Genomic DNA, 56,927 nt, shown 5'->3' with positions numbered 1-56,927 from the left:
CCGTCGCATGTTCGCCGCCATAGGTCACGACGATCTCGATGTCCCGGCCGGCTAGGTCGACGCCGCGTGCCCGCTTCCATTCCTCCTGAAGCTGGTGAACAATAATGTCCGGTGTCTCCGGCGTCTCCTTGAGGATCACCAGCAGGTTCGTCATGCCCGGCACGATTTCGGCGACCTCCTCTCGAACTTCGAGGGCGCGGGAGAGCGCCCAGATGCGCCGCTGGTTCGGCAGGTCGAAGGCGCCGGGCGCTTCCATGAGGAAGGCACGCGTGCCGATGAAGGAAATTTTCGCCAGTGCGTCTGTGTCCGGCACGATTGAGGCGGGTGACGCGAACGTAGTTGATTGCGGGAGGTTCATCGGGTGGACTCCGTCGTCAGAATAGCATCGCCGTAGCCGACGAGGTCTCCGGTGCGGGCATGGATTTCGGCGACGACGAACCCTTCGGGCGCGGTGACGGGCAAGAGCAGGGGCCCAACCTCGACGAAGCCGACAATGGCGCCTGCTTCGACCGCCCGACCCTCGCTGGCAAGCGGCGAAGCGTCGGCGCCGCCAGGATGCGTGCTGCGGAAGAAACCGGCCATCGGCGCCTTGATAGCGCAGCCTTCGGGCAGGGTTGCGCGCACCTCCGGGGCGGTTTCAAGCGCGTGCGCTGAGCGCGCACCGGGACTAAGAACAATCTTCAGCGCCCCGCCATCCTCCGTGAGAATTTCCAGCTCGCGCGCGCCGGAGGCTTCCAGCCACCCGGTGAGCGTGGAGATGAGAGCGGGATCGGAGAGATCGCCGATCGTGTTTCTGCCTGCCGAGCGGTCACGCCTGGACACGGGGTTCCTCCCTCAGCCGTTTTTCGAGATGATGGATATCGACACAGCCCCGGACGAAATCGGGATCGGCGAAGATCCTCTCGTGCAGCGGGAGGTTGGTGGAGATGCCCTCAATGCGAGTTTCCGACAAGGCGACCTGCATGCGCCGGATCGCCGCCGCACGGGTTGGTGCATGGACGATCAGCTTGGCGATCAGGGAATCGTAGTAGGGAGAGACGCGGTATCCGGCTGACACATGCGTATCGACGCGAATTCCCGGCCCGCTCGGGAAGCGCACCGCTGTAATGCGTCCGGGTGCGGCGACGAACGTGGCGGGATCCTCCGCATTGATACGGCATTCGAAGGCATGGCCGTGCGCCTCGCCGCGGAAGCGGGACGGACTGAGCATCTCCCCCTGCGCTGTTAGCAACTGCTCGTGCACGAGGTCGACACCAGCCGTCATCTCCGTGACGGGGTGCTCGACTTGCAAGCGGGTGTTCATCTCTATGAAGTAGAATTCACCGTGCTCGTAAAGGAATTCGAACGTGCCGACGCCGCGATAGCCGATGTGCCGGCAGGCCTCAGCACAGCGCTCACCGATCCTCTGCGCCAGTTCCGGCGCAATGGCGGGCGCGGGCGCCTCCTCCACAACCTTCTGGTGCCGCCGTTGGATGGAGCAGTCACGATGACCGACCCAGACGGCATTGCCGTGATTGTCACAGAGCATCTGGAACTCGACATGGCGCGGATGCTCCAGGAATTTCTCCATATAGAGCTCCGGCTTGCCGAAAGCGCGGCGCGCCTCTTCGCGGGTGATGGTGATCGCATCGGCGACCTCGGCGCTCTCGCGCACGACGCGCATGCCGCGCCCGCCCCCGCCGCCGGCCGCCTTGACGATGACCGGATAGCCGATCTCTTCTGCGATGGCGCGCACGGCCTCGGCATCCCCCGGCAGCGGCTCACCCGGCCCAGGCACGCAAGGCACGCCGGCTGCCATCATCGCTCGCTTGGCAGCGATCTTGTCGCCCATGATGCGGATCGCCGAAGCGGGCGGGCCTATGAAGACCAGTCCCGCCTTCTCGACCGCCTCGGCAAAGTCGGCATTTTCCGACAAGAACCCATAACCCGGATGGACTGCCTCGGCGCCCGTGACGCGCGCCGCAAGCAGGATGGCGGCCTGGTTGAGATAGCTTCGCGCCGGCGCCGATGGTCCGATCGAGAGCGGGCCGCCCTTTTCGCCCGGGGCACCCGTGGTCCGGTCGGCCTCGGACGCGACGAGGATCGGGCGCAGCCCCAGTTCGAGGCAGGCGCGCCGGATGCGAGCGGCGATTTCGCCGCGATTGGCGATCAATACGGACGTGAAGGAGTGGCCGCCTTGCCGGGCGGCGTGAAGGGGCGCGCGCATCAGCCGATCTCCACGAGCGGATCGCCGAAGTTCACTTCCTGCCCGTCTTCGAAGAAAATGCGCTTGACGACCCCGCTGAAGGGCGCCGGAACTGTGGTGAAGACCTTCATGGCTTCGACGATGCAGAGCGCCTGCCCCGCCTCGATGGCATCCCCGGCTGCGACGAGCGGCGCGGCGCCGGGGCTGTTGGACTGGTGCACGACGCCGGACAGTGGTGCGTGAACATAGCTCCGGTCTGGCTGTTCTTCCGGTGCCGCCGGCGCGATCCGCGCACTTTCCCACTGCGTCGCTGGACTGGGTTGAGACGAGGTCGGTGGATTGCGGACAATGATAGTCGTGCCGGCTTCGCTAACCGTCAGCTCCGAGACACCTGAACGCCCGACGAAGTCAAGTAGCGTCTTGATTTTTTGCAGATCCATGCTGTTCCCTAAGGCATCCAGGAAACCCGAGCGCCGCCCGATTGAGCTAAGATCTCTCTGGTTCGAATGGGGAAATCTTACACAGCATCTCGATTGATGGGGGCAGACAAACTTTGAATATGGCTGCTTCCAGCGCGCGGAATCGAACCGTCGAGCAGGCGAAAGAAGAACGGGTGGCGATGGCACATCAAAGGTAGATGGCCAGACTACTCGTTTCAGAAGTAAGCGAAACCAGCTTACGCGCCTGCGACCACGAAAGGCAAAGTTGGGCTGCCGGCGCGCTTGCATTAATCGAAAACTTTGCCGGAACCAGATCGGTGCTGGAGGACGAGCGAAGTGGAAAGAGCCAGCCAAATTTCGAAGCGGTCGGCTGCTTCGCTCGACGATCGGAAAAATATATAGCTATATCAATTGCTTGAAAAGGCGCTGGCCGTCGGTTGTACCGATATCGGGCAAACTACGGTTGTGGCTTGTCAGCAAAATGTTTAATCGCGTAATCCGCAATGCGCTGGTTCGACCTTCTTGCGTCATCGATCCAGAACGGGAAGAGCTGCCACTGATGGATCATGCCGGGCCAGATCTCGGTCTCGACATCGACGCCGGCCTTTCGGGCCGTATCGGCCAACCGCAAGGTGTCGTCCAGAAGCGCCTCGCCCGAACCGACCTGCATAAGCAATGGCGGAAACCCGGTCATATCACCGTAAAGGGGCGACACCATGGGATCAGCGGGCGAGCGTGTTCCGAGATAGGCCTTGCGTATGAGATCCAGTTGAGCTGCGTCGATCAGCGGATCGGTGCTGGCGTTCGCCATCAATGAAGCGCCTGTGGCGGCCAGGTCGGTGAGCGGGCTCATGGCAACCACGGCCGCGGGTAGCGGTCCCCTCACTCGCATCTGCCGCAGCGTGGCTTCAATCGCCAGGTTCCCGCCGACGGATTCGCCGACGAGCACGATGTTGTCGTTCTCGTAGCCGGAGTCGAGCAGCCACCGATAAGCGGTCAACGTATCATCGATCTGGGTCGGATACGGGTTGTCGGGCGCGAGCCGGTAGTCGATGAGAAGCACATCGGCTGACGCTGCCTTGGCCAGCGCGCCGGCTATTGCTCGGTGCGTGCGCAACGAACCGCTGTAAAAGCCGCCGCCGTGAACATAGAGAATGGCTCTCCGGCCGAGCGGATGATGCAGTCTTGCCGGCCAGATGAGCTGCGCATCGACACCGCCGGCATCGACGGACCTGATTTGGACGCGCGTCGGCTCGGGAGTGGATTCCATCAGGTCTTCGAAGGCTTGCCGCCGGTCGCGCAGGCTGTCGGCTTTGTGGTAGTACTGCCCCCACGTTTCGACGAGCTTCTCAATCTGTTGCTTTGAGGCTTCAGTCTGGGGTGGAGGGTCCTCGGCCCGGGCGGATGCCGGCAAAAGCGCGATGGCGAGGCCCGTCGCCAACCACGCGACCCTGCCTTTTGTCATCGCGGCGGCAATCGCCGCCGATGTACGCCCACGCAACACATCGGCCCCATGTCGCAAAGCCCCGGCCACAAGCACCACGCAACCTCCTCGTCCAAGGTGTCTGTCGAGATGAGCAGAAACCTGCCATGATCGCAGGCAGTGTCAAGGCTTCGACCGCGATCACGACGGTGCCGTGCGATGTGGATACAAAAGGAAGCGCAGAGATTGTCGATGAAGGCTAGCTCTTCGTGCTCAGCTCCTCCACCCGCTTGAGATTGACCACTGCCTTGACCGGCAGGTGATCGGAAGCGACGCGGGCGAGCGGCGTGTCGTGGGCTTCGACTGCTGTCACGACGCCCTTGCGGTTTGCCATGATACGATCGAGAGCGAGCACGGGAAGTCGTGCAGGAAAGCTTGGAACTGCCATAGGCTGCGGACCAAACGCGGACTGGAACGTGTGCAACGATGAACGGTCGCCAAGTCGCCATTCATTGAGGTCGCCGAGCAGGATGGTCGGGACCTCGCTCTTCCTGGCCATCAGCTCGACCAGCATCTTGGCCTGCTGCGCGCGCGAATGGCGAAGCAGGCCGAAATGGGCGGCGATGATGCGCAAGGCCCCGCCGCTCTCCAGATCAAGCTCGGCAACAAGCGCGCCGCGCGGCTCCAGCCCAGGGAGGTTGATCTGGTGAACATCGCGGACCAACCCCTTCTTGAAGAGCACAACATTGCCGTGCCAGCCGTGAGCCTTTGCCATGCCGTTAACCGGCACCGGGATCAGTCCGGTCTCCCGTTCCAATCTGCCAAGATCGAGAATGCCCGTACGCTCGCCAAATCGGGTGTCGGCTTCCTGCAGCGCGATCACATCGGCATCGATTTCGTGGATGACGCGGCTGGTGCGTTCCGGGTCGAAGCGCCGGTCGTTGCCGACGCATTTGTGGACGTTGTAGGAAGCTATTAGAGTGCCATCCGAGCGCGGTTTTTCCTCCGAATGTGCTGCATCCAACCGCCTTTTTCGATTGCGGATCGACGCAAGTATTTTGGCCGGCAGGCTTTCTTTTCTGGCATGCATCGGAGTTTGCTGGCGCCCCGTTGATCGAAGAGTTCTAACCGGATTATAGGCCGGGCATTGGAAGTTGCCACGTCATAACCCCAGAAATCCGCTACAAGTAAGGCGATCCGAGCCACAGGACCTTCTCAATCAGCCGGACTGGGAAAGGACGCGCGCGTAGCCCCTGCAGCGTGACCGGCGAAGCCGATTTGATGGCTTCGTCGATACGCTCGTCGATTTCGTTGGCAAAGCCTTCGTTCAGCACTTCCAGGTCGATCTCGAAATTCAGCCGCAGCGATCTCGGATCGAGGTTGGACGACCCGACATAGGACCAGACCCCGTCGATCGACAGCAGTTTGGAGTGGCTGAAGGCGCCGCTGGAGCGCCAGATGCGGCAATAGCTGCTGAGGATCTGATCGAATTGCGCGGTCATCGCCCGGTCGACCAAAACGAGGTTGTTGACAGCCGGAATGATGATATCAACCTCGACACCACGTCGTGCCGCTGTCGCCAGTGCACTGATCAGCTCGCGGTCCGGCAGGAAGTAGGGGGACATGATGCGGATCGATTTGCGCGCAATGGAGAAGGCGCCCATCAGCATCTTGTGGTTCGTCTCGATGCTTCGGTCTGGCCCGGAGGCCACGACGCGGATGAAGACGGGATCGCCGGGCTGCCGTTCGGGCATCGCGGTTCGCCATGCCTCCCCTTGCAGGATCTCTCCGGTGGTGAAGCGCCAGTCCTCGGCCGCGACGTTGAGGAGATCGGCGACAACAGGCCCGGTGACGCTGAAATGGGTGTCGCGGGCGAAGTTCTCTCCGGCCATTTCGCGTGTGAAACCTGCCCGGATGTTCATGCCGCCCGTCAGCGCGATGCGGCCATCGGCAATGAGGATCTTGCGGTGGGTGCGCAGGTTCGCATAGGGCAAACGCAACCCGATGATGACGTTTCCATTGAAGACCGAGACGGTAACGCCGCCATCGGCAAGGTAACCGAGTATGCTCGGCACGGAATAGCGGGCGCCGACGGCATCGATCAGCACGCGTACCTCGACACCCCGCTTTACCGCGGCAATGAGGGAATCGGCTATCCTCAGTCCGATTGGATCACGGTCAAAGATGTAAGTCTCAAGGAGAACGCTCCGCTTGGCGCTGTCGATCGCCGCCTTCATTGCGCCATAGCAGTCGTCGCCCGTCTCCAGCATGTCGATCGCGTTGCCGGTTGCGAGCGGATTGCGGGCGACGCGGTCACCGAGCGTCTGGAGGGCGGCGAAGCGACGGCCGAAACCGCTGATGACGATATCGGTGTCGGCGTCGAAGCTTTCCAGCTCATCGAGGTCCGCTTCGGGGATCAGGGCATCGCGCCGAAGGCTGAGCGAAGCGCGGCGGATACGATTGATGCCGGCGAGCGCATAGAGTACGGCGCCGATGATCGGCGAGAGGATGATCACGCCGACCCAGCCGATCGCGGCGCGCACCTCCTCCTTGGTCATGGCTGCGTGGATCGCTGCCGCGGCGCCCATGGCGAGCGAAACAACGAATAGAATATGCGGCCAATAGGTCGATATGAGATAAAACATTGCATTGAACTATAACGCTAAAGCTGCGGCGTTCAATTGTGCACCCATGGTCGTGAAGTGGCCCGCCTTTCTTGCGTCAAATCGTTCGCCCGGAAGCAAAAATGCGCGCGCCGTTCAATGGCTGAATGCTGCAATGCAGAATTTCTTTTTGCAGCGTGTCAAAAATTGCTTGAATCAGCGTGATTCCTCTGGAACTCTGGCGCCAGTATCGCGTTAGACCACGGGCATTATCTGAGGAGATCGGCGATGACAGAAACTCGCGAAGAGTGGATCAAGAAACGTGCCTATGCGCTTTGGGAAGAGGAAGGGCGGCCAGCGGGACGAGATTTCGCACATTGGGAGCAAGCCCGGGCCGAGCGCCAGGCGCTTGAAGGGTCCGCCGCATCTCTGGATGGCAAGGAAGTGAAGACGCGCAAGCGCGCCACCTCCTCTCCAAAAGCGAATGGCGCCGCGAAGGCTGCGGCTCCGAAGAAAACAGCCAGCCGCAAATCGGCGTGACCATCTGGTTTCGACTGTGACGGAGGATCACGGTGGCGCTCTCCGTCACATGATTGCATTGCTTCTGCTCTATCGATTTCCAAGGGAGCGCGAAGGGCGCTTCGGGGGACGAACCACAGATGAACCCGCATAGCTTTGACGTAGCGGAAAAAATGCTGCGGCGGCAATTGGCAATGGAACCAAACTCCCACCCGGATGTTGATAGCGGCAGTGGGAGCATCGGCATGAGCAGAAGCTACTTCGCACATCCTTGTTCGTATCGGGAGTGCTATCCCTTCATTGCGCCGTTGAGGGTAGAATGACCGTTCTCGTCATCGCCGCTATCACCTATCTGGCCCTCGCGCTGATCCTTGTCTATGCGATCGACAACCTGGTCGCATTGTTCTTCCCTGACACACGGTCTGCGCTGCATTTTCGCACCTTCGAAAAGATGATGGCGGCTTCGCGCAAGTACTATCGCAAATAGGCCGACGGGGTCGCAGTGCCTCTTTTCAAAGTCGCCAGGCGGCCGCCCGTGCATTGACGCGTCGCTGGAACTTTTCACGAAGTTGTTGGTTGCCTTTTTTTGTCGGAAAGGAAGCAGTCATGCCAAGAGGCGATAAGTCCGCTTATACGGACAAGCAAAAGCGCAAGGCCGAACACATCGAGGAAGGCTACGAGGAACGCGGCGTTTCCACCAAGGAGGCCGAACGGCGGGCGTGGGCGACGGTCAACAAGGAAAGCGGCGGCGGCAACAAATCCGGTTCCGGCCGGGGCAAGAAGGATACCCACGAGGCATCCGAAAAGGGTGGGCGCAAAGGCGGTGCCGCCTCCGCATCGCGCTCCGCAGCCGAGCGCTCCGCTTCCGCAAAGAAGGCCGCTGCGACCCGCAAGCGCAACGAGCAGCATACGCATCACTGATGACTGATGCTGGCCACCGGGAGGAACTTATGGCGTATGAACTCTATTATTGGGATGGTATTCAAGGCCGTGGCGAGTTCGTGCGCCTGGCGTTGGAAGACGCCCTGGCGGACTATGTCGACGTGTCCAGACAGTCCGGACGCGGGATGGGCACGGGCGCCATGCTGGAGCTTATGAGGAGCAAGAATGAACCCCACATTCCATTCGCGCCACCGTTTCTCAAAGATGGCGAGCTTATTGTCTCGCATGTGGCCAACATTCTTTTCTATCTCGGTCCGAAACTCGCTCTTGCGCCGGACGATGAAAAGCTGCGTTACGTCGCCAACGGCTTGCAGCTGACGATCACGGATCTGGTGGCGGAGGTGCACGACACGCATCACCCCATCGCGACATCGCTCTACTACGAGGATCAGAAGGAAGCGGCAAAAGCCCGCTCCCAAGCTTTTATCGTTGAACGCATTCCGAAATTTCTCGGTTACTTCGAACAAGTGCTGCAACAAAATCAAAGGGGATTAAGCCACATCGTCGGCGATACGCTGAGCTACGTCGATCTGTCGCTATTTCAGGTGATTGAGGGTCTGCGGTATGCCTTTCCGAAAGCCATGAATGCCTATGCGGCTAACTATCCGGGGCTGACAGGGCTGCACGATGCTGTCGCCAAGCGGCCGAACATCGCCGCGTATTTACGGTCGGAACGCCGGCTCGCCTTCAACGAGGAAGGGATCTTTCGGCACTATCCGGAACTCGATCTGGCGCCATAGCGGATATGGCATTGCCCCGTGTCGATGGTGGCTGATAAGCTCCTTGCAACCAACTTGCCCTCACCCGTCCCATCAATTTCCTGGAGGCTATCGCTGCCATGGCAAATCTTGCTCAATTGCTTGCATCCATCAAAATTCCGGACCTTGCCGGCAAGGCGGTGCTGATCACCGGCGCTTCGACTGGTATCGGGGCAGCGCTTGCGCCAGCCTTTGCCGCCCAGGAGATGAAGGTCGGCATTCACTACAATGCGAGCCGGGAGCCCGCTGAAGCGCTTGCCGACGAAATACGGGCAGCTGGTGGTACCGTGCACCTCGTTCATGGCGACGTATCGAAGGAGGGCGAGACGGAACGCGTCGTCGAGGAGACGGCCAGAACCTTCGGGCATCTCGACGGGCTGATCAACAATGCCGGCGGCATGCTTGGCCGCAAGCCGACCGCCGAATATACCGACGAACACTACACGAAGGTCATGGATCTGAACGCGCGCTCGGTGCTTGCCGCCACGCGCGCAGCCCATCCCTGGCTGAAGAAACAGGGCGGCTTCATCATCAACACGACCTCGATTGCGGCGCGCAACGGCGGTGGCAACGGAGCCGTGCTCTATGCTGCGTCAAAGGGGTTCGTCTCGACCATTACCCGCGGCCATGCCAAGGAGTTCGTTCCCGATCGCATCCGTGTCAATGCGGTGGCGCCCGGTGTTATCGCCACGCCGTTTCATGATCGCTATACGAACGACGAGCAGATGGAGATCCAACGCAAATCCATTCCGATGGGGTTCGTCGGGACGCCCGAGGATTGTGTCGGCGCCTATCTCTTCCTCGCTTCTCCGACGCTCTCAGGCTACGTGACCGGACAGGTCATCGAGGTTAATGGTGGCCAGTTGATGCCGTAAGACAGGCGCCAAGCGGAAACGGCGCGGCATCCCCCGCCGTTTCCTTTTGCAACATTTCAGACCCGCTCGAGGGCAATTGCAATTCCCTGGCCGACGCCGATGCACATGGTCGAGAGAGAATAGCGTCCACCGGTTTGGCGCAGCTCGAGCGCAGCGGTGCCGGTGATGCGCGCGCCGGACATGCCAAGCGGATGGCCAAGCGCGATCGCCCCGCCATTTCGGTTGACGCGGCCGTCGTCATCGGCAATGCCGAGTTCGCGCAGAACTGCCAGCCCCTGCGACGCAAAGGCCTCGTTGAGTTCGATCACATCGAACTGGTCCTGTGTCATTCCGAGCCGGGCCATCAGCTTTCGCGAGGCTGGAACAGGGCCGATGCCCATGATACGCGGCGGCACGGCGCCGGTTGCTCCGCCAAGGATGCGGGCGATTGGCGTCAGCCCATGTTTCCTGGCAGCAGCCTCGCTCGCGATGACAAGGGCAGCAGCGCCATCGTTGACGCCGGATGCGTTGCCGGCCGTCACCGATCCGCCTTCCTTCCTGAAGGGAGTGGAAAGCTTGGCAAGCGCTTCCATCGTCGTTGCGCGCGGATGTTCGTCCTTCTCAACGATCATGGGTTCGCCCTTGCGCTGGGCGATGGAGACGGAGGTGATCTCCTTTGCCAGCCGGCCATTGGCCTGCGCGGCGGCGGCCTTGGCCTGACTGCGAACGGCAAAGGCGTCCTGGTCCTCGCGCGAAACCTTGTAGTCCTCGGCGACGTTTTCGCCCGTCTCCGGCATCGAGTCGACGCCGTACTGCTTCTTCATCAGGGGATTGATGAAGCGCCAGCCGATCGTGGTGTCGTAGATCTCGGCATTGCGCGAAAAGGCCGTCTCGGCCTTCGGCATGACGAAGGGTGCGCGCGACATGCTTTCCACGCCGCCGGCAATCATCAGGTCCGCTTCGCCGGCACGGATCGCACGGGCTGCCGCAATCACGGCATCCATACCCGAACCGCATAGGCGGTTGATTGTTGTGCCGGACACGCAGACGGGCAGGCCAGCGAGCAGCGACGACATGCGGGCAACGTTGCGGTTGTCCTCGCCGGCCTGGTTGGCGCAGCCGAAGATGACGTCGTCGACGGTTTCCCAATCGACCTTGCCGTTGCGCTCCAGCAGCGCCTTCAGTGGTACGGCGCCGAGGTCATCGGCGCGAACGGTCGAGAGCGAGCCGCCAAAGCGGCCGATCGGCGTGCGGATATAGTCACAGATGTAAGCGTCAGCCATTCTACGCGGCCTCCTTGTCGCCCTGATGGGCTTTCTTGGTGCGCGCATTGATGTCGCGCAGCGTCGCAAGTTCGATTTCGGTTGGAACCGGCGTCTCGATCACATGGTCGGCGAACTTGATCACCCAGCCGCAGTTCTCGACGATCTGCTCCCGGTTGACGCCATGATGGATCGAGACAACGGTGAGTTCTTTCGTCACCGGAGCCGGCTCGAGAATGCACAGATCGGTGATAACGCGGGTCGGGCCCTTGGTCTTCATGCCGAGGCGCTCTCGGTGATCGCCGCCTTCGCCGTGACCCATCGAGGTGATGAAGGGTAGTTTCTCCACGAAGCCACGCTTGGAAAGCGCCATGGTGATGAAGATCTGGCCGCAATTGCTGGCGATCTCCGGCGCCCCGCCGCCACCCGGCAGGCGAACCTTGGGATGGTCATAGGGACCGACGACCGTGGTGTTCAGGTTGGCGAACTTGTCGATCTGGGCACCGCCGAGGAAGCCGGTGGTGATGCGGCCGCCCTGCAGCCAGTAGCGGAACATTTCCGGCACCGAGACGGTAAAGAGTGCAGTGTCGCAAAGTTCGCCATCGCCGATCGAGAGCGGCAGCACATCCGGCTTCGTACCGACCGTGCCGCTCTCGTAGATGAGCGTGATATCAGGTGCATGGGTCAGGCGTGCAACGTTGCAGGCGGCCGACGGCGCGCCGATGCCGACGAAGCAGACATCGTCATTGGTCAGCGCGCGCGCTGCGGCAATGGTCATCATTTCGGTGGGGGTAAAGTCGTTCATCCTGGCCTCCTCACGCAACCTTCTTGGCATGCTTGGCGAAGTCTTCGGGGCTTGCCTGCATGACGTTCTCGTCGATCCATTTCAGGAAGGTGTCGCGATCGCGGGCGATCTCGTCCCAAGCGATGTAGAAGGCATTGGAGCGCGGATAGTAGCCCTGTGCATAGGACGGGAATGCGCCGCCTGGAACTTTCGCGACGGCGGTTACAGCCCAGGTCGGCAGCACGACGGAGTTCGGCGATGGCGGGTCGAGCGCGTCGACGATCTCCTCGACCGTCACGATCGAGCGTCTGGCGGCGAGAACCGCCTCCTTCTGGACGCCGACAATGCCTTCGAGCAGGACGTTGCCCTTGCGGTCGGCCCGCAGCGCGTGAATGATCGTGACATCGGGGCGAATGGCCGGAACGGCGGCAAGGACCTCGCCCGTGAACGGGCATGTCACGGTTTTGATGTTCGGATTGACCTTCGGAAGATCGGCGCCGATGTAGCCGCGCAGCGCTGCGAAGGGCAGGTTCGCAGCGCCTGCCTCGTAGGCATTGGCCATGGCGGCATGGCTGTGTTCTTCAATCTCCAGCGGCCGCGGCCACTGATTTTCTACGGCATCGCGGAAACGGTGCAACGAGCCAACGCCCGGATTGCCGCCCCAGGAGAATTTCATGCCGCGCGCAGCTCCGACCCCGATCAGTTGGTCGTAGAGAATGTCCGGGGTCATGCGGATCAGGAAAAGGTCCCTCTTGCCCTGGCGGATCACCTCGTGGCCGGCGGCATAGGGGATGAGATGGGTGAAGCCCTCCATGGCGACGGTGTCGCCATCCCTTATGTTCTCGGCGACGGCTTCCTTCAACGATACGATCTTCGCCATATGGCCTCCCGCAATCTGCTGTCGAATGCGCGCCAATAAGCGCCTCCGCAAAACCGTCGTCAAATATTTTGTGCGTTATTTGACATTTGTTCGTATATCGCACAAACTGCAGCAAGGAGAACGGCGATGCGTGAAACTGATTTTGTCAGCGGGTTTGCTCGAGGATTGAAGGTGATCGAAGCCTTCGAGGAGACGCGCCAGCGTCTTTCGATTGCGCAGGCCGCGAAGCTGACCGGCCTCGACCGCGCCACGGTTCGGCGCTCATTGCTGACACTCGCCGAGCTCGGCTATGCCGACTACGACGGCAAGTTCTTCGCCCTGACGCCGAAGATCCTGCGTCTAGGGCATGCCTACCTCTCGGCAACGCCCCTACCCGTCCTAATTCAGCCGCATCTGGATCAACTGTCAGAAAAAGCCGGGCAGAGCGCATCTGCCTCCGTGCTCGACAACACGGAAATCGTCTACATCGCGCGCGCCTCGCAGCGTCGTGTCATGTCGATCAACCTGACGCCTGGCAGCCGTCTTCCCGCCTTCTGTGCCTCGATGGGGCGTGTCCTGTTGGCAGCGCTCCCAGAGGCAGACGCCAGAGCAATCCTTGCCCGCACCGACCTCAAGCCCAATACGCCGAACACCAAGACGGATGTCGAGGAACTGGTGACCGAATTCCGGCGCGTGCGCGCGCAGGGTTACGCCGTGATCGATCAGGAGCTGGAAATCGGCCTTTGCTCTATTGCAGTTCCTGTCGAGAACGATCGCGGGCAAACGGTGGCGGCAATCAACATCGGCGCGCCGGCCGCGCACGCGCCAGCCGCGGACATGCCGGCTCGCTACCTGCCACTGCTCAGGGAGACACAAAAGGCGCTGCGCCTCGTGCTGCGCTAGGCTCGGCGCTCACAAATCAGAGCTAGAAGATGCTGGCAGGCGCTATGCATGCGCTTGAGAAGAAGATGTGTTCGCAGCGGTCACATCGGGTGTGAATACGACAACTGTCCTTGAGTTTTGCGAACATGTCTTCGATTTTGCGGTGTCTGTGCCAATCAGCCGGCGTCACTTCACCGCGACAACGACCTTCCCCTTCGCACGACCCGTTTCGACATAATCCAGCGCCTCATTGGTCCTCTCGAACGGGAAGACCTGATCAATCACCGGGCGTATGTTACCCGCCTCGATCAGGGAGGTGATCTTTCCAAGCTGTCCGCCGTTCGCTGTCATGAAGAGAAACGAGTAGTTGATCCCCTGGCGTTTCGATTTTCTCCTGATGCCGAGACTTAGCAGACGCATGACCTGTTGCAGGAGCCAGCCAGAGCCGTTCTGCCTGGCAAAGTCCGGATCGGGCGGACCGGAAATCGAGATCAGCTTCCCGCCGGGTTTCAAAACTGCAAGGGATTTGTCCAGCGTCTCCTTCCCTAGGCTGTTCAGCACGACGTCATAGCCTTGCAGCACTTTTTCGAAATTATCCTTCTTGTAGTCGACCACGACGTCTGCGCCGAGACTTTTCACAAGAGCGACATTTGCCGTGCTCGTGGTCGTGGCCACATATGCGCCGAGATGCTTGGCAAGCTGGATCGCGATCGTGCCCACGCCGCCCGAGCCGGCATGGATCAGAACCTTCTGCCCCTTGCGCAAGTTGGCTCGCTCCACAAGCACCTGCCACGCCGTCAGCGCGACAAGCGGAATGGATGCTGCCTCTTCCATGGTCAGATTGGCGGGCTTCATTGCTACATCGGCCTGGTCCATGGCGATATACTCTGCAAATGTGCCGATCCGATCCTGGGCCGGACGGGCATAGACCTCGTCACCGGGCTTGAATCGCCGGACATTGGCCCCCACTCGGACCACAACGCCCGCGACATCGTTACCGAGTACCAGCGGAAGGCGGTAGGGCAGGATCAGTTTGAACTCTCCGTCCCGGATCTTGCCGTCCAGGAGGTTCACGCCAGCGGCATGAATCTCGACTATGACGTCGTTGTCACGCAACTGCGGTTCAGGACTTTGGCCGAGCTGTAGGGCGCCGCCTTTCCTATAGCGATCGATCAGGAATGCTTTCATCATACGAACTTTCGTTTCTGTGTGAGCCGGCAGCGCCGGTAGTGCAGCGATGAACGCTCAATCGGGAAGCCTGTTGAATTTGCGAAGGCTCTTGTCAACGAAGGACTCGGGCAGAAAGCGGCGGATGAAGCGGACCTGTCCTGCCGCTTTTCCGGCAGTGTAACGTCTCTTGGGCGATGCCGCGTTGGCTGCCCGGACGATGGCTTTGGCGACCACCTCGGCTGCATCGCCCTTCGCGACGATTTCGCGCATCAGCCTCTGCGCGCTGGCGCGCGCCGCATCGTAGACGGCAAGTGGTCGGTCCGGTCGCGCTATGTTCTCTTCGAAGGCGGTGCGGGTGACACCGGGTTCGACGAGCACGACGCGGATGCCCTGCGTTCGCACTTCGTGGTCGAGAGATTCCGAATAGCCTTCGATGGCGTGCTTGGTCGATGCGTAGAGCGCGTTATAGGGAGCCGGGATCAGCCCGAGTATGGAGCTAAGGTTGATGATCCGGCCTCGGCGCTGCCGTCTCATCACCGGCAGGACCGTATTCGTCATTCGCATGGTGCCGAAGACGTTGACGTCGAATACCGCTTTCGCCTGCGCCGTCGTCGATTCCTCGGCGCCGCCGAGCAAGCCGATCCCGGCATTGTTGACGAGCAGATCGATCCGCCCTTCCCGGCTTAGAACCTCGTCGACGACGGTCTGCACGGATTGGTCGTCGATGACATCGCAGATCAGCATCGCGATCCCATCGAGCGTATCGGCCATCGGCTTTCGGCTGGTGCCGAAGACACGATAGCCATCGCGCCGCAGGGCTTGCGCGGTCACCAGTCCAATGCCCGAGGAAGCGCCCGTGACCAGGGCAATGCCGCGTTCTCTTTTACTCATCGGCTTCCGCTTTCATTTTGTCATGGAACATCGATGACCAATCAGTTACTATCAAATCAGTATCAAGTCACTACTAAAAAGATATCGACATGAAGAATCTTTCGGACCAACCCTGCCTGATCGCCCGCAGTCTGGCGCTTGTGGGAGACGCATGGAGCATGCTGATCATGCGCGACGCCCATGCGGGGCTGACCCGCTTCGATGATTTCCGCAAGAGCCTCGGTATCGCGCCGACGATGCTGACGGGGCGGCTTTCAGCCCTCACCGAGGAGGGGCTGCTGGAGAAACGCCGCTATTCAGACCGTCCGCCCCGGGACGAATATGTGCTGACGCAAGCAGGTCGCGACTTTCTGCCGGTTCTGTTTGCGATCGGCGCCTGGGGACGCAAGCATCGCGGCGGGGGCAAGGTGACGCGCTTCTTCGACGCCGAGACCGGAACGGAGATCGATCCTGTCACCATCGACCGCGCGACCGGCGCGCCGGTCGGAACCCGTCCTATTCGTATTGCCGCACCCCAATGAGCCGCTTCACGGCAGATAAAGCAACGCCTGACAACTCCTATCGACCTTCACCTCCAGCGCAGTTTTGCCGGGGAATAGTCCGTGCGCCGAGCGATGCCTAAGGCAGGTTGCTTGCAAATGCTGATGTCAGATAGCAGCTAGACGCCAAGCTTGGCTCGCTCCGCCATGCGCCATGACCTGGGCGTCTGGCCGGCCTGCTTGAGGAAGAAGCGCGAGAAATAGGCGGGATCCGAGAAACCAAGGCGATAGGCGATCTCCTGGACGCTGCCAAAGGTGAAGACCAACTCGCGCTTTGCCTCATCGAGAAGCTTGCGGGCAATCAATTCATGCGCGCCGTAGCCGGTCGTGGCGCGCACGATCCGGTTGAGGTGGGTCGGCGAGATGCCGAGCGCCCTGGCATAGAAGGCGGCCGGCTCATGCGACTTGAAATGCCGCTGTATCAGGCCGTGAAGCAGTTCCATGCGTCGCTCATTCTCATCGGCGGCCGCCTGATCTTCTTGCCCTTCAGAAGAGAGGCGCGCTGTCAGTAGCAAGGCCGACGTCAGATAGGACTCCAGCAGATCATTGCGTCCGGCCCGCCGTTGCGAAAACTCGCGCCCGAGCCGCTGCAGGCAAGCCGCGACGTAGCGTGCGTCCTCATCTTCCATGTCGAGTTTCGTCAGATGCGGAGAAGCCATCCACTCGCCGAGCCTGCTGCGGTCGCCGGGTATCGCCTTCAGATGCGAACTCAGCACCGTAATGACGAAGCCGTCGATGTTCTTGGAAAAGCGAAAGCCGTGATCGACGCCGGGAGGAACAGTGATCACCGACTGTGGTTCGATCGCGCGCCGGACGCCTGAGAACATGACCTCCCCGGAACCGCTATCTATGTGCAATATCTGAAAGAAACTGTCATGGCGATGGGGCCGGATCTCCCAATGATGCAGGCTGCTACGCGATGGAATTGTTTCGCAATGCAGCCAAAAATCTGGCTTTCGACCGGTGTTCTCGCCGTATAGCTCGTATGTCGGAACAATCCTGGCCATTTCCGCCTCCGCCCGCCGCGTGTTCGATTAGTGCAATTTCGTGATGGAATTGTCCATTGCTGATCGCGTCGCGCCTCGTCACAATTTGACAAAAGACAAGTGCGGGAGGACGCCATGCGCACCAAGGTAGCCATCATCGGCTCCGGCCCATCAGGGCTTTTGCTCGGCCAATTGCTGACGGAGGCCGGCATCGACAACATCATCCTGGATCGGGTCGGGAAGGACTACATCCTTGGCCGCGTGCGCGCTGGAGTGCTCGAGGAAGGCACCGTCGGTCTCATCGACGAGGCAAAGTCAGGCACGCGCCTGCATGCCGAAGGTCTCCCGCATGATGGTTTCTCCCTTGCCTTCGACGGGCGCGATCACCGCATCGACCTTTTTGGCCTGACTGGCGGCAAGCGCGTCATGGTCTACGGGCAAACGGAAATCACCCGAGACTTGATGGAGCGGCGCGAGATCAGCGGCGCCCAGACGATCTACGAAGCGGCCAATGTTCAGCCGCACGGCTTCGATGGAACGGCCCCCCACGTGAGCTACGAAAAGGATGGCGTCGCCCATCGGATAGACTGCGATTTCATTGCCGGCTGCGACGGTTTTCACGGCGTCAGCCGCAAGGCGGTGCCGGAAAAATCGCTGCGCACATTCGAAAAGGTTTACCCCTTCGGTTGGCTTGGAATTCTGGCAGAAGTCGCTCCTGTCAATCATGAACTGATCTATGCCAACCACCCGCGGGGATTTGCGCTGTGTTCCATGCGTTCTGAGCATCGCAGCCGCTATTACATCCAGTGTCCGCTTGACGAAAAGATCGACGCCTGGAGCGACGACCGCTTCTGGGACGAGCTGCGCCGACGTCTGCCTGCACACCATGCCGAGGCACTTGTTACCGCGCCTTCCTTCGAGAAGTCGATCGCGCCGCTGCGCTCCTTCGTTGCCGAACCGATGCGCTTTGGCCGCATGTTCCTGGTCGGCGATGCAGCCCATATCGTCCCGCCGACCGGTGCCAAAGGCCTCAATCTTGCCGCGAGCGACGTGCATTATCTGTTTTCGGGCCTCATAGAGCACTACCAGGATCGCTCGAACGCGGGCATTGACGCCTATTCGCAAAGGGCGCTCGCGCGAGTTTGGAAGGCGGTTCGTTTCTCCTGGTGGATGACCACGATGATGCACCGGTTTCCTGATACCGGTGACTTCGACCAAAAGATTCAGGAAGCTGAACTCGACTATCTCACGCATTCAAATGCGGCCTCGACGGCGCTTGCGGAAAACTACGTCGGTCTTCCCTACTAGCTCCCCTTCCGCCATCCACGGAAGGGTGCATGGAGAGCGGCGGTGGTCAATGCGTCCCACCGCTGCTCGCCCGCTCTCAGATCTTTCGGAACTCGAGTTCGTATACGACTTCCTCGCCAGTCGTGGGATCCACACCCGGCGCGCCGCTGATCATCAGCCTGCTGCCGTCGATGGAGAATGGCCTAATCAGGTCGGTGACACCCCAGGCCGGATTCCAGCTGGCATCGACATGGTGGATAACGCGGCCGTTATCGAACGTGTAGGTGCCGGCATAGGCGAGCATGCTATCGAAGAGAGCAACCTTTTCGGAATCTGTCGGCATCTTACCGTTAGAGACGGGCCGCTCACTGCTGACGACCAATGCCATCATTCTGCCGTCCGGTTGATACGATAAGAAACCGACCGGGTCCGGTCCCATCGCGTCGGAAACGGTGCCGGACGCAACCGTCCTTCGTTTCCAAGACACCATTCGCCATGTTCCATGTAACGCGGCTGCACTTCCCATAGTGTGGCTCCCACGCGCAGTTGCACGAGCTGGACGATACCACGCAGGCCGTATCGGGAACAGGGTCGCTAGGTCTTCGCGGCGATCTCGGTTGCCGCTTCCCGCAATGTCTGCATCAGGATAGAGAGCGGCAGCGAGGGGATGGCGTCGGTGCGCATTGTCAATCCGACCGGGCCTTTCGTTTCGCTCGTGTCGATCGGCAAGACTTCCAGCAAGCCGTCGGCGATGTCGGTCGCCACGACGCCTGTCGAGATGATCCAGATGGCGTTGCTCGAGCGCACGAAGGCGCGGCCGAAGGAATCCGAAACCGTCTCGATCTGGTTCGGTAGACTGGCCACGCCGTTGGCAATCAAAAAGCTTTCCACGAACGGGCGAATGATCGAGGCACGTGTGGGCATCAGCACTGTGTATTCGCTGAGGTTCGCGAATAGGGACTGGCGCGACTTAAGGAGCGGATGGCCGGCACGAACGGCAAAGACGACCTGCTCCGAATAGAGATGCTCGAAGGAGAAGCCGGCCATCTTTTCGGCTCCGGCAAGACGCCCGACGACGAGATCAAGGTCCCCCACACGCAACTGCTCCAGAAGCACTGCATTCTCGCCTGTGATGATCTTGATGCGGCTCCAGGTGTTCTCCTTCAAGAAGAGCTCCATCGCCCGCGGCATGATCCGCGTCGACACCGTTGGCAGCGCGCCGATGCGGATCGGCGGTGCCTCGCCGAAACGCTCTTGCGAGACCGAATCAAGCCCCTGGCGCAGTGCCGTCAGCGCTGCCCCCGCGTGCCGGAGAAAGACGTCGCCATAGCGGGTGATCTTGATGCCGCGTCCATCGCGCTCGAAGACGGCCACACCAAGCACCTCTTCCAACTCGCGGATCGTCTTCGTCACCGCGGGCTGGCTGACATTGAGCAGCTCGGCAGCCTTCATCACGCTTTTCTGACGAGCGACCTCGACAAACGTCTGCAGATGACGAAACTTGACGCGATTGTCGATCATGGTTTTCATAACTCCGGAGTTATCGAAATGCCACGAAATATCATTTTACCTAACCAAATTAAACATCCAATTTGAACCAGGGTCTGTGCAGGATCTTTTCATCAAGTCGACTGCGGCTTGCATGGGGATTGGCGCGGAGAGGAGATTTGCCATGCAGTTTGCTCGTATCAACGACATCGCGATCCACTATCAGCTGATCGGCGGCCCCGCCGACAAGCCGGTCATTGTCTTTGCCAATTCGCTTGGCACCGATTTCCGCATCTGGCGTGACGTGATTGTGCGACTGGCCGGGGACTATGCGATCGTTGTTTACGACAAGCGCGGCCACGGGCTTTCCGATGTCGGTCAGGTTCCTTATTCGATCGAAGACCATGCCTCCGATCTTGCCGGTTTGCTCGATCTTTTGGCGGTCAAGCAGGCCTTCATCTGCGGTCTTTCGGTGGGCGGGTTGATTGCTCAGGCGCTCTACAAGGCGCGTCCCGACATGGTGCAGGGGCTGATCCTTTGCGATACCGCGCACAAGATTGGTACTGCCGAAAGCTGGAATACGCGGATCGCAACCGTTGCCAGCAAGGGCATCGGCAGTATTGTCGATGGTGTCATGAAACTGTGGTTCACGCCGGCCTTCCGGCGGCCCGAGAATACGGCCTATCACGGCTACAGCAACATGCTCGTGCGCCAGCCGGTGGAAGGCTATCTCGCCACCTGCGAGGCGATCCGTGACGCCGACTACACGGAGGCTGCCGCCAAGATCGGCGTTGCGACGATCTGCATCGTTGGGGATCAGGACGGCTCGACACCGCCCGACCTTGTGAAGCAGACCGCCAAGCTCATTCCCAACGCCCGCTTCGAGATCATTCGCGACGCCGGCCATATCCCTTGCGTGGAGCAGCCGGAAGCGCTGACGGCAATCATCCGCGCGTTCATCGATTTCGCATTGCATGGAGACAAGAACCCATGAGTGAACTCCACCAGCCATCGGAGCGCTTTCAGCAAGGGATGGCGACGCGCCGTGCTGTGCTGGGCGATGCCCATGTCGATCGCGCCGAAGCGAGTTCGACGCCTTTCGACAAGCCGTTCCAGGACCTAATCACGGAAGCCGCCTGGGGCCACGTCTGGTCGCGCCCGACGCTGACGCGCCGTGAGCGATCGATCGTCACCATCGCGCTTCTTGCCGCGCTCGGCCAGGATGACGAGGTGGCCATGCACGTGCGCGCCACCGCCAACACCGGCGCCTCACGAGATGACATCTGCGAGGCGCTGCTGCACGTGGCGATTTATGCTGGTGTTCCCGCGGCCAATCACGCCATCAAGATCGCCAAGCACGTTTTCGAACAGATGGACGCCGGCAAGGCGACCTGAAAGGTACAGTATGTCTGACCTCACCAACCGCAAGCCTGAAACCGGCGCTTTCTTCGCCCGTGATCGCGCGTGGCACGCGCCCGCCCTCACCCCGGGCTACAAGACCTCTGTTTTGCGTTCGCCGCAGCGCGCACTGCTCTCGCTCGACGGGACGATCTCGGAGATCACAGGCCCGGTCTTCGGCCATTCTGTCATCGGCGAGCTCGACAATGATTTGATCCACAACTTCGCCAAGCCAGGCGAGAGTGCCATCGGCGAACGCATCATCGTTCATGGCCGCGTGCTCGATGAACGTGGCCGGGCGGTGCCGGGTGCTCTTGTCGAGTTCTGGCAGGCCAACGCCGGCGGGCGCTATCGACACAAGAAGGAAACCTATCTCGCCGCCATCGATCCGAATTTCGGCGGTTGCGGACGCTGCATCACCGACGAGTACGGTCAGTATTCTTTCCGTACGGTTCGCCCAGGGGCCTATCCCTGGCCGAACGGCGTCAACGACTGGCGGCCGGCCCATATCCACTTTTCGATCTTCGGCCACGGGTTTGCCCAGCGTCTGATTACGCAAATGTATTTCCAGGGTGATCCAATGATCTGGAAGTGTCCGATTGTCGGCACGATCCCGGACAAGCGCGCCATTGAGCAGCTGATTGCACCGCTCGACTGGGGCAATACAATTCCGATGGATGCGCGCGCCTACAAGTTCGATATCGTGCTGCGCGGCCGCCGCTCGACTATGTTCGAGAACCGCCTGGAGGGGAATTGATGGTACAGGAACCAGGCTACCTCAAGGAAACACCGTCGCAGACGGCTGGCCCGTACGTTCATATCGGCCTAACGCCGAACTTCTGCGACATCGGTGGCGTTTATGAAGACGACCTTGGCTCGATGATGGTCAACGACAAGACTCTCGGAGAGCGTATCACCGTGACCGGCCGCGTTCTTGACGGAGCTGGTGCGCTGGTCCGCGATGCCGTCATCGAAATCTGGCAGGCCGACAGCGCCGGCCTCTATAACAGCCCGTCTGAAATGCGTGGCACGGCAGATCCGAACTTCACCGGTTGGGGTCGCTGCGCGACGCGCGCCGAAGACGGCGTATTTGCCTTCGACACCGTCAAGCCAGGTCGCGTTCCTTTCAAGGACGGACGCAAGATGGCGCCGCACATCACCTTCTGGATCGTCGCTCGTGGAATCAACATCGGCCTGCACACGCGCATGTATTTTCCCGAGGAGACCGAGGCCAACAAGGCCGACCCGCTGCTGTTGCGCATCGAGCACCGCGAGCGCGTCGACACGCTGATTGCCGTTCGCGAGGGCTCGACCTACACCTTCGACATTCGACTTCAAGGAGACAGGGAGACCGTGTTCCTGGATATCTGAGCGCAGGGCTGCGGGGACCTTGCAACGCGACGATTTCCGGGCGCAGTTATCGGTTCCCGCAAGAAAGATACTGATGACGATCTCAGCTTACGATCACCCCTTTCTTTCCGGCCTGCTTGGCGACGACGAGACGGCTTCGTATTTCTCCGCGCAGGCGGATATTCGCGCGATGCTCGGCTTTGAAGCAGCGCTCGCGAAGGCCGAGGCCGTTCATGGTCTGATTTCGCACGAGGCCGCACGCCATATCGGCACAGTTTGCGCGACGTTTGAGCCGGACGTTTTGCATCTGAGAGCGGCCACTGCCCGCGATGGGGTTGTGGTTGCTGATCTCGTCAAACAGCTTCGCAAGGCAGTCGGAAGTCCGTATTCCGATTGCGTTCACCTCGGCGCCACGAGCCAGGATGTCATCGACACCAGTCTGATGGTTCGGCTCAAGGCAATCGCGTTCCTGTTTTCAAGTCGGCTCTCGCAGCTTGCCACGGCGTTCGACAATCTCGACGCGCAGTTTGGAAAGAATGTCCTGATGGGGCGCACACGCATGCAGGCAGCGATTGCGATCACCGTGTCGGATCGTCTTCGTGCATGGAGCGCGCCGCTCGGCGGCTATCGCGACCGGCTGACCCAACAGCGGTTCCCCGTGCAGTTTGGCGGGGCGGCCGGCACGCTCGACAAGCTTCAGGATCACGCACCGGCCATACGCGCTGCTCTTGCTCAGGAACTCGGCCTTTCCGACACGCCGCAATGGCAAAGCCAACGCGGGATAATCGCTGATTTCGCCAATCTGCTCTCACTCATCAGTGGCAGCCTCGGCAAATTTGGCCAGGATATCGCGCTTCTGGCGCAGGCCGGCGATGAGATCGAGCTTGCGGGTGGCGGCGGTTCGTCCGCAATGGCGCACAAGCAAAATCCGGTCGCCGCTGAAGCGTTGGTTGCTCTTGCGCGCTTCAATGCGACCCAGCTTTCCGGTTGCCATCAGTCGCTGGTGCATGAACAGGAGCGATCGGGCGCGGCCTGGATGCTCGAATGGCTTATTCTGCCGCAAATGGTTATGGCTACAGCCGCTTCGCTTCGTCTGGCGCTTGAACTGGCCGGTCATATCAAGCGAATTGGGCAGCGAAACTCATAACCCTGGAAGTATGAATTCCGGCTTTTATTTCATTTTACATTACCGTTTGGGATGAGACACTATCGCCAAGATTTAGCTCCGAGCTAATCCGGCGTGGGAGTGCGCCATCGTCAATGGGAGGATTTATGAAACGGTTTGTCCTGGCCGCGGTTGCGGCAATCGTCATGAGCACAGCGGCCTACGCCGACAGCGTCAAGGTGGGTGTCGTTGGGCCGTTCTCGGGTCCATTTGCCCTACAGGGCAAGAACTTTAAGGCCGGTATTGACGCCTACATGGCGATCAACGGCAACAAGGTCGGCGACAATACTGTGGAAGTGATTTACCGCGATCTTCCGGCCGCCGATCCGGCGCAGTCCAAGGCACTGGCACAGGAACTGGTCGTCAAGGAAAAGGTCCAGTACCTGGCCGGCTTTTATTTCACGCCTGATGCGATGGCCGTGACACCGATCCTGAAGCAGGCGAATACGCCGCTCGTGATCATGAATGCTGCCACATCGGCGATCGTCACCAAGAGCCCACTGGTGGTCCGCGCCTCGTTCACGACATGGCAGACCTCGACCCCGATCGCCAAGGTCGCCCATGACGCCGGCGTCAGCAAGGTCATCTCAGTCGTCAGCGACTACGGTCCGGGTGTCGACGCCGAGAATGCCTTCAAGGCAGCCTTCGAAAAGGAAGGCGGCCAGGTCGTCGAGGCGATCCGCATGCCGCTGTCGACAAACGATTTCAGCCCGATCATGCAGCGCATCAAGGATTCCGGCGCGCAGGGCGTCTTTGCCTTTCTGCCGTCCGGTCCGACGACGCTCGGCTTCGTCAAGGCCTACAACGAGAACGGTCTCAAGGCCGCCGGCATCAAGTTCTTCGCGCCGGGAGACCTAACGCAGGAATCCGACCTTCCAGCACTTGGTGATGCTGCTCTCGGCATTCAGACGACCTTCCATTATGCGGTCTCGCATGACTCTCCTGAAAACAAGGCGTTTGTCGAAGCCGCAGCCAAGGCGATCGGCAACAAGGCGGAGCTGTCCTTCCCGGCCGTCGGCGCCTATGACGGCATGCATGTCATCTACAAGATGATCGAGGCGACCGGCGGCAAGCAGGACGCGGCCAAGGCTGTCGAGGCCGTCAAGGGGCTGACGTGGGTCAGCCCGCGTGGTCCGGTCTCGATCGATCCGGAAAGCCGCCACATCACACAGAACATCTACCTGCGCGAAGTCACCAAGGCCGATGATGGGACCTATTACAACAAGGAAGTCCAGACGTTCGAAAAACAGGGTGATCCTGGCCTTGCGGCTGCGAAGTAACGGCTTCTGATATCTGCAGTGGACCGGAAAATGCTGGCAGCGCCGAGTGCGCTGCAAGCACCGCAACACCGGCCCGCTCCAACAGCATCGGGACAACCTCATGCAAACAGTCTTCAGCATAGCCGTCGATGCGCTTGCCTATGGCATGGTGCTGTTCGTCATCTCGATCGGTCTGTCGGTGACAATGGGATTGATGCGCGTCGTCAATCTTGCGCACGGCGCTTTTGCCATGATCGGCGGCTACATCGCCTCCTATGCGGCGCACGATCTCGGGCTCGGTTACGGCGTTGCGGTGATCGCTGCTGTCGTTGGTACGGTGATCATAGCAATTCCTGTCGAACGCTTTCTCTATAGGCGGATCTATGGGGCGCCGGAACTGACGCAGGTGTTGATGACCATCGGCATCACCTTCTGCATCATCGGTATTGCCAATTACGTCTTCGGTCCAACGCTGAAGACGATCCCGCTACCATCAGGACTTCAGGGCTCGGCTGATCTTGGCTTCCGAACCATCCCAGTCCATCGCCTGTTTGCGATCCTGTGCGGTCTCGCTGTCGCCGTCGGGCTTTGGTACGCGATCGAAAGAACAAGCTTCGGGGTGAAGCTGCGCGCCTCCGTCGACAATGCCGCCATGGCCGCAGCGCTCGGGGTACGCACCGAAGTCATCTATGCGTTGAGCTTTGCGGTCGCCGTCGGGCTTGCCGCCTTCGGCGGCGTTGTCGGCGCCGAACTGCTGCCCGTCGAACCCTACTATGCGCTCAGATACATGGTGACCTTCCTCGTGGTGGTTTCGGTCGGCGGCGCGGGATCCATCCCTGGGGCCCTGCTGGCCTGTCTCCTGCTTGGCGGCATCGACACCACCGGACGCTACCTGATGCCGGAGTTCGGCGAATTCTTCTTCTACCTCGCGGTCATCGCCATCATCTGCATCTTCCCGCGTGGCCTTGCGGGAAGGACGAAATAGAATGGCTATCGTCATGAATACCGAAGCAGCAATTTCCATGCCCGCCCGCCCGCGTCGCTCGATGGGGCGTGATGTGGCGGGCGTCGTCGCCATCGTCGTCGTTGCCGCGATCGGCTACCTGTTGTTTCCGGACAATCTTGCGCTGCTCACGCGTATCGTCGCGGCCGCGTTGCTTGTCTTGTCGCTTGATCTCGTCACCGGTTACTGCGGGGTTGCGACACTTGGCCATGCGGCCCTGTTTGGATCAGGTGCCTATGCGGCCGGCATCGTCTCGGCTCACTACGGCATCAACGATCCGCTTTTGATGACGCTTGCAGGCATCGTCGGCGGGGCAGTAGCCGGATTTGTCAGCGGCTCTGTCATCCTGCGTGGCCACGGCCTGCCACAGCTCGTGCTGTCGATCGCGCTTATCAATCTCTTCCACGAGTTCGCCAACAAGGCGTCCAGTTGGACCGGCGGTAGCGATGGCCTGTCGGGCATCTCTGCCGATCCGATCTTCGGCTACTTCGAGTTCGATCTCTATGGCCATACCGCCTATGTCTTTGCGATCGTCCTGTTGCTCATCGTCTTTGTGCTCCTGCGCCTGCTCGTGCGCTCGCCCTTCGGCATGCTGTGTCGCGGCATCAAGGAGGATCCGGTCCGCGTGCGCGCGATGGGCGCCTCGCCAAAAGCCGCCCTGATGAAGATGTACGTGATTTCGGGAGCAGTCGCCGGCGTCGGTGGGGCACTCAACGCCATCACCACGCAGGTCGTCGGCCTCGACAGCCTTTCCTTCACGCTGTCAGCGGAGTCGCTTGTGATGCTCGTCCTCGGCGGCACGGGCTCGCTGTTTGGCGCGCTGTCTGGAACTGTAATCTTCATGCTGTTTGAGGATTATGTCTCGGCGGCAAATCCGTTCCACTGGCTGACGATGGTCGGCGCACTGTTGATCGCCGTTGTCCTGTTTGCCCCGAAGGGGCTCTATGGTTCCGCCGCAGCCTTCCTGAACCGGAAGAAGGAGGCGGGACAATGAGCGCGGTCTTCGAAGTCCTCAACCTGAAGAAATCCTTCGGTGGCCTTGCGGTGACAAACGACGTGTCGCTGTCGATGGCACCGGGCGATCGCGTGGCGCTGATTGGACCGAACGGAGCGGGCAAAACGACATTCGTCAATCTTGTGACGGGCAACCTTCAGCCCGATTCCGGCGATGTCCGGCTTGCCGGCGAGACCGTCACCAAGATCGGGGCCAATGGCCGCGTCAAGCGCGGCCTGGTGCGCTCCTTCCAGGTTACCCGGCTCTTCCTCGAGATGACGCCGGCCGAGCATGTGGCCCTTGCCATCCTCCAGCGTCAGGGACGCACGGGCCGCATGTTCGGAAATTTCCTTGCGATGCCCGATGTGATGGACGAGGCATGCGACCTGCTCACAACGCTCGGCATCGTTCATCTCATGCATCGCAAGGTCAACGAGATTGCCTACGGCCAGCAACGTCTCCTGGAGATCGCCGTCGCCATGGCGCTGCGGCCGAAGGTGCTGCTGCTTGACGAGCCGGCGGCCGGTGTCCCCCAGAGCGATACCGGCCGCATCGAGCAGGCGCTTGCCGACCTGCCCACCGATCTCGCCGTCTTGATGATCGAGCACGATATGGACCTCGTCTTCCGCTTCGCCAAGCGCGTCGTCGTTCTCGCTGCCGGCGCGATCATCTTCGACGGATCGCCTGCCGATGTCACCAAGGATGCCCGCGTTCGCCAGGCCTATCTCGGGAGCTATGCCAATGCCAGCCACGCCGCTTGAGGTCGAAAACCTGTCCGCCGGCTACGGACCGACACGCGTTCTCGAAGGCGTTTCCTTCTCCGTTCCTGCCGGCGCGCGCCTCGCCGTTCTCGGTCGCAACGGCATGGGCAAGACCACGCTACTTGCGACGCTGGCCGGACAGACCAAACGCTATGATGGTAGGATACGCATCGGCGCAGCCGATGTAACGGCGATGCCAAGTGCTGCCCGTGCTCACAAGGGATTGGGTTATGTGCCGCAGGCACGCTGCATCTTTCCGACCTTGACGGTCGAGGAGAACCTTTTCGTTGGCCTGAAAGGCCGTGCAAAGAGCGCGCTTGAGGAAGCTTACGGGATGTTTCCGCGCTTGAAGGAGCGACGCCGCAACCTCGGCAACCAGCTTTCCGGCGGCGAACAGCAGATGCTGTCCACGGCGCGCACAATCCTCGGCCGCCCGTCGGTGCTTCTCCTTGACGAGCCACTCGAGGGGTTGGCGCCCGTCATTTGCGAGGAACTGATGGCGGCTTTCGCCGAGCTCGCCAAGACCGGCGACATGACCATTCTTCTTGTCGAGCAACGTATCCAGAGCGCCTTGGATTTTGCCGACCACGTGATCGTGCTCGAGCGCGGGCGTCTTGCCTGGGCCGGTGCGCCCAAGGAACTGTCTGACGATCACGACACTGTAGAGCGTCTGCTGGGTGTTGGAGGGCTTCATTAAGTCCGGGCGATGCAATCGTCGCGTTGCCCCCCAATGTCCCAGCGCCTCATACTCTTGGCGAAGGAGCCGACAATTGTATTTGGAGGGCCGAGCAACCATCTAATACAAAGAAATGCGGACCGTGTCGCTTCTGTCCTGCCCAAGCGTTATGGTCCGTTTACCGAAAACAAACCATAGACAGTTGCTTTCCGAAGCAAAAATCGATTGCTTAGGAAAATCTACCAGTTGAACTGATAGCCGGTAGAAACGATACCAACGATACGGGGTCGCCCATGGAATTCCACGCTTCGCTTGCTAATCATGATATGATTACGATAGCGTTGTGGGGTTGGCCCAATTTGAAGACGCGATGAGTAAAGATCTGTTTCAGGTAAAGTTTTGGGGCGTTCGCGGCAGCATCCCGGTCTCGGGCCCCGAATTCGATCGCTATGGCGGCAACACCTCGTGCATCGAAATTCGCTGCGGTGAACACCGGATGATCTTCGACGCCGGATCGGGCGTACGCGAAGCTGGCCTTGCTATGCTGAATGAGGACGTCCGGGACGTCGACCTGTTTTTCAGCCATTGTCACTACGACCACATCATCGGCCTGCCGTTCTTCAAGGCGATCTATTATCCCACCATCGATCTGACGATCTGGTCCGGCCATCTCGACGGAAAGATGAGCACCCGCGAGATGATCGAGCAGTTCATCAGCCCCCCATGGTTTCCTGTCAAAACCGACATCTGCCAGGCGACTATGAGCTTTCGCGACTTTCATGCGGGTCAGACGCTGGAGCCGCGGCCCGGTATCAAGATCAAGACCTTCATGCTGAACCATCCCGGCGGCGCGATCGGCTACCGTATCGAATGGAAGAGACGCTCGGTGGCCCTGATCTACGACATCGAGCATATCCCCGGCCTCTACGATCCGGTTGCGCTCGAAATGATGAAAGACGTCGATCTCGCCGTCTACGACTGCACCTATAACGAAGACGAGATGCAGCGCTTCAAAGGCTTCGGCCACTCCACTTGGCAGCATGGCGTCGAACTCGCCAAGATGGCCGGAACCAAGCAGTTTGCCCTGTTCCACCATGCCCCGTCGCGCACGGATACGCAGCTGGAGCAGATGGAACAGGAGGCACAGGCTTCGTTCCCAGGGGCTTTCGCCGCCAGGGACAATCAGGTCCTCGAACTCAGCTAAGCAGATCGCGCGCCGACATCCAGATGGCGCCGGGATGATGTTCGGTTTCCCGGAAGAGACGGGCCAGGAATTCCCATTCCGACGCCCCATGCACCAGATGGTGGGTGAGTAGGCCGATCGGCTCATCGTCGCTAGCAAAGCGAGCCTGTAATTCCACCACCAATTCTCCAACCAGATCCGCATGCGGACGGTTGCCGCGCTGTCCGCGGGTATTGACGACATCGACATGGGTATTCAGCAGGCGGATCGGGTTGCCGGCCTTGGCTCTGCCGAATACGGACAGCCCATCGAAGTCCTGCGCGCCAAGCTGCGGGACCAGCTCTTCGCTTATCCTGTTCCAAGGCGGCACCAGCATGGGCAAAAGCCTTGGACCGTAAAGATCTTGGAGCGTGACTAGGCCATCGCGCAATTCCCCAAGCACGGTATGCGCCGGTCGGTGGCGGCCGAGCTCCTGTTTCTTTTCGTCCGGCCCGGCATGGTTTGCATGCGACCAGCCGTGGACGGCAACAAGAACGTGATCTTCCCGGGAGAGGCGCGTTGCCAACGCTTCGCCAGTCGACGCCGGAATAACCGCAATCGTGAGTGGGACGGAAGACTGACGGGTTATCCTGAGCAGGCTCTCGAGTGCATCGGTCGGCTCGATTGCGTCGTCGTCGCGCAACCAAAGTCGTGCCTGTCGACCTGCCGACCGCCAGCGGTCCAGTTCCTGCCGGAGGGGCGTCCAGGTTTGATCGTCGGTCATGCTTTTCGTCTCACATAAGTCTGCAGAATGGCATCGAGCGCCTTCGCTGCAACCTGGAGCGAACGTTCCTTCAGAACGAAGTGACGCGCGCTTGCGCCCATTGTCGAGCGCTTGACGGGATCGTCAAGCAAAGCCGCGATTGCCGCTGCGAAGGCCGGCACATCGCCTGCGGGCGTCAGATGGCCGGTGACGCCGTCGATGAGCACCTCGGGAACGCCCGCAGTCCGCTGGGCGACCACCGGTAGTCCCGCCGCCTGGGCCTCCAGATAGGCAAGCCCGTAGGCCTCTCCGCAACCCGGCCATACGTAGATGCCGGAGCGGCCGAGCTCATCAGCGATTTCGCCGGCGCTGAGCTCTCCGAGCCATTCGATGCGATCCGATTCGAAGGCGCCAAACAACTGCCGCACGTCGGCCCGCATCGGCCCATCGCCGGCGATTGCCAGCGTCCAGGGGCGATCCCCGAGGTGCTGCAGCGCCGCCGCGAGCATCGTGTAGCTCTGCATCTTGTCGCCGCTGCGCATCATTGCGACGGCGATGAGGCGTTCCGGCTTCACCTGAGGCGGGGCGGTCGCCAAAAGCGTTGTATCGATGAAAGGCTTCAGGGCGGCGAATGAACCCGTCGGTAGGGCTTGTACCAACCCGGCCCGGTCGCGCTCGGTGAACATGATGTTGACGGCTGCCGCGCGGGCGCCGTCCACGACCAGTCTTTGTTGCTCGCCCCATTCCGTCGCATCTCTTTTCGCCGAATAGGACGCCTCGGCTGTGACGTATGGGATGGCGAATTCCCGGCAGAGTGCCGGCCCGAAGACATCGGGCGATTTGTAGTAGGGATGATAGCAGAACCAGAGGTCGGGGCGCGGCTTGCTTGTCCAGTCGTCCCGCAGGCGCTTCAATTCCGCCTCTGCGGCGGACCGCTGCCCGGTCGCCTCCTGCGGTGTCGCTGCAAAGCTGCGGAACTCCGAGACGATTTCGACCGAATGTCCGGCATACTCCAGAGCGCGTATGAGCAGGCGCGCCATCAGGCGGTCGCCGGATGGAACGGGGTGGTTCGGGGATTTCAACGGTGCGTAGTACGCAATCCGCATTTCCGCACCTCCATCGACACACACTGTTTACAATCGTTGTATGGGCCTGCCACCAGAAATTCCGCTATTGTCGGCTTGCATAAGTTTTGTTGATAAACATGAAAGGCGATCGCAATCGCAGTGGCGGCAATTCCACCTCAATTCCGCCCTCTCTATTGCATTTGTCATTTGGTATTCAAGAACGGGAATGAATGGCGACGATCGCTGCCACCAGTATTTTTTCAGAGCGCTCGATCAGACGGGCTCGGCTCGGTTCCGGGCTCGTCATGTTTGTCTTCGTGCTGCTGCATCTCTCCAACCATGCGTTGGGTCTGATTTCCGTCCAGGCGGCTGACGATGGGCGAAGGCTTTTCTTGGCGATCTGGCGCAACCCTGTGGGAACGGTGGTGTTTTACGGGGCGGTCCTTACTCACATCACATTGGTTCTGCGCTCCGTTTATAGACGCAGGAGCCTGGCGATGCCGGCCGCGGAGATGACCCAGATCGTGCTTGGAATCGCTATTCCGCTGCTGTTGATCGACCATGTCATCGGCACGCGGATTGCCCACACGCTCTTCCGGAATCGGGATGACTACGAGACGATCGTTCGTCTCCTTTGGATCACCTCGCCAGCCAACGGCTGGCGACAGGTTGTCGCGCTTCTCGCTGTATGGACCCACGGCTGCATCGGCCTGCACTTCTGGCTACGCTACCGCCCCTGGTACGATAGCATCGCCGCAATGCTGCTTGCCGTTGCGATCCTGCTGCCGGTGCTTGGCATACTCGGCTTCATCGAAATGGGTCGAACGATTGCGGAACCTGCTTACGAGGGCATGGTCAATACGGATCGGTATCAGGAAAACCTCAACATCCGCTATTATTCAGACCCGGAAGCGCAGCGCCAGATCGCGATGATCCGGGCCGGATTGTATGGATCATTTTCGGGCGCGCTGCTGATTGTCTTCGGTGCGCGGACCTGGCGGCGGTGGAGGGAGCGCGTCAATCAGATCACCGTGCGGTATCCGGGCGGTGAGGCGATCAGCGTGCCGCGCGGCTTTACGGTTCTTGAGGCAAGCAGGCTGGGCGGTTTGCCGCACTATTCTGTCTGTGGCGGCAAGGGGCAATGTTCGACCTGCCGGGTCCAGATCCTCAGCCGCTATGACGATCTGCCGCCGCCCGACAAGCTGGAGCATGCGACGCTCAAACGGATCAACGCAGCGCCCGATGTGCGCCTTGCCTGCCAGTTGCGACCGACGCATGACGTGACAGTCGCGCCGCTGCTCGTTGCAGCACCGGAGACGGCATTGCCGCCCAACACTCAGGAGACGAGCCCCGGACGTGAACGAGAGATCACCGTTCTCTTCTGCGATATCCGTCATTTCACCTCGCTGACGGAAACGCGGCTCCCCTTCGACATCGTATTCCTGCTCAACCGCTATTTTGCGCTGGTCGGCAATGCCGTCGAGAAAGCCGGCGGGCGAATAGACAAGTTCATCGGCGATGGCGCCATGGCGCTCTTCGGCATCGGCAGCTCTCCCGAAGAGGCCTGTCGCCAAGCGCTTGCGGCGGCGGCGGCCATCGTTCGTGATATCGAGAAGCTCGGCGCCGAGCTTTCGGGCGAACTTTCCATGCCGCTTCACATAGCCATTGGCATTCACTCTGGCCCAGCGGTTGTCGGAACGCTCGGCTATGGCCGGGTGCGCAACCTTACCGCAATCGGCGATACGGTGAACGTTGCAAGCCGGCTGGAGACAGCTGCCAAGGAATTCGATGCGGCAATCGTCATTTCCGAAGCGGTCGCAAACCTGTCCGGAGCGGATACGGCCGGTGTCGAAAGCCGTGAAATCAGTGTGCGTGGCCGCGCCCTGCCCTTGAAAGTCTATGTCATTGCGAGTGACAAAGCCGCCGAACTGGTCGAAGGAAAAGATGCATGACAGGCCGCGACTGGCTCAAGGCCAAATTCTGGAAGAAGCGCCTGCGCCGGGCACGCAATGCGATTGCCAGCAGGTTCTTCAATACCCGCACCGGGCGGCGGTTGCTGATCGAGAACATCGGGCCGCGGGTCGTCTCGATGACGGTCGATGCGGGTGATCACCTCATGACCTTTTCGCCATCCGACTACATCGGGCGAAAGGTCTTTCGAAAGGGGCACTTCGAGCGCGAGCATGTTGACCGGCTGATCACGGTGCTGCGTGAGCGGGGCCTGATGCGCAAGCACGGCCATCTCCTGGAGATCGGTGGCAACATCGGAACGCAGACCGTCTACTTCGCGCTGAGCGGCGCCTATGCCCGCATCGTCAGCATCGAGCCCGACCCGCGCAACTTCCCGCTGCTGCAGAAGAATATCCGCCAGAACAAGCTCGATGGGATGGTGACGCTGGTCAACTGCGCCGCTGGGGCGACAGCTGGCGAGATCGACTTCTTTATGAACGCCAACAATCATGGAAAAAGCAGCGCGTACCGAAAGAGTGCCAGCGATGAGAAGACGAGCGTCCCGGTCAAGCCGGTGACACAGATCCTCGATGAGCTTTCGATCGATCCTGCCGATATCGGCCTCGTCTGGATGGACATCGAAGGCTATGAGCCGGTCGCATGCCGCTCGATGCTGCCACTCCTGTCGCGCCGCGTGCCTCTCTACATGGAGTTCACGCCACTCTTCTACGGACCGGAACAGACCCGCGAATTCATCAAGACGCTCGCCAGCTTCTACGAGAATTGCCTGGTCTTCTTCGAGGAGGAAGAGCAGGAGATGAAGGTCGTGAACCTGCCTGGCAGCATCGAACAGTACGACGTGCTGTTTCTTCCCTGATTATTTCCGCCGATAGAGATAGTAGCGGCCTTCCTTCACGCCTGCAGGAAGCGCCAGCGGCTCCAACTCCGGGCGATCCAGCGGCAGACCGCTGACGGCAATCCCGTCTTTGGCAAGGACGCCGACCATCAGTTGCGGCAGCCATGTCAGCGTGATCGCGTCGATGTCGTCATGACCGGTACCGATATCGGCATGCGCGAGAGCTGCGCCGATGCCGACGAAAGCCTGCCCGGATTCACGGATGTCGCCGGTCACCATATTCTGCGCCGGCGGCGTGGAGGACGAATATGAGCGGACCTCACGATCGAAGGCGATAATGCGACGATCCGGAAAATGCTCGCACAGATGATCGTAGGTGCGGCCGTTGCCAAGGCCAAATTCCAGCACCGGGCCTTCGGTGCCGTTCACAAGCTCGACGATTGCATTGAGGATATCGCGCTGAGCCGTCAAACGGCGGATGAAGCTGTCCAGACGGCTCATCTATGTTCTTGTCCATTCAATAGTTTTTCGACAGCGGTGCTATCACATGAAACTGTGTGAAGTCGATTGCCGTAGATGCAAAATGGCGTTGCAGTCACGGCATGGGTCTGTGTTAGGTTTCTCACATGAACGACGTTTCGAATGAAAGATTCTTCGCCGACGTGCCTGTCTTCACCGACTTCGAGCGGGTGACGGATACGAGCAACTATCACCCGCTCCCAGACGGCTGGTTTCTGGCACTCGCCGACATCGTCGGTTCGACACCGGCAATTGCGGCCGGCCGTTACAAGGACGTGAACATGGCGGGCGTCAGCGTCATTTCAGCGATCCTGAATGCGGTCGACAAGGGAGACTACCCGTTCGTGTTCGGCGGCGACGGCGCCGTGGTCGCTTTGCCCGGAAACCTGGAGGTCGCTGCGCGCGGCGCACTGGCGGCGGCGCAGCGCTGGGTTGAGGAGGAAATGGGCCTGACGCTGCGCATTGCGGTCGTGCCTCTCGCCGATATTCGCAACGAGGGCCTGGACGTTCGCGTCGCGCGTCATGCGGCCAGTCCGTTCGTCACCTACGCAATGTTTGCCGGGGGTGGAGCGAGCTGGGCCGAGCGCCAGATGAAGAGTGGGCGCTATGGTGTCGAGCCCGCGCCGCCAGGCACGCGGCCGGATCTGACGGGCCTGTCATGCCGCTGGAGCCCGATCGCCGCTCACAACGGCGAAATCGTCTCGATCATCGCCGTACCGGCCGAAGGCGGTCGCCCCACCGCCGAGTTTCGCAAGCTCGTGATGGACGTCGTGGCAATCTCTGCCGAACAGGGTCGCGGCGGCCACCCGGTTCCGCCGGACGGTCCCGAATTTGCCTTTTCGATGAAAGGCGTCGATCGTGAGGCGCGGGCGATAGCACAGCCGGGAAAGCGCCTGAAGCAGAAGCTGTTCATCCTCCTTCAGATTGTCCTCGTGGTCGTCCTGCACAAACTGGGTGCCAAGCTTGGCCGCTTCGACGCCCGGCGTTACACGCAGGACGTTTCCGGCAATTCCGATTTCCGCAAGTTCGATGATGGCTTGAAGATGACGATCGATGTCGATTCGAACCATCTCGGTCGTATTCAGGCTCTGCTAGAGAACGCAAAAGCCAAAGGCATCGCCCGCTACGGCTTGCACCGGCAGGCGTCCGCGTTGATGACCTGCTTCGTTCCAACACCGCTTTCGCGCGACCACGTGCACTTCATCGATGGCGCCAGCGGCGGCTATGCCGTTGCCGCGAGCCAGATCACGGGCAAGCAGCTCTCAGGCGTTCAGATCACGCCTTGACAATGTGACCGGCGGTTAGCCCGAGACGAGCGAAGACATTGCGGGTGTCGACGATCAGCGGCGCACTGTTTGCGACGAGCGGGTAGTCGAGATGATCATGGTCGGTCGCCACCAGAACGGCGTCATAGGCTTCCAACACCTCCAGCGTAAGGTCGACCGATTTGCGGCCTTTCAAGTGCTGGTACTCGCGCGTCGAGGGGATCTCGCCGACATGGGGATCGTGGAAGTCGGCCTTGCCTCCCCGCTCTTCGATGATCTCAATGAGGCGCAGCGAAGGGCTCTCGCGAATGTCGGCGACGTTCTTCTTGTAGGCTAAGCCGAGAACCAGCACGCGCGAGCGACTGAGGGCCTTGCCGGAGCGCATGTCGAGTGCTTCGGCAAGTTTCCCGACGACGTAGCGCGGCATTGCCGAGTTGATCTCGCCAGCGAGCTCGATGAAGCGCGTCGGCAACTCGTACTCGCGGGACTTCCAGGTCAGGTAAAAGGGATCGATCGGGATGCAGTGTCCGCCGAGTCCTGGCCCAGGGTAGAAAGGCATGTAGCCGAACGGCTTGGTCTTTGCTGCCTCGATCACCTCCCAGACATCAACTCCCATGGCGGCGTAGACGGTCTTCAACTCGTTGACGAGCGCGATGTTGACTGACCGGAAGATGTTCTCGGTCAACTTGACGGCCTCTGCCGTCGCGTTGGAAGACACGGGAACCACGGTCTTGACCGCCGCGCCGTAGAAGCTCCTCATGAGTGCCAATGCCTGCGGGCCGTCGCCGGCGACGACCTTGGGGATTGTCGCCGTGTGATAATGCTGGTTACCGGGATCCTCACGCTCCGGGGAAAAGCCGACGAAGAAATCCGTGCCTGATTTGAGGCCGGTTCTTTCCAAAATGGCCTTGACGACGTCGTCCGTGGTGCCCGGATAGGTCGTCGATTCCAGGACCACAAGCTGGCCGGCCCGCAGATGCTCGGCGATCGACCGAGACGTCGCCTCGACAAAGGAAAGATCAGGGTCGCGGTGCTTGGTGAGCGGCGTCGGCACACAGATCACGATGACATCGCAAGCCGCGAGCCCGGCAAAATCCGTGGTGGCGGAAAAGCGTCTGCCGTCGATTTCGGCAGCGAGATCGACGCTTGCGACGGCATCAATGTAGGAGCGCCGCGCATCCAGGGAGACGATCTTCTCGGGGTCAATGTCGAAGCCAGTGACAACAAAACCGCTGCGGGCAATGGCGATTGCCAGCGGCAAGCCAACATAGCCGAGCCCTATGACGCCGGCGCGGGCGCTGCGCGTTTCGATCTTGTTTGAAAGGATGTCATAGGCGGAGGAACTGGCCAAGGCAGATCTCATCTCAGTGCTGAAGGTACTCTGATCTAATGTAAGACCGTGGCAATTGAAACCCGCCCGCAGTTCACTGAGCACTGACGCGATCGTGAAAATTCGCGCCATGGGTGTGCCTCAATCTCGCCGCTGTTCCTGCAGTGTGACCAAAAAGACTCGGGCGTCCCAAGAGATTGCATCACAACGTCAGAAAATGTGCGGATGCCATTGTTTGGGGTTGGCGCCGTGCCTATTTGTTTTCAATAACGAACCGCGAGAAAGGATTGCCTGTCACGCCCACTAAAATAAGGGTTTGACAGGTGCCGCTGCCGGGCCCCCGGCAGATCGTTGACACAATATTATCGCTCGTCCATCCTCCTTCCCGCCCTGCGCACGGCGTTGCTGCAGGCAGGGTTGCTGCCGCTTTTTGGGAATGGACGTGCTTTATGAGGATACTACCGAGAATGGGCACGATCGAATCCACCGTCTCCACTATTTTGTTGGATCGGGTCGCCGAATGGCTGACGAATTCTTCGTTGGCTGGCGATGACCTCGAGAGCATCGTTCGCGGATTTTGCGAGCGCGTTGCGGCTGCGGGCTTGCCGATCGTACGCGTGCATCTGACGTTTTCCATGCTGCACCCGCTTTACGACGCGCTGAGCTTTACGTGGCGACGGGCAAGTGGCGTCACGATCGAGGGGTTTCGCCATACCGCGGCGGGACAGAAGCCCGACCGCTTCCTGCAGAGCCCGTACTACTACCTGTTGGACAACAATCTGCAGCACATTCGCCGCCGGATTCCGGCCGATGGGCCGGCCGAATTTCCGGTTTTCGTCGATCTGCGGCAGGAGCGCATCACCGACTATTTGGCTTTCGTTCAGCCGTTTGGTGATGGTTCCGTGCAGGGCATGATGGGGTCTTGGTCGACGGACAGCCACGCAGGCTTTTCCGACGACATGATCGATGCGCTGCTGCGCATGCAGAACCACCTTGCCGTTGCGGCCAAGATGGCGGTTCTCGGCAAGCTCGCCAACAACATGCTGACCACCTATCTGGGCGGCGATGCGGGCAAGCGGGTGCTGAATGGCCAGATCCGTCGTGGTGACGGTGAGACAATCCGCGCCGCTCTCGTCATGGGCGATATGCGCCAGTCGACTATGTACGCCGAAAAGGAAGGCCGGCAGGCCTACATTGATACGCTGAACCAGTTCTTCGACGCGATCGCTGCGCCGTTCAACCGCAATGGCGGTGAGATCTTGAGTTTCCTCGGAGACGGTTTCCTGGCGGTTTATCCCTGCGGCCGGCACAAGGATCCGTCCAAGATTGCCTGTGAGGCCGCCCTTTCCGCCGTCCATCAGGCGCAAGCGCGTGTCGCGGAATTGAACCGGGAACGATTGGACGCGGGCCTGAGCAAGGTTTCCTACGGAATCGGCCTGCATGTCGGGAATGTGATGTTCGGCAATGTCGGCCTCAAGGACCGACTGACGTTTTCGGCATTCGGCTCGGCCGTCAACGAAGTCCAGCGCCTGCAAGCGCTGACAAAGAAATATTCGAGCGAGGTGGTCGCAAGCCAGGCATTTGCCGGCTACTGCGGCGGCGAGTGGCGCACCTTGGGAGAGGAAAAACTGCGCGGCATCCGCCAGAAGGTCACTATTTTGCAGCCGCATGTGCCGGCGCCCGTCCCGCATGTCGAAGAGAAATTCCGCGAAGTCGCACCGACCGGACTTTCAGAGGCGGAGCAGGTGATCCTGCTTCATCGTGATGCTCGCAAGCAGGCCAATAAACCAACGGTCGAGAAGTTCGTGCAGTAGAGGCGTAACCGCCTCGAACCAGGTCCAGATTTCACTTTGCGCCGCGCAAGAAATGCGCCGGTTTTTGCGTGTCCGTCATCAACTGGACACCCCGATTGCGGTACGATAGTGTGCCTTAACGGGAACATAGAAAACTGGGGAATTTCATTGGTATGGCGTCCGCCTCGGATCTGTTGCGCATCGAGAACCTCGACGTTTCTTTCTCGGTTTTCGGCGATCGCCTGCGCGTCGTAAAGAACGCGAATATCCGTATCTTGCCGGGCAAGGTCACTGCGCTCGTTGGAGAATCCGGCTCAGGTAAATCCGTGATTAGCCAGAGCATAATGGGCATCCTCCCGAATCCGGCGACGGCCGAGGGACGTATCCTTTTTACCGACCCCCTGGACGGCAAGACGACGGACATTTTACACTACTCGCGCGACAGCGAGCAGATGCGTGACCTGCGTGGGCGCCGCATGGCGACAATTTTTCAGGAGCCGATGACCTCGCTGTCACCGATCCACACGGTCGGCAATCAGATCGGCGAAGCGCTCCTCATCCACACTGACGCCGATAAGCAGGAAGCGCGCGAGAAGACCGAGGAGATGCTGGGTCTCGTTGGCTTTGCCAATCCGAAGCGCACGTTCGATATGTACCCGTTCGAACTCTCTGGCGGCATGCGCCAGCGCGCGATGATCGCAATGGCGCTGATCTGCAATCCGGCGCTGTTGATCGCCGACGAGCCGACAACTGCGCTCGACGTGACAATCCAGGCGCAGATCCTGGAGCTATTGCGCGACCTCCAGCACAAGCTCGGAATGGCGATGCTGCTGATCACGCACGATCTCGGCGTTGTCGCCAACATGGCGGACGAGGTCGTGGTGATCTATCACGGCGAGATCATGGAGGCGGGGCCGGTCGATTCGATCTTCCGCAACCCTCAGCATCCATATCTCAAGGGCCTGATGGCGGCCATCCCGCACTTCGACATGAAGCCCGGCGAGCGCCTCAAGGCGCTGCGCGACGTGCCCGTGAACCTCGAATCCCTGATCGGCAAGAAGAAGGTGAAGGCTGAGGGGCCGGAGGTCCTGCTTTCCGTCAACAACCTCTCGAAAGCGTTCAAGACCCGCAACCGTGGGCTCTTTGGAACACGCGAGGCGGCGCTGGTTCACGCCGTCGATGATGTCAGTTTTGACATCCGACGGGGTGAGTGTCTTGGACTCGTCGGCGAATCCGGATGCGGCAAGACGACCGTCAGCAAGATACTGATGCGCGCCGTAACCCCCGACGGCGGCTCTGTGATCTTCAACGACGGCAAGGATGTCATCGACGTCTTGTCCGTCTCAGGTGACGATCTGCAGGAATTGCGCACCAAGATACAAATGGTCTTCCAGGATCCGGTTTCCTCGCTGTCGCCACGCATGACGGTGCGTAATATTCTCAGCGAGCCATTGGAGATCCACGACCGCGGGGATGGGCCGGAGCGCAAACAGCGCGTTGAGGCGCTGATGGGCGCCATCGGCCTCGACCGACGCTACCTGAACCGCTACCCGCACAGCTTTTCCGGCGGCCAACGTCAGCGTATCGGCATCGCCCGTGCGTTGGCACTTGGGCCGAAGCTTGTCATTCTGGATGAGCCGGTATCGGCGCTCGACGTGTCCGTTCAGGCCCAGATTCTCAACCTGCTCAAGGACCTGCAGAAGGATCTTGGGCTCACCTATCTGTTCATTTCGCACAATCTGGCGGTCGTCGACTACATGGCCGACCGCATAGCCGTCATGTGCAAGGGGCGCATCGTCGAGATCGCGCCACGCGAGATCATTCTGCGTGATCCCGTGCATCCCTATACGAAGTCGCTGTTGGCAGCCGTTCCCTTCCCCGACCTGAACCGGCCGCTCGATTTCGAAGCGCTCAGAAAGAACGGCGCCGCAGACAAGCAGAATTGGGGTATCACCTTTACGGCGGAGCATGATGACGCTTCCGAACTGGATTACGCAGATCTCGGCAACGGCCATTTCGTGCGGGCCCGCAAGGGTGCGGACGCAAAGGAGCTTCGCTCATGGTAACGCGGCGCACGTTTCTAGGTGGCCTTATCGGTTCGGCAATGCTGCCTTCGGTCGTCGAGGCGGCGGCGGATCGTGACATCGAGCCGGAGTTCCTCAGGGATTGGCTGCGCGCAGGACGTATTCCCGTGATGGTGGATCGGCTGCCGGCCCATCCGCGGATCGTCAACATGAAGGAGGCGGGTCGGCAGCCGGGCGTCTATGGCGGCACGGTGCGCACGATCATCGGGAGCCAGAAGGACATCCGCTATATGACCGTCTACGGCTATTCGCGCCTGGTCGGTTATGACAAGCACCTGATGTTCCAGCCGGATATTCTGCTTGGTTTTGAATCCAAGGATGACACTGTCTTCACGTTCCATTTGCGCGAGGGGCACCGCTGGTCTGACGGCGCACCCTTCACGGTCGACGACTTCCGTTACTGGTGGGAAGACGTGATCCTCAACAAGGAGCTGACGCCAGGTGGCGGAGCGCTCGAGCTGAGGCCGCATGGCAATCTGCCGAAATTCGAAGTCCTCGACGAATTGAGGGTTCGCTACACTTGGGAGCGGCCCAATCCGATGTTCATGCCGGCGCTCGCCGGTCCGCTGCCGCTGGTGATTTTCGGACCCGGACACTACCTCAAACAGTTCCACAAGAAGTATCAGGATGATTTCCGTCTTTCGGCGCTGATGAAGGAAAACCGCGTCAAGAAGTGGGCGGACTTGCACATCAAGATGTCGCGCGCCTCGCGCCCTGAAAATCCGGACTTGCCGACGCTCGATCCATGGCGCAACACCACGCCGCTGCCGGCCGAACAATTCGTATTTGTGCGCAACCCGTTTTTCCATCGGGTCGACGAGAACGGGGTGCAACTCCCCTATATCGACAAGTTTATCCTCAACGTCAGCTCGTCCTCGATCATTGCCGCCAAGGCGGGCGCCGGTGAATCCGACTTGCAGGCAACTGGCGTTGACTTCAGCGACTACACATTCCTGAAGGATGCAGAGAAGCGGTTTCCGGTGAAGGTCAATTTGTGGAAGCAGGTGCGCGGATCGCGTGTTGCGCTGCTGCCGAACCTCAATTGCGCCGATGAGGTCTGGCGCAACCTCTTCCGCGAGGCCCGGTTTCGGCGCGCGCTGTCGATGGCGATTGATCGGCATGAGATCAACATGGTTGCCTTCTACGGTCTCGGCAAGGCAAGCGCTGATACCGTTCTACCTGATAGTCCCCTCTTCAGGCCCGAGTATGCGGAGGCCTTCATTGCCCATGATCCGGATCAGGCCAACAAGCTCCTTGACGAGCTCGGACTGACGAGCCGTGGCGCCGACGGCATTCGCTTGCTGCCGGACGGTCGCCGTGCCGAAATCACAGTGGAAACCGCTGGCGAAAGCAACCTCGACACCGACGTTTTGGAACTGGTGCGTGATCATTGGCTTGAGGTCGGTCTTGCGCTCTACACCCGTACCTCGCAACGCGACGTTTTCCGCAGCCGCGCCATGAGCGGCACGATCATGATGTCGATCTGGTACGGCATCGAGAACGGCGTCGCAACCGCCGATATGTCTCCGGGGCAGCTTGCGCCAACGGTTGACGATCAGCTGCAATGGCCGCTTTGGGGGATGTATCACCTGTCTGCCGGACAGGAAGGCAGCGCGCCCGACCTCAAGGAAGTGCAGCAGCTGGTCGATCTTCTCAAACAGTGGGGCGATACCGCGAGATTTGAGGAGCGTGAAGTGATCTGGCATCAGATGCTGGCGCTTTACACCCAACAGGTCTTCTCAATCGGCCTCATCAACAGCACGCTGCAGCCGATCCTCAGATCTGCCAAATTGCAGAACGTGCCAGAGCGGGCCCTGTATGGTTTCGATCCAACGTCCTATCTCGGCCTTTATATGCCGGATGCCTTCTGGTTCAAGGAGGCTTGAGGGATGCTGAAATACATCCTTTGGCGCATTGCAGCGATGGTGCCGACGTTGTTCATCATCTCGGCGCTGGTCTTCACCATCATCGAACTCCCTCCTGGCGATTTCTTCGAGAGCCAGATCGCCGAGCTGCGGGCTCAGGGCGAGAGTGCCAATCTTCAGGAAATCGAAGAGCTGCGGAAGCAATACGGTTTCGACAAGCCTGAGATCGTCCGCTACTTCTTTTGGGTCGGCGGCATGCTGCACGGAGACTTCGGCTATTCGTTCGAATATCAGCTGCCAGTCTCCGAAGTCGTCGGCGATCGCCTCTGGCTGACGATCCTCGTTTCCTTTTCCACGATCCTGCTGACGTGGTTGATCGCCTTTCCGATCGGCATCTATTCGGCCACCCATCAATACAGCTGGGGCGACTATGGGCTGACCTTTCTGGGGTTGCTCGGCATTGCCATCCCGAACTTCATGCTGGCTTTGATCCTGATGTACTTTGCCAATATCTGGTTCGGGGTGTCGATCGGGCATTTGATGGACCAGAAGTTCCTCAACGAGCCGATGAGCTGGGAAAAGGCCAGGTCCATTCTCTCGCATCTGTGGATTCCAGTCGTTATCGTCGGTACGGCGGGAACGGCCGGGATGATCCGGCGGCTTCGAGCCAACCTGCTCGACGAGATGCAGAAGCAGTACGTGGTGACCGCGCGCGCCAAGGGGCTTCACCCGCTCCGCGCGCTGGTGAAATATCCGCTGCGCATGGCTCTCAACTTTTTCGTCGCCGATATCGGTTCGATCCTGCCTTCGATCATCTCGGGCGCCGAGATTGTTGCGATCGTGCTTTCACTCGAGACAACGGGCCCAATGCTCATCAAGGCTCTGCAGAGCCAGGACATGTATCTCGCAGGCTCGTTTCTGATGTTCCTTGCCTTCCTCAACGTGCTCGGAGTACTCGTTTCCGATATTGCGCTTGGCTTCCTCGATCCGCGTATCCGCCTCCAAGGCAGGAGCACCAAATAAATGTCGCCCTTGCCACCGCCCGGCGCGCCGATGCCGCATTATGTTTCGACTGCACCCTTCGATCCGATGGCGACCGAAGGGATGACGGCTGCGCAATCACGCATCCACCTTGCCTCGCAGAAGCAGTTGATGTGGTGGAAGTTCAAGCAGCACCGGCTGGCCCTTGCCTCCGGCGTCTTCCTGCTCGCCCTTTATTTCATGATCATTATCGTCGAATTCATTGCGCCCTATGGGCTGCATACCAAGAATGTCGACTTCATCCATTCACCGCCACAGCGGGTCCACTTCTTCGACAACGGCAAGTTCATCGGCCCCTTTGTCTATGGACGCAGCATGTCGCTTGATCTCGACACGCTCCATCGAATCTACACTGACAAGCCAAACGACGTGCAGCCGATCCGTTTCTTCTGCCGCGGGGATACCTACAAGTTCTGGGGACTGGTAAGTTCTGATCTTCATTTGGTCTGCCCGGCAGTCGGCGGGCAAATGTTCCTGCTTGGCACGGACCGTCTCGGTCGCGACGTGCTTTCCCGCATTCTCTATGGGGCGCGCATTTCGCTGACGATCGGCTTGATCGGTATCACCATCAGCTTCTGCCTCGGTATCGTCATCGGGGGACTGGCCGGCTATTGGGGCGGTATCTTCGATTTGATCGTCCAACGCCTCATTGAAGTTCTGCAGTCGCTGCCGAGCCTGCCGCTCTGGATGGCGCTGGCGGCGATCATGCCGGTGACATGGAGTCCGATCGTCATTTACTTCGGGATCACGGTCATTCTCGGGATCATTGATTGGACTGGATTGGCGCGAGCCGTGCGCTCGAAACTCCTGGCGTTGCGTGAAGAGGATTATGTCCAGGCCGCCCAGTTGATGGGCGCCAGCACGCCGCGCGTCATCGGCCGACATCTCGTGCCGGGCTTCATGTCCCACTTGATCGCCTCGGCCACAATCTCGATCCCCGGCATGATCCTCGGCGAGACGGCACTGAGCTTCCTCGGACTTGGTCTGCGGCCGCCGATCACCAGCTGGGGCATTCTGCTGACGGAGGCAAAGAGCGTAAGCGTCATCGCATTCTATCCATGGTTGCTTTTTCCGATTATACCGGTCGTTCTGGTAATTTTGGCGTTCAACTTTCTGGGAGACGGCTTGCGCGATGCGGCAGATCCCTACAAATAGCGGCCAGCCCGGCGGAGCGCTGCTCTGTTGCCTGACGGCCAGCGGAAACCGGCGGTGCTAGTATGATGTACAGCGCAGAAGGAGTGCCCATGGCACGGCGCCTGGAAGATGCCCGCATCCTCATGTATAGCCACGACACGTTCGGGCTTGGTCATTTGCGCCGTTGCCGCGCGATCGCCCATGCACTGGTCGAGGACTATCGCGGGCTTAACATTCTCATCATCTCCGGAGCCACGATTGCCGGCGCATTCGATTACCGCGCACGCGTCGACTTCGTGAAGATTCCGAGCGTGATCAAGCTCCGCAACGGCGAATACACGTCGATGGCGGGTCATATCGATTTGCATGAAACGCTGAAAATGCGAGAGTCGAGTATTCGCCACACCGCCGAAACCTTCCAGCCCGACATTTTCATCGTCGACAAGGAGCCAATGGGGCTGAAGGGCGAGGTCGAGGAGACACTGGCCTATCTGAAGGCGCGCGGCACTGTTCTAGTGCTTGGCTTGCGCGAGATCATGGATGCACCGCACCTGCTTGATGCCGAATGGAAGCGCAACGGCATCATGCAGAAGATCGACCAGTATTACGATTCCGTCTGGGTCTATGGTCCGCCGGATTTCTACGATCCGCTGGTCGGCCTCGATGTTCCCGCAAGCGTGCGCAGGAAAATGGATTTCGTCGGCTTCCTGCAACGCAGCGTCTCCACGAGCAAGACCTCGATCAACGCGCGCTCTGACAACTACATCTTGGTCACGACGGGCGGTGGCGGCGATGGGTCTGATCTCGTGCATGACGTCATGAACGCCTATGAGCATGATCCGACCTTGCAACAAAAGGCACTCGTGGTCCTCGGCCCGTACATGCCTGCAGCCGAGCGCTCGAAGCTGGTCGCCAAGGGATCCCGCATCCCTTACATCGAGGTAATCGAGTTCGACAATCACATGGAAGAGTTGATGGTGGGCGCCACGGGGGTCGTGGCCATGGGTGGCTACAACACCTATTGCGAAATTCTGTCGTTCGACAAGCCTGCCCTCATTGTCCCTCGGGTGAAGCCACGGGAAGAACAGCTTTTACGCGCCCAGCGGGCGAGCGAGCTCGGCCTTATCGACATGTTGCTGCCGGATCAGTCCGCAAATCCAACGGTCATGTCTGAAGCCCTGAAGCGACTGCCGGAGCGCCTGCCGCCGTCCAAGAGTGGCTGTACCTTGCAACTGAAAGGCCTGGACCATATCTCGCAAACCGTCGGTCATTGGCTGGACGGCCGTGGCCGTCATCTGTCCGTCGTCGGAGCCGAGTGAAGGCCAAGACTTTGTTGCACCGCCGTAAGATTCTCGTCGTGCTGAAAGGCTACCCGCGCCTTTCGGAAACCTTCATCGCCCAGGAACTGCTCGGCCTGGAGAAGGCCGGCTTTGACCTGACCTTGATCTCGATGCGCCGCCCGACCGATAAGAAGCGGCATCCGGTGCACGACGAGATCAGGGCACGCGTCATCTATCTGCCGGAGTATCTACACGAGGAGCCGATCCGCGTCTTCAAAGGCCTTCTTGCGAGCTTTCGCAAGCCGGGGATCAAGGCGCTATGGAAGCGCTTCCTGAAAGACCTGCAGCGTGACGTCTCCCGCAATCGCTTTAGACGCTTGGGGCAAGCGCTGGTGCTCGGCCGCGAGTGGCCTGACAACGGTGAATGGTTGCACGCGCATTTCATCCACACGCCGGCCTCGGTAACCGAGTATGCGAGCATCCTGACAGGCGTGCCGTGGACTTGCTCTGCCCATGCCAAGGATATCTGGACATCGCCTGATTGGGACCTGCACGAAAAACTCGGCAGTGCACGCTGGACGGTGACCTGCACACGAAACGGCTATGAACACATGCGTACGCTGACGCCTCGCAAGGAAGCGGTGCATTTGAGCTACCATGGCCTCGACCTTGCGCGCTTCGCCCATTTCGGCGGTGAGCGATCTCACCGTGACGGCAGCGATCCGGCCGACCCTGTGCCTATTCTCAGCGTCGGGCGGGCAGTGGAGAAGAAGGGCTACGAAACGCTTTTGAGAGCACTTGCGCTTTTGCCCCGCGACCTGAATTGGCGGTTCGAGCATATCGGCGGCGGCGACAAATTGCCGAAGCTGAAGGCTCTTGCTGCGGAACTCAACCTGACGGACCGGATCAGCTGGAAGGGCGCGCTCGCTCAGGAAGACGTGCTCGACCACTATCGCCGGGCCGATGTTTTCGCGCTTGCCTGCCGGGTTGCGTCTAATGGCGATCGCGATGGCCTGCCGAATGTGCTGGTGGAGGCATCCAGCCAGCGCCTGCCTTGCGTCTCGACCTCGGTTTCAGGCGTGCCCGAACTCCTTGTCGACGGTGAGAACGGAATGGTGGTTCCACCGCAGGATCCCGTGGCGTTCGCGGGGGCACTTGAGAAAATGATCCGGGATCCTGCCTTGCGGCTTAGGCTCGGCGATGCCGCGGAACGGCGGGTGCGCGAGCATTTCGATCACGAGGCAAGTATCGATCAACTTGGCCGGCTGTTTGAAGAGGAATGGCAGAAAGCCTCATGAACATGCCCCGCGTCTTTTTCTACGTTCAGCATTTGCTTGGCATCGGCCATATCGCCCGGGCAAGCCGCATCGCTAGTGCGCTCGTTCGCGACGGATTCGACGTCACCGTCGTTACCGGCGGTCTACCGGTCCCCGGTTTCCCCGGAGAAGGCATCAGGACGGTGGCGCTGCCGCCAGTCGTGGCGAGCAATGCAGGTTTCTCAGGGCTTGCCGACGGCAATGGCGTTGCCGCGGACGAGGCGTTCCTAAGCCGGCGTCGCGATCTGTTGCTTTCCGCCTTTCGCGATCGCGCGCCCGATGTCGTGATCATCGAAGCGTTTCCCTTTGGTCGCCGGCAGATGCGTTTCGAGCTGCTTCCGCTCCTTAATGCTATCAAGGAAGCGCATCCAAGGCCGAAACTGTTCAGCTCGGTGCGCGATATCCTGCAGGAAAACCGCAAGCCGGGGCGCGACGAAGAGACAGTCGCACTGGTCCGCAACCACTTTGATGGTGTCCTCGTCCACGGGGATCCCAACTTCGCTCGTTTGGAAGATACCTTTCCTCTGACTTCCGAGATCGCATCCAAAATTCACTATACCGGCATGGTGGCAGCTGCGCGCTCGGCTGCGCCGGAGGAGACCTTCGATGTCATAGCCTCCGCAGGCGGAGGAGCCGTCGGCCTCGAGCTGCTTGGCGCCGCCAATGCAGCCGCTGCCATGCTGCCGGCGAACCTGCGGTGGCTGCTTATCAGCGGGCCGAACCTTCCGGAGGATGATTTCGCCGGCCTGGTGAACGCAAGGCCTGCGAATGTTACGCTCGCTCGCTTCCGGAAGGACTTTCCCTCGCTGCTGCGCGGCGCACGTGTTTCCATCTCGCAGGCGGGTTACAATACCGTTGGCGATCTGTTGCAGACGGACTGCAGGGCGATCCTCATCCCATTCGTTGCCGGGGGAGAGACGGAGCAGACGGTTCGCGCCGAGCGGCTGAAGGCGCTTGGGCTTGCAGACATCCTGCCGGAGGCTGGCCTGACGCCGGAGATCGTTGCCGACGCCGTCGCCATGGCACTTGCGACGCCGCGTGCAGCCTTGGTGCCGCTGGATCTGGAGGGGGCGGAGAAAACAGCCGCAATCATTCGTTCAATGACTGGCTGAAACCCTCGCACTTTGCGAAAGTCATGTGATATAAACAACATCCCGGCGAGAATCGGCATGACAACGGCAAGCCGATTCGCCTTGTTTTCATTATGAGATCCGGCGGTCCGGTTGCATGGTCCTGTTTTCGGCATTCCTCTTTGTCTTGCCGCAGGTTCACTGCCCCCAGATTTCCCAGGCAACTGACGGTTAGCAATGGAAAAAAGCCTCGCGCGTTACATTTGGTCGAACACGCGGCTGCAGCAGCTCTGGATCCTAACAGTCGTTGCAGTCTCGATGATCCCCTACTTTCTGTCCTTCGACCTGCCGAAGCAGATCGTCAACGGACCGATTCAGGGTTCGGGCTTTGAGGGCCAGGGCGCAACGCAAACCTTCATGCGCCTCGTCTTCACGTTACCCGTGATCGGCGAAGTCGAGTTGTTCAAGGGTGTCCAGCTTGACCGGCTGCAGATGCTGATGGGGCTGAGCCTCGTCTTTCTGGCGCTCGTGGTGCTCAACGGTCTCTTCAAATTCTACATCAATACCTACAAGGGACGGCTTGGCGAGCGGATGCTGCGACGCATCCGCTTCGAGCTGATCGACCGTGTCCTGCGGTTCCCACCGTCGCATTTCAAGCGCATCAAGTCAGCTGAGATCGCCACGATGATCAAGGATGAAGTCGAACCGATGGGTGGCTTCACCGGTGATGCCTTCGTTTCGCCTGCCCTGCTCGGCGGTCAGGCGCTGACGGCGCTCGCTTTCATCATCGTTCAGAATTTCTGGCTCGGGATGATTGCCGCGGCTATTGTCGGCGTACAGGCGGTCGTGATCCCGCGCATGAGAAAGCGCCTGCTGGAGCTTGGTCGCCAACGCCAGCTGACGGCCCGCGAGCTGTCCGGTCGTGTCGGTGAAATCGTCGATGGCATAGGCACGATCCACGGCAACGACACATCGAATTTTGAACGCGCCGATATCGCCACCCGGCTCGGGCTGATTTTCTCGATCCGGTATGACCTCTATCAGTGGAAGTTTTTGGTTAAATTCCTGAACAACTTCCTTGCCCAGGTAACACCGTTTCTGTTTTACGCAATCGGCGGCTATCTCGCGCTCCAGGGCCGACTGGATATCGGCCAGCTCGTCGCCGTCATCAGTGCCTATAAGGATCTGCCCGGGCCGCTCAAGGAACTGATCGACTGGGATCAGATGCGCCAGGACGTGCAGGTCAAGTACCAGCAGGTTTACGAGCAGTTCAATGTCGAGCCACTGATCGACGGCAAGATCCAGGACATTTCGCCAGACGCGACCGGTGCGCTGACGGCTCCGCTGGTGATTACCAACCTGACCGTCAGCGACGACAGCGGCGCGCGGCTGGTCGATCACGTTTCGGTCGAGATCAAGCCGAACGAAACGGTCGCCGTGGTGGGCCCAAATTCCAGCGGCGCCGAGGCCTTCGCGGAGGCACTCGGGCGCCTGGTGTGGCCGGATTCCGGCCGTGTCACCATCGACGGCAAGGACCTTCTTGATCTGCCTGAATCCATTACTGGCCGGCGCATCTCCTATGCCTCTGCCGACAGCTATTTTTTCCACGGAACGCTGCGGGACAATATCCTCTACGGCTTGAAACACGCTCCCCTGCGAGAGCCGAAGTATGACGGCAAGGAGGCTCAAGAGGCCAAGTGGTATGCTGAGGAGGCCGTCAAGGCCGGTAACCCGACGATGGATATCAACAGCGACTGGGTGGACTATCAGGCTGCCGGCGCGACTGGCCCGGAGGATATCCTGACGGCGATCCGTCCGGTGCTTGATGCGGTCCTGATTTCACAGGACATCCTCGACCTGGCACTGCGATCAACGGTCAACACGAACGTGCATGTCGTGCTCGCCGACCACATCGTCGATCTGCGAACGGCGCTGCGAAAGCGCATGCAGGAGATTGAACTTGGCAACATCGTCGTGCCGTTCGATTTCGATGCCTACAATCCTCAGGCCACCGTTGGTGAAAACCTGCTCTTCGGGGCGATGAAGCGACCGATGATGAACAATCGTCGTCTGGCGGCGCATCCGTATTTTCAGACGCTCTTTAGGGAAACCGGCCTCAGCAACGATCTTTACGCCATGGGCTTGGAGATCGCGGAGAACGCAGTCGAACTCTTCCACGATCTGCCGCCAGATCACCCGTTCTTCCAGCAACTGACCTTCATGACGGCGGATGACATTCCGACCTATCAGGCACTGTTGCAAAAGCTGCAAAGCCGACGCTTCGACGACGCGGCCCCCGAGGAACGCTCGGCGATTATTCGGTTGAGCTTTGCCTATATAGAGCCCAGGCATCGTTTTGGTCTCTTGACGGGCGAGCTGATGGACAAGATCGTCAGTGCCCGCAAACAGTTCCATGAGAACATACCGGATGATCTCGCCGCCGTAATCGAGCGATACGATCCTGAGCATTTCATCTCTTCGGCAAGCTTGATGGACAATGTCCTGTTCGGGCGCATTGCCTATCAACAGGCCGACGCGTCCGAGCGCATTCGGGCCATCATGGGCGAACTGTTCGACTCGCTCGAACTCTTCGATGACGTCTTGTCGATCGGGCTCGAGTTCGACGTCGGCTCTGGCGGCAAGCGCCTGACCATGGTGCAGCGGCAGAAGCTGAATCTTGCTCGCGCGCTCCTCAAGCGCTCGGACTATTTCGTTTTCAACAGGCCGTTATCGGCCCTCGACCAGCGAGTGCAGGATCAGATCACGCACAACGTTGTGGAAGGGTTGCACAGGGAAGGCGAAAAGCCCGCCATCATCTGGGTGCTGTCTAACGCGAAACTGGCAGAAATCTTTGATCGAATCCTGCTCTTCGACAGGGGCGCCCTGGCCGAAGCCGGCAACTTTCCGGAGCTTTCCGAGCAAAACGGTATGTTCAAGGAACTGTTATCGTAATACTCTATGGGAGGACAATAAGATGGCGTCCCTTGAGAGGTGCCACGGTCTAGCGCCGCGCACCGAACAGTGCGGCAGGGGGTAGTAGGTTTATGCTGCTGAGAGACGAAGTCGAAATGCTGCGGCGGGTGCCGATCTTCGCGAGGATTGCACCGGCGAAACTCAAGCTGTTGGCCTTCACTTCCGATCGAATGACATACAATATCGGTCAGGACCTCTTCCATCAGGGGGATCCGGGCGATGCCGCCTATGTCGTCTTATCTGGTACCGCAGACATTCTTGTCCACTCCTCCGCCGGCGATATCAAGGTCGCCGATGTGGAGCCCAACTCCATCGTCGGCGAAATCGCCATTCTGTGCGATGTCTCCCGTACCGCGACGGTTCGCGCCACGTCGCCGTTGGAAGTTCTGCGCATCAGCAAGGAACACTTCCTGAAATTGCTCAGTGATTTCCCTGAAATGGCCGTCGAGATCATGCGCGTGCTGGCCGACCGCCTTAACCATACGACGGCGGAGCTCACGGCCGCCCGCGCCGCAAAACAGCCGCAGGCGGCGGCGATGTAACGATTTCACCTTCTCTGGAAAGCAAAAGGCCCGCCTCACGATCGCGAGGCGGGCCTTTTGTCGTTTTGCGAGATTAGTCGCGCTGCTCGAGCGCCCTGCTGAAGGCCAGAGCAGCGAGCGTGCAGATGGCGCCCGACAGCAGGTAGTAGCCAACGAAAGCCAAACCGAAGCGGCTGGACAGTGTCAGTGCGACCAAGGGTGCAAAGCCCGCACCGACGAGCCAGGCCAGGTCGGAGGTGAAGGCAGCGCCGGTGTATCGGTAGCCTCTGCCGAACCGCGATGAGATCGAGCCGGTCGCCTGGCCAAAGGACAGGCCGAGGACACCGAAGCCGATGATGACGAAAGCCTCCTGTCCCTTGGAGCCGGCGGCCATCAGCATCGGACCGACGAAGCTGAAGATCGCGATGAGGACCGCGCAGATCGCCAGCTGGGCGCGCCGCCCGATGCGATCGGCGATCATTCCAGAGACGACGATCGCGACGAGACCGACCACGGCACCGACCATCTGCACCACCATGAACGCGCCGATCGGGTGGGTTCCGTAAAGATAGACCCAGCCAAGCGGGAAGATCGTCACGAGGTGGAACATCGCAAAGCTTGCGAGCGGCACGAAGGCGCCGAGCAGGATATCGCGTCCATGCACCCGCAGCACGTCTCGGATCGGTGCGGCTTCCAGCTCATGCTGCTCCAGGGCAGAGCCGAAATCCGGCGTCATCACGAGACGCAACCGTGCAAACAACGCAACGACGTTGATGGCAAAGGCGACGAAGAACGGATATCGCCAGCCCCAGCTCAAGAAGTCTTCGCTGGAAAGGTTGGCGATGAAGTATCCAAACAGGGTGCTCGCCAGCGCAAAGCCGATGGGCGCGCCGAGCTGCGGGATCATCGCATACCAGCCACGGTGATTTGGAGGGGCGTTGAGCGCCAGCAGCGAGGCGAGGCCATCCCATGCTCCGCCGAGCGCAAAGCCCTGGCCGAGCCGGAACAGCGCCAGCAACGCGATCGACCAGACGCCGATCTCGTTATAACCGGGCAGGAATGCGATCGACGCAGTCGAACCACCGAGCAGAAACAATGCGATCGTCAGCTTGGCGCCGCGGCCGTAGATGCGGTCGATGGTCATGAACACGACAGATCCCACCGGACGTGCCAGAAATGCCAGCGAAAAGATCGCAAAGGAATAGAGCGTCGCCGTCAGCCGATCCGGCGCGAAAGGAAAGATAAGCTGAGGGAAGACCAGCACCGATGCAAGGCCATAGACGAAGAAATCGAAGAATTCCGACATGCGCCCGATGACGACGCCGATCGCGATGCTGCCAGGTGACACCGGCTTATCGGCGTGAATTCGCCGTGCATCCTGTTCCATCGATGTGGACGACGGTCCGTAGTGTGTAGTACTCGCCATTAAAAATGCCTCCCTCATTGAGGCACCCCGTGTGGCAAAGCGCCTCATGAGCGATCTTGATCAAACTACTGCGCTTATCAAGTCTGATCGACGTAAATAGTTCATCTTGCTGCTCGAAAATTAGATGTGGATGAAAAATCGCGGCCCGTGCGGCGAAATTGGCCTGCAAAAAGGCTGGCATGATCGGCCTTCGCGGATATATTAGCCGTACAAAAAGGTTGGGCGCGAAAATCCTTCGAAATTTTATCAGGATTTTGACTTCCTGCGCCACGTGCCTTATCCCGCAGTGCGGCATTTCTGCTGCGCTGCGACCAAACACCTCATGTTGCTATCAGGTACAGTGCTTTAGTCGCGGTTTGGACGAAACAACAAGAGCATAGAGACGTGCAAAAACTGCCAAAGTTTTCCCGCCATCTCCTCGTTCTGCCACTGCTTTTGGCGCTGGCTGGATGCAATTTGGTGGTCATGTCGCCTTCAGGCGATATCGCTATGCAGCAACGCGACCTGATCATTGTGTCGACGGTTTTGATGCTGCTGATCATCGTTCCGGTGATCTTCCTGACGCTGCTGTTTGCCTGGCGCTATCGCCGTTCCAACGCGGCGGCCACTTATGATCCGGAATGGCACCATTCCACACGTCTCGAGGTGGTCATCTGGTCAGCGCCGTTGGCGATCATCATCGCACTCGGGGCCATCACCTGGATCAGCACGCACAAGCTCGACCCCTTTCGTCCTCTCGATCGGATTGACGCTGAGCGCGCCATCCCGGCCGATACCAAGCCGCTGACCGTTGAAGTCGTCGCGCTCGACTGGAAATGGCTGTTCTTCTATCCCGAACTCGGCATTGCGACCGTCAATGAAATGGCAGCGCCAGTCGACGTTCCGATCAGTTTCAGGATCACCTCCTCGTCGGTCATGAACTCCTTCTACGTGCCTGCGCTTGCGGGTCAGATCTATGCGATGCCCGGCATGGAGACCAGGCTGCATGCCGTCATCAACAAGGAAGGTGTCTTTGACGGCTTTTCGGCCAACTACAGCGGCGCCGGCTTCTCGCACATGCGCTTCAAGTTCCATGGCGTAAACCAGCAGGGATTCGATCAGTGGGTGGCGCAGGTCAAGGAAAAGGGCACGGCACTGAACCGGGACACCTATCTGAAGCTCGAGCAGCCGAGTGAGAGGGAGCCGGTGCGTTATTTCTCGTCGGTCGACAAGGATCTCTTCAATGCAATTCTCAACATGTGCGCGGCACCCGGCAAGATGTGCATGAACGAGATGATGCACATCGACATGATGGGCGGCGGCGGCAAGGAAAGCGCCGAAAATCGCGAGAAGCTGCGTTACGACGACCGTCATGCCAATCAGACCGGTGGCGAACCCGGGGCGTCTGCGGGCGAAAGCCACGATGCCATCGAAGCCAAGCCGGCAGACGCTACGAACGGCACCAACGAGACCAACGACATGCAGAACATGCCGGGAATGCAACATGACGGTCACGCGATGCCCGGCATGGACAAGGGAACCGGCGGCGAGACGACGCCTGCGCAATCAAACAGCAACTAAGACCTGGCGCTTTGCGTCGATACGACATCAATGAACGGGTTCATCCATGTTTTCCAATCCTGACCTCCTGAAGTTCATCTTCGGTCGGTTGACCCTAGAATCGATCCCCTATCACGAGCCTATCCTGGTCGTGACCTTCGCGGCCGTCGCGCTGGGTGGCATCGCGCTTCTGGGTGTTGTTACCTATTTCAAGCTCTGGGATTACCTCTGGCGCGAGTGGCTGACGAGCGTCGATCACAAGAAGATCGGCATCATGTATGTCATCCTTGCGCTCATCATGCTGCTGCGCGGCTTCTCCGACGCCATCATGATGCGCCTCCAGCAGGCCATTGCCTTCAACGGATCGGGTGGCTACCTGCCGCCGCATCACTACGACCAGGTCTTCACGGCCCATGGCGTCATCATGATCTTCTTCATGGCGATGCCGTTCGTCACGGGCCTGATGAACCTTGTGGTGCCACTGCAGATCGGCGCGCGAGACGTATCCTTCCCGTTCCTGAACAACTTCTCGTTCTGGATGACGACGGCAGGCGCGATCATCATCATGATCTCGCTTTTCGTCGGCGAATTCGCGCAGACCGGTTGGCTTGCCTATCCGCCGCTGTCGGGATCCGACTATAGTCCGGGCGTCGGCGTCGATTACTACATCTGGGGCTTGCAGGTGGCCGGTGTCGGCACGACCCTGTCAGGGATCAACCTGATTGCGACCATCGTCAAGATGCGTGCACCCGGCATGAGCTTCATGAAGATGCCGGTCTTCACCTGGACGGCGCTCTGCACCAACATCCTGATCGTCGCGACGTTCCCGATTCTGACGGCGACGCTGGCGCTCCTGTCGCTCGACCGCTATGCCGGCACGAACTTCTTCACGAACGACCTCGGCGGCAATCCGATGATGTATGTCAACCTCATCTGGATCTGGGGTCACCCGGAGGTCTACATCCTGGTGCTGCCGGCGTTTGGTATCTTCTCGGAGGTTGTTGCCACCTTCTGCGGCAAGCGCCTCTTCGGTTACGCCTCGATGGTCTACGCCACCTGCGTGATCATGATCCTGTCCTACCTCGTCTGGCTGCACCACTTCTTCACGATGGGTTCGGGCGCAAGCGTCAACTCCTTCTTCGGCATCACGACGATGATCATCTCGATCCCGACAGGGGCAAAGATGTTCAACTGGCTGTTTACGATGTATCGCGGCCGCATCCGCTATGAAGTGCCGATGCTGTGGACGATGGGCTTCATGGTGACCTTCGTCATCGGTGGCATGACCGGCGTCCTCCTGGCGGTTCCCCCGGCCGACTTCGTCTTGCACAATTCGCTCTTCCTGATCGCCCACTTCCACAACGTCATCATCGGCGGCGTGGTGTTCGGCCTGATGGCGGGCGTCACCTACTGGTTCCCGAAGGCGTTCGGCTATAAGCTCGATCCGTTCTGGGGCAAGATGTCCTTCTGGTTCTGGCTGATCGGCTTCTACTTC

The 56,927-nt window shown here is 60.0% G+C and carries 54 protein-coding genes (2 of these 54 cut by a window edge); 34 read left to right on the top strand and 20 right to left on the bottom strand.

Annotation, left to right across the window (positions count from 1 at the left end; translation table 11 throughout):
* The 7 genes from pxpB to PMI09_RS14315 all read right to left on the bottom strand — a co-directional run.
* Window positions 1-358, bottom strand: the 5' portion of a protein-coding gene (gene pxpB, locus PMI09_RS14345) for a 5-oxoprolinase subunit PxpB (RefSeq protein WP_007795084.1). It extends 353 nt beyond the left edge of the window; only the first 358 of its 711 coding nucleotides appear in the window; it begins with the start codon at window positions 356-358; its stop codon lies beyond the left edge, outside the window.
* Complete coding sequence (locus PMI09_RS14340; protein ID WP_007795082.1) at window positions 355-822, bottom strand: acetyl-CoA carboxylase biotin carboxyl carrier protein; 468 nt, start codon at window positions 820-822, stop codon at window positions 355-357. Before PMI09_RS14340 ends, pxpB begins: the two co-directional genes overlap by 4 nt.
* Window positions 809-2,206 carry an acetyl-CoA carboxylase biotin carboxylase subunit gene (locus tag PMI09_RS14335; protein WP_007795079.1) on the bottom strand — a complete coding sequence of 466 codons (1,398 nt, stop codon included), beginning with the start codon at window positions 2,204-2,206 and terminating at the stop codon, window positions 809-811. The genes PMI09_RS14340 and PMI09_RS14335 overlap by 14 nt, the downstream gene beginning before the upstream one ends.
* On the bottom strand, window positions 2,206-2,625 hold the full coding sequence (locus PMI09_RS14330) for an acetyl-CoA carboxylase biotin carboxyl carrier protein (protein ID WP_007795077.1): 420 nt from the start codon (window positions 2,623-2,625) through the stop codon (window positions 2,206-2,208). The genes PMI09_RS14335 and PMI09_RS14330 overlap by 1 nt, the downstream gene beginning before the upstream one ends.
* A gap of 457 nt (window positions 2,626-3,082) precedes the next feature.
* Window positions 3,083-4,090 carry an alpha/beta hydrolase gene (locus tag PMI09_RS14325; RefSeq protein WP_037083113.1) on the bottom strand — a complete coding sequence of 336 codons (1,008 nt, stop codon included), beginning with the start codon at window positions 4,088-4,090 and terminating at the stop codon, window positions 3,083-3,085.
* Window positions 4,091-4,307: 217 nt separating this feature from the next.
* Entirely contained in the window at window positions 4,308-5,138 is an 831-nt protein-coding gene (locus tag PMI09_RS14320) for an endonuclease/exonuclease/phosphatase family protein (RefSeq protein ID WP_007795070.1), read from the bottom strand.
* A 91-nt stretch (window positions 5,139-5,229) separates the two neighbouring features.
* Window positions 5,230-6,693: a phospholipase D-like domain-containing protein gene (locus PMI09_RS14315; RefSeq protein ID WP_007795065.1), complete on the bottom strand. Its 1,464-nt coding sequence runs from the start codon at window positions 6,691-6,693 to the stop codon at window positions 5,230-5,232.
* 246 nt (window positions 6,694-6,939) lie between these two features.
* On the opposite strand from PMI09_RS14315, the gene PMI09_RS14310 reads away from it, so the two are divergent.
* The 5 genes from PMI09_RS14310 to PMI09_RS14295 all read left to right on the top strand — a co-directional run bounded on the left by PMI09_RS14310 (window position 6,940) and on the right by PMI09_RS14295 (window position 9,745).
* A complete protein-coding gene (locus PMI09_RS14310) occupies window positions 6,940-7,191 on the top strand; it encodes a DUF2934 domain-containing protein (RefSeq protein ID WP_007795063.1) in 252 nt (83 codons plus the stop codon).
* A gap of 298 nt (window positions 7,192-7,489) precedes the next feature.
* Window positions 7,490-7,657 (top strand): hypothetical protein, encoded by a 168-nt coding sequence (locus PMI09_RS31740; protein ID WP_007795061.1) that lies wholly within the window; start codon window positions 7,490-7,492, stop codon window positions 7,655-7,657.
* Window positions 7,658-7,776: 119 nt separating this feature from the next.
* Window positions 7,777-8,091 carry a hypothetical protein gene (locus PMI09_RS14305; protein WP_007795058.1) on the top strand — a complete coding sequence of 105 codons (315 nt, stop codon included), beginning with the start codon at window positions 7,777-7,779 and terminating at the stop codon, window positions 8,089-8,091.
* Between the two features lie 29 nt (window positions 8,092-8,120).
* Complete coding sequence (locus tag PMI09_RS14300) at window positions 8,121-8,852, top strand: glutathione S-transferase (RefSeq protein WP_007795055.1); 732 nt, start codon at window positions 8,121-8,123, stop codon at window positions 8,850-8,852.
* Window positions 8,853-8,950: 98 nt separating this feature from the next.
* Window positions 8,951-9,745: an SDR family NAD(P)-dependent oxidoreductase gene (locus tag PMI09_RS14295; protein WP_007795052.1), complete on the top strand. Its 795-nt coding sequence runs from the start codon at window positions 8,951-8,953 to the stop codon at window positions 9,743-9,745.
* 56 nt (window positions 9,746-9,801) lie between these two features.
* On the opposite strand, the gene pcaF is transcribed toward PMI09_RS14295, so the two are convergent.
* The 3 genes from pcaF to PMI09_RS14280 are packed head-to-tail and all read right to left on the bottom strand — an operon-like array spanning window position 9,802 to window position 12,650.
* Window positions 9,802-11,007, bottom strand: a complete 1,206-nt coding sequence (pcaF, locus tag PMI09_RS14290) for a 3-oxoadipyl-CoA thiolase (RefSeq protein WP_007795050.1) — start codon at window positions 11,005-11,007, stop codon at window positions 9,802-9,804.
* A gap of 1 nt (window position 11,008) precedes the next feature.
* Entirely contained in the window at window positions 11,009-11,791 is a 783-nt protein-coding gene (locus PMI09_RS14285) for a CoA-transferase subunit beta (protein WP_007795048.1), read from the bottom strand.
* 10 nt (window positions 11,792-11,801) lie between these two features.
* Entirely contained in the window at window positions 11,802-12,650 is an 849-nt protein-coding gene (locus PMI09_RS14280; RefSeq protein ID WP_007795045.1) for a CoA transferase subunit A, read from the bottom strand.
* Window positions 12,651-12,776: 126 nt separating this feature from the next.
* Here PMI09_RS14280 and PMI09_RS14275 point away from each other — a divergent pair, with 126 nt between their 5' ends.
* Window positions 12,777-13,532, top strand: a complete 756-nt coding sequence (locus PMI09_RS14275) for an IclR family transcriptional regulator domain-containing protein (protein WP_007795041.1) — start codon at window positions 12,777-12,779, stop codon at window positions 13,530-13,532.
* Window positions 13,533-13,697: 165 nt separating this feature from the next.
* Here PMI09_RS14275 and PMI09_RS14270 read toward each other — a convergent pair whose 3' ends face one another.
* Entirely contained in the window at window positions 13,698-14,699 is a 1,002-nt protein-coding gene (locus PMI09_RS14270; protein ID WP_007795038.1) for an NADP-dependent oxidoreductase, read from the bottom strand.
* 57 nt (window positions 14,700-14,756) lie between these two features.
* Window positions 14,757-15,572 (bottom strand): oxidoreductase, encoded by an 816-nt coding sequence (locus PMI09_RS14265; RefSeq protein ID WP_007795035.1) that lies wholly within the window; start codon window positions 15,570-15,572, stop codon window positions 14,757-14,759.
* Between the two features lie 89 nt (window positions 15,573-15,661).
* Between PMI09_RS14265 and PMI09_RS14260 the strand changes: the two genes are divergently transcribed.
* Window positions 15,662-16,093 carry a winged helix-turn-helix transcriptional regulator gene (locus tag PMI09_RS14260; RefSeq protein WP_007795032.1) on the top strand — a complete coding sequence of 144 codons (432 nt, stop codon included), beginning with the start codon at window positions 15,662-15,664 and terminating at the stop codon, window positions 16,091-16,093.
* Between the two features lie 137 nt (window positions 16,094-16,230).
* Here the strand turns inward: PMI09_RS14260 and PMI09_RS14255 are convergent, their stop codons facing one another.
* Window positions 16,231-17,118 (bottom strand): helix-turn-helix domain-containing protein, encoded by an 888-nt coding sequence (locus PMI09_RS14255; RefSeq protein ID WP_007795028.1) that lies wholly within the window; start codon window positions 17,116-17,118, stop codon window positions 16,231-16,233.
* Window positions 17,119-17,232: 114 nt separating this feature from the next.
* On the opposite strand from PMI09_RS14255, the gene pobA reads away from it, so the two are divergent.
* Window positions 17,233-18,405 carry a 4-hydroxybenzoate 3-monooxygenase gene (pobA, locus tag PMI09_RS14250; RefSeq protein ID WP_007795026.1) on the top strand — a complete coding sequence of 391 codons (1,173 nt, stop codon included), beginning with the start codon at window positions 17,233-17,235 and terminating at the stop codon, window positions 18,403-18,405.
* A gap of 76 nt (window positions 18,406-18,481) precedes the next feature.
* On the opposite strand, the gene PMI09_RS14245 is transcribed toward pobA, so the two are convergent.
* Window positions 18,482-18,910, bottom strand: coding sequence for a lipocalin-like domain-containing protein (locus PMI09_RS14245; protein WP_007795024.1), 429 nt, complete (start codon window positions 18,908-18,910; stop codon window positions 18,482-18,484).
* Between the two features lie 68 nt (window positions 18,911-18,978).
* Window positions 18,979-19,905 (bottom strand): pca operon transcription factor PcaQ, encoded by a 927-nt coding sequence (pcaQ, locus tag PMI09_RS14240; protein WP_007795019.1) that lies wholly within the window; start codon window positions 19,903-19,905, stop codon window positions 18,979-18,981.
* A gap of 151 nt (window positions 19,906-20,056) precedes the next feature.
* On the opposite strand from pcaQ, the gene pcaD reads away from it, so the two are divergent.
* From pcaD to PMI09_RS14185, 11 genes are all read left to right on the top strand, one after another.
* Window positions 20,057-20,866, top strand: coding sequence for a 3-oxoadipate enol-lactonase (gene pcaD / locus PMI09_RS14235; protein ID WP_007795017.1), 810 nt, complete (start codon window positions 20,057-20,059; stop codon window positions 20,864-20,866).
* Window positions 20,863-21,267 carry a 4-carboxymuconolactone decarboxylase gene (gene pcaC / locus PMI09_RS14230; RefSeq protein ID WP_007795013.1) on the top strand — a complete coding sequence of 135 codons (405 nt, stop codon included), beginning with the start codon at window positions 20,863-20,865 and terminating at the stop codon, window positions 21,265-21,267. The genes pcaD and pcaC overlap by 4 nt, the downstream gene beginning before the upstream one ends.
* Before the next feature lie 10 nt (window positions 21,268-21,277).
* Window positions 21,278-22,027: a protocatechuate 3,4-dioxygenase subunit beta gene (gene pcaH / locus PMI09_RS14225; RefSeq protein ID WP_007795009.1), complete on the top strand. Its 750-nt coding sequence runs from the start codon at window positions 21,278-21,280 to the stop codon at window positions 22,025-22,027.
* Window positions 22,027-22,641, top strand: a complete 615-nt coding sequence (pcaG, locus tag PMI09_RS14220; RefSeq protein WP_007795006.1) for a protocatechuate 3,4-dioxygenase subunit alpha — start codon at window positions 22,027-22,029, stop codon at window positions 22,639-22,641. The genes pcaH and pcaG overlap by 1 nt, the downstream gene beginning before the upstream one ends.
* A gap of 73 nt (window positions 22,642-22,714) precedes the next feature.
* Window positions 22,715-23,767, top strand: coding sequence for a 3-carboxy-cis,cis-muconate cycloisomerase (locus tag PMI09_RS14215; RefSeq protein WP_037083106.1), 1,053 nt, complete (start codon window positions 22,715-22,717; stop codon window positions 23,765-23,767).
* 125 nt (window positions 23,768-23,892) lie between these two features.
* Window positions 23,893-25,065, top strand: a complete 1,173-nt coding sequence (locus tag PMI09_RS14210) for an ABC transporter substrate-binding protein (protein WP_007794999.1) — start codon at window positions 23,893-23,895, stop codon at window positions 25,063-25,065.
* 100 nt (window positions 25,066-25,165) lie between these two features.
* Window positions 25,166-26,029, top strand: a complete 864-nt coding sequence (locus PMI09_RS14205; RefSeq protein ID WP_007794997.1) for a branched-chain amino acid ABC transporter permease — start codon at window positions 25,166-25,168, stop codon at window positions 26,027-26,029.
* A gap of 1 nt (window position 26,030) precedes the next feature.
* A complete protein-coding gene (locus tag PMI09_RS14200) occupies window positions 26,031-27,041 on the top strand; it encodes a branched-chain amino acid ABC transporter permease (RefSeq protein ID WP_007794994.1) in 1,011 nt (336 codons plus the stop codon).
* On the top strand, window positions 27,038-27,802 hold the full coding sequence (locus PMI09_RS14195) for an ABC transporter ATP-binding protein (protein WP_007794992.1): 765 nt from the start codon (window positions 27,038-27,040) through the stop codon (window positions 27,800-27,802). Before PMI09_RS14200 ends, PMI09_RS14195 begins: the two co-directional genes overlap by 4 nt.
* Window positions 27,783-28,499 carry an ABC transporter ATP-binding protein gene (locus PMI09_RS14190; RefSeq protein WP_007794989.1) on the top strand — a complete coding sequence of 239 codons (717 nt, stop codon included), beginning with the start codon at window positions 27,783-27,785 and terminating at the stop codon, window positions 28,497-28,499. The genes PMI09_RS14195 and PMI09_RS14190 overlap by 20 nt, the downstream gene beginning before the upstream one ends.
* Before the next feature lie 349 nt (window positions 28,500-28,848).
* A complete protein-coding gene (locus PMI09_RS14185; RefSeq protein WP_007794985.1) occupies window positions 28,849-29,682 on the top strand; it encodes an MBL fold metallo-hydrolase in 834 nt (277 codons plus the stop codon).
* On the opposite strand, the gene PMI09_RS14180 is transcribed toward PMI09_RS14185, so the two are convergent.
* Window positions 29,675-30,424, bottom strand: coding sequence for a polysaccharide deacetylase family protein (locus tag PMI09_RS14180; protein ID WP_007794983.1), 750 nt, complete (start codon window positions 30,422-30,424; stop codon window positions 29,675-29,677). The two genes, PMI09_RS14185 and PMI09_RS14180, sit on opposite strands and share 8 nt — an antisense overlap.
* Entirely contained in the window at window positions 30,421-31,509 is a 1,089-nt protein-coding gene (locus tag PMI09_RS14175) for a glycosyltransferase family 4 protein (RefSeq protein WP_007794980.1), read from the bottom strand. The genes PMI09_RS14180 and PMI09_RS14175 overlap by 4 nt, the downstream gene beginning before the upstream one ends.
* Window positions 31,510-31,700: 191 nt before the next feature.
* On the opposite strand from PMI09_RS14175, the gene PMI09_RS14170 reads away from it, so the two are divergent.
* Entirely contained in the window at window positions 31,701-33,422 is a 1,722-nt protein-coding gene (locus tag PMI09_RS14170; protein ID WP_007794978.1) for an adenylate/guanylate cyclase domain-containing protein, read from the top strand.
* Complete coding sequence (locus PMI09_RS14165; RefSeq protein WP_007794975.1) at window positions 33,419-34,297, top strand: FkbM family methyltransferase; 879 nt, start codon at window positions 33,419-33,421, stop codon at window positions 34,295-34,297. Before PMI09_RS14170 ends, PMI09_RS14165 begins: the two co-directional genes overlap by 4 nt.
* Here the strand turns inward: PMI09_RS14165 and PMI09_RS14160 are convergent, their stop codons facing one another.
* Window positions 34,298-34,777, bottom strand: a complete 480-nt coding sequence (locus tag PMI09_RS14160; protein ID WP_007794972.1) for a class I SAM-dependent methyltransferase — start codon at window positions 34,775-34,777, stop codon at window positions 34,298-34,300.
* Between the two features lie 125 nt (window positions 34,778-34,902).
* On the opposite strand from PMI09_RS14160, the gene PMI09_RS14155 reads away from it, so the two are divergent.
* Window positions 34,903-36,081 carry a DUF3095 domain-containing protein gene (locus PMI09_RS14155; RefSeq protein WP_007794970.1) on the top strand — a complete coding sequence of 393 codons (1,179 nt, stop codon included), beginning with the start codon at window positions 34,903-34,905 and terminating at the stop codon, window positions 36,079-36,081.
* Here PMI09_RS14155 and PMI09_RS14150 read toward each other — a convergent pair.
* The gene (locus PMI09_RS14150) at window positions 36,071-37,423 is read right to left on the bottom strand and encodes a nucleotide sugar dehydrogenase (protein WP_193385398.1); all 1,353 of its coding nucleotides are present in this window, start codon (window positions 37,421-37,423) and stop codon (window positions 36,071-36,073) included. The genes PMI09_RS14155 and PMI09_RS14150 overlap by 11 nt on opposite strands.
* Before the next feature lie 434 nt (window positions 37,424-37,857).
* On the opposite strand from PMI09_RS14150, the gene PMI09_RS14145 reads away from it, so the two are divergent.
* The 10 genes from PMI09_RS14145 to PMI09_RS14100 all read left to right on the top strand — a co-directional run bounded on the left by PMI09_RS14145 (window position 37,858) and on the right by PMI09_RS14100 (window position 52,488).
* Window positions 37,858-39,204, top strand: coding sequence for an adenylate/guanylate cyclase domain-containing protein (locus tag PMI09_RS14145; protein WP_007794964.1), 1,347 nt, complete (start codon window positions 37,858-37,860; stop codon window positions 39,202-39,204).
* A 152-nt stretch (window positions 39,205-39,356) separates the two neighbouring features.
* Window positions 39,357-41,249 (top strand): ABC transporter ATP-binding protein, encoded by a 1,893-nt coding sequence (locus tag PMI09_RS14140; RefSeq protein ID WP_007794961.1) that lies wholly within the window; start codon window positions 39,357-39,359, stop codon window positions 41,247-41,249.
* The gene (locus PMI09_RS14135; protein WP_007794958.1) at window positions 41,243-43,153 is read left to right on the top strand and encodes an ABC transporter substrate-binding protein; all 1,911 of its coding nucleotides are present in this window, start codon (window positions 41,243-41,245) and stop codon (window positions 43,151-43,153) included. The genes PMI09_RS14140 and PMI09_RS14135 overlap by 7 nt, the downstream gene beginning before the upstream one ends.
* A 3-nt stretch (window positions 43,154-43,156) precedes the next feature.
* Complete coding sequence (locus tag PMI09_RS14130; RefSeq protein ID WP_007794955.1) at window positions 43,157-44,155, top strand: ABC transporter permease; 999 nt, start codon at window positions 43,157-43,159, stop codon at window positions 44,153-44,155.
* Entirely contained in the window at window positions 44,156-45,328 is a 1,173-nt protein-coding gene (locus PMI09_RS14125; RefSeq protein ID WP_007794952.1) for an ABC transporter permease, read from the top strand. It begins immediately after the preceding gene.
* 89 nt (window positions 45,329-45,417) lie between these two features.
* Complete coding sequence (locus PMI09_RS14120; RefSeq protein WP_007794950.1) at window positions 45,418-46,626, top strand: glycosyltransferase family protein; 1,209 nt, start codon at window positions 45,418-45,420, stop codon at window positions 46,624-46,626.
* Entirely contained in the window at window positions 46,623-47,885 is a 1,263-nt protein-coding gene (locus PMI09_RS14115) for a glycosyltransferase (protein ID WP_007794947.1), read from the top strand. The genes PMI09_RS14120 and PMI09_RS14115 overlap by 4 nt, the downstream gene beginning before the upstream one ends.
* The gene (locus tag PMI09_RS14110; protein ID WP_007794943.1) at window positions 47,882-49,015 is read left to right on the top strand and encodes a glycosyltransferase family protein; all 1,134 of its coding nucleotides are present in this window, start codon (window positions 47,882-47,884) and stop codon (window positions 49,013-49,015) included. The genes PMI09_RS14115 and PMI09_RS14110 overlap by 4 nt, the downstream gene beginning before the upstream one ends.
* Before the next feature lie 195 nt (window positions 49,016-49,210).
* A complete protein-coding gene (locus tag PMI09_RS14105) occupies window positions 49,211-51,925 on the top strand; it encodes an ABC transporter ATP-binding protein (protein ID WP_007794940.1) in 2,715 nt (904 codons plus the stop codon).
* 92 nt (window positions 51,926-52,017) lie between these two features.
* Window positions 52,018-52,488 carry a cyclic nucleotide-binding domain-containing protein gene (locus tag PMI09_RS14100; protein WP_007794937.1) on the top strand — a complete coding sequence of 157 codons (471 nt, stop codon included), beginning with the start codon at window positions 52,018-52,020 and terminating at the stop codon, window positions 52,486-52,488.
* Window positions 52,489-52,561: 73 nt separating this feature from the next.
* Here PMI09_RS14100 and PMI09_RS14095 read toward each other — a convergent pair whose 3' ends face one another.
* On the bottom strand, window positions 52,562-53,893 hold the full coding sequence (locus PMI09_RS14095; RefSeq protein ID WP_007794934.1) for an MFS transporter: 1,332 nt from the start codon (window positions 53,891-53,893) through the stop codon (window positions 52,562-52,564).
* Between the two features lie 384 nt (window positions 53,894-54,277).
* Between PMI09_RS14095 and cyoA the strand changes: the two genes are divergently transcribed.
* Entirely contained in the window at window positions 54,278-55,453 is a 1,176-nt protein-coding gene (gene cyoA / locus PMI09_RS14090; RefSeq protein WP_037083099.1) for a ubiquinol oxidase subunit II, read from the top strand.
* Between the two features lie 46 nt (window positions 55,454-55,499).
* On the top strand, window positions 55,500-56,927 hold the 5' portion of the coding sequence (cyoB, locus tag PMI09_RS14085) for a cytochrome o ubiquinol oxidase subunit I (RefSeq protein WP_007794927.1). Its footprint extends 576 nt past the window's final position; the window shows 1,428 of its 2,004 coding nt (coding positions 1-1,428); it begins with the start codon at window positions 55,500-55,502; its stop codon lies beyond the right edge, outside the window.

The organism is Rhizobium sp. CF122 (genome assembly GCF_000282035.1).
In the GTDB taxonomy this organism is placed as follows: Bacteria; Pseudomonadota; Alphaproteobacteria; order Rhizobiales; family Rhizobiaceae; genus Rhizobium.
Note: the sequence above shows the minus strand (reverse complement) of the source record. Positions and strands in the feature narration are given on the sequence as shown.

Coding starts and splice junctions, on each gene's coding strand:
- PMI09_RS14335 (WP_007795079.1), bottom strand. CDS start 2,206: ATGCGCGCGCCCCTTCACGCCGCCCGGCAAGGCGGCCACTCCTTCACG.
- PMI09_RS14330 (WP_007795077.1), bottom strand. CDS start 2,625: ATGGATCTGCAAAAAATCAAGACGCTACTTGACTTCGTCGGGCGTTCA.
- PMI09_RS14325 (WP_037083113.1), bottom strand. CDS start 4,090: ATGACAAAAGGCAGGGTCGCGTGGTTGGCGACGGGCCTCGCCATCGCG.
- PMI09_RS14320 (WP_007795070.1), bottom strand. CDS start 5,138: ATGCATGCCAGAAAAGAAAGCCTGCCGGCCAAAATACTTGCGTCGATC.
- PMI09_RS14315 (WP_007795065.1), bottom strand. CDS start 6,693: ATGTTTTATCTCATATCGACCTATTGGCCGCATATTCTATTCGTTGTT.
- PMI09_RS14310 (WP_007795063.1), top strand. CDS start 6,940: ATGACAGAAACTCGCGAAGAGTGGATCAAGAAACGTGCCTATGCGCTT.
- PMI09_RS31740 (WP_007795061.1), top strand. CDS start 7,490: ATGACCGTTCTCGTCATCGCCGCTATCACCTATCTGGCCCTCGCGCTG.
- PMI09_RS14305 (WP_007795058.1), top strand. CDS start 7,777: ATGCCAAGAGGCGATAAGTCCGCTTATACGGACAAGCAAAAGCGCAAG.
- PMI09_RS14300 (WP_007795055.1), top strand. CDS start 8,121: ATGGCGTATGAACTCTATTATTGGGATGGTATTCAAGGCCGTGGCGAG.
- PMI09_RS14295 (WP_007795052.1), top strand. CDS start 8,951: ATGGCAAATCTTGCTCAATTGCTTGCATCCATCAAAATTCCGGACCTT.
- pcaF (WP_007795050.1), bottom strand. CDS start 11,007: ATGGCTGACGCTTACATCTGTGACTATATCCGCACGCCGATCGGCCGC.
- PMI09_RS14285 (WP_007795048.1), bottom strand. CDS start 11,791: ATGAACGACTTTACCCCCACCGAAATGATGACCATTGCCGCAGCGCGC.
- PMI09_RS14280 (WP_007795045.1), bottom strand. CDS start 12,650: ATGGCGAAGATCGTATCGTTGAAGGAAGCCGTCGCCGAGAACATAAGG.
- PMI09_RS14275 (WP_007795041.1), top strand. CDS start 12,777: ATGCGTGAAACTGATTTTGTCAGCGGGTTTGCTCGAGGATTGAAGGTG.
- PMI09_RS14270 (WP_007795038.1), bottom strand. CDS start 14,699: ATGAAAGCATTCCTGATCGATCGCTATAGGAAAGGCGGCGCCCTACAG.
- PMI09_RS14265 (WP_007795035.1), bottom strand. CDS start 15,572: ATGAGTAAAAGAGAACGCGGCATTGCCCTGGTCACGGGCGCTTCCTCG.
- PMI09_RS14260 (WP_007795032.1), top strand. CDS start 15,662: ATGAAGAATCTTTCGGACCAACCCTGCCTGATCGCCCGCAGTCTGGCG.
- PMI09_RS14255 (WP_007795028.1), bottom strand. CDS start 17,118: ATGGCCAGGATTGTTCCGACATACGAGCTATACGGCGAGAACACCGGT.
- pobA (WP_007795026.1), top strand. CDS start 17,233: ATGCGCACCAAGGTAGCCATCATCGGCTCCGGCCCATCAGGGCTTTTG.
- PMI09_RS14245 (WP_007795024.1), bottom strand. CDS start 18,910: ATGGGAAGTGCAGCCGCGTTACATGGAACATGGCGAATGGTGTCTTGG.
- pcaQ (WP_007795019.1), bottom strand. CDS start 19,905: ATGATCGACAATCGCGTCAAGTTTCGTCATCTGCAGACGTTTGTCGAG.
- pcaD (WP_007795017.1), top strand. CDS start 20,057: ATGCAGTTTGCTCGTATCAACGACATCGCGATCCACTATCAGCTGATC.
- pcaC (WP_007795013.1), top strand. CDS start 20,863: ATGAGTGAACTCCACCAGCCATCGGAGCGCTTTCAGCAAGGGATGGCG.
- pcaH (WP_007795009.1), top strand. CDS start 21,278: ATGTCTGACCTCACCAACCGCAAGCCTGAAACCGGCGCTTTCTTCGCC.
- pcaG (WP_007795006.1), top strand. CDS start 22,027: ATGGTACAGGAACCAGGCTACCTCAAGGAAACACCGTCGCAGACGGCT.
- PMI09_RS14215 (WP_037083106.1), top strand. CDS start 22,715: ATGACGATCTCAGCTTACGATCACCCCTTTCTTTCCGGCCTGCTTGGC.
- PMI09_RS14210 (WP_007794999.1), top strand. CDS start 23,893: ATGAAACGGTTTGTCCTGGCCGCGGTTGCGGCAATCGTCATGAGCACA.
- PMI09_RS14205 (WP_007794997.1), top strand. CDS start 25,166: ATGCAAACAGTCTTCAGCATAGCCGTCGATGCGCTTGCCTATGGCATG.
- PMI09_RS14200 (WP_007794994.1), top strand. CDS start 26,031: ATGGCTATCGTCATGAATACCGAAGCAGCAATTTCCATGCCCGCCCGC.
- PMI09_RS14195 (WP_007794992.1), top strand. CDS start 27,038: ATGAGCGCGGTCTTCGAAGTCCTCAACCTGAAGAAATCCTTCGGTGGC.
- PMI09_RS14190 (WP_007794989.1), top strand. CDS start 27,783: ATGCCAGCCACGCCGCTTGAGGTCGAAAACCTGTCCGCCGGCTACGGA.
- PMI09_RS14185 (WP_007794985.1), top strand. CDS start 28,849: ATGAGTAAAGATCTGTTTCAGGTAAAGTTTTGGGGCGTTCGCGGCAGC.
- PMI09_RS14180 (WP_007794983.1), bottom strand. CDS start 30,424: ATGACCGACGATCAAACCTGGACGCCCCTCCGGCAGGAACTGGACCGC.
- PMI09_RS14175 (WP_007794980.1), bottom strand. CDS start 31,509: ATGCGGATTGCGTACTACGCACCGTTGAAATCCCCGAACCACCCCGTT.
- PMI09_RS14170 (WP_007794978.1), top strand. CDS start 31,701: ATGGCGACGATCGCTGCCACCAGTATTTTTTCAGAGCGCTCGATCAGA.
- PMI09_RS14165 (WP_007794975.1), top strand. CDS start 33,419: ATGACAGGCCGCGACTGGCTCAAGGCCAAATTCTGGAAGAAGCGCCTG.
- PMI09_RS14160 (WP_007794972.1), bottom strand. CDS start 34,777: ATGAGCCGTCTGGACAGCTTCATCCGCCGTTTGACGGCTCAGCGCGAT.
- PMI09_RS14155 (WP_007794970.1), top strand. CDS start 34,903: ATGAACGACGTTTCGAATGAAAGATTCTTCGCCGACGTGCCTGTCTTC.
- PMI09_RS14150 (WP_193385398.1), bottom strand. CDS start 37,423: ATGAGATCTGCCTTGGCCAGTTCCTCCGCCTATGACATCCTTTCAAAC.
- PMI09_RS14145 (WP_007794964.1), top strand. CDS start 37,858: ATGGGCACGATCGAATCCACCGTCTCCACTATTTTGTTGGATCGGGTC.
- PMI09_RS14140 (WP_007794961.1), top strand. CDS start 39,357: ATGGCGTCCGCCTCGGATCTGTTGCGCATCGAGAACCTCGACGTTTCT.
- PMI09_RS14135 (WP_007794958.1), top strand. CDS start 41,243: ATGGTAACGCGGCGCACGTTTCTAGGTGGCCTTATCGGTTCGGCAATG.
- PMI09_RS14130 (WP_007794955.1), top strand. CDS start 43,157: ATGCTGAAATACATCCTTTGGCGCATTGCAGCGATGGTGCCGACGTTG.
- PMI09_RS14125 (WP_007794952.1), top strand. CDS start 44,156: ATGTCGCCCTTGCCACCGCCCGGCGCGCCGATGCCGCATTATGTTTCG.
- PMI09_RS14120 (WP_007794950.1), top strand. CDS start 45,418: ATGGCACGGCGCCTGGAAGATGCCCGCATCCTCATGTATAGCCACGAC.
- PMI09_RS14110 (WP_007794943.1), top strand. CDS start 47,882: ATGAACATGCCCCGCGTCTTTTTCTACGTTCAGCATTTGCTTGGCATC.
- PMI09_RS14105 (WP_007794940.1), top strand. CDS start 49,211: ATGGAAAAAAGCCTCGCGCGTTACATTTGGTCGAACACGCGGCTGCAG.
- PMI09_RS14100 (WP_007794937.1), top strand. CDS start 52,018: ATGCTGCTGAGAGACGAAGTCGAAATGCTGCGGCGGGTGCCGATCTTC.
- PMI09_RS14095 (WP_007794934.1), bottom strand. CDS start 53,893: ATGGCGAGTACTACACACTACGGACCGTCGTCCACATCGATGGAACAG.